We start from the raw sequence: 56,709 nt of genomic DNA, 5'->3' as shown, positions 1-56,709 counted from the left end.
TCGGCGCGCTGGCCTTCGGCATCGGCACCAGCCAGGTCGAGCACGTGCTGGCCACCCAGACGCTGCCGCTGGCCCGCCCCAAGACGATGGCCATCACCGTCACCGGCGAGCTGGCCGAGGGCGTCACCGCCAAGGACCTGATCCTGGCGATCATCGCCAAGATCGGCACCGGCGGCGGCCAGGGCTACATCCTGGAATACCGCGGCGAGGCCATCGAGAAGCTCTCGATGGAGGCGCGCATGACCATCTGCAACATGTCGATCGAGGCCGGCGCCCGCGCGGGCATGATCGCCCCCGACCGGACCACCTTCGACTACCTCAAGGGCCGCGACCACGCCCCCGAGGGCGCGGACTGGGACGCGGCGGTCGCGTACTGGGAGACCCTGCGCACCGACGACGACGCGGTCTTCGACGCCGAGGTCGTCATCGACGGCGCCACGCTGTCCCCGTTCGTCACCTGGGGCACCAACCCGGGCCAGGGCGTGCCCCTGTCGGCGAACGTCCCCGACCCGGCTTCGTACGAGGACGCTTCGGAGCGCCACGCCGCCGAAAAGGCCCTGGAGTACATGGGGTTGACGGCCGGGCAGCCGCTGCGCGACATCAAGGTCGACACCGTCTTCGTAGGTTCGTGCACCAACGGCCGCATCGAGGACCTGCGCGCCGTCGCCGGCATCATCGGGGGCCGCAAAGTCGCCGACGGCGTACGGATGCTGGTCGTCCCGGGCTCCGTCCGGGTCGCCCTGCAGGCCGTGGAGGAGGGCCTGGACAAGGTCTTCAAGGAGGCCGGCGCCGAATGGCGGCACGCGGGCTGCTCGATGTGTCTGGGCATGAACCCCGACCAACTGGCTCCCGGTGAGCGCTCCGCGTCCACCTCCAACCGCAACTTCGAGGGCCGGCAGGGCAAGGGCGGGCGGACCCACCTGGTCTCCCCGCAGGTGGCCGCCGCCACCGCGGTGCTGGGCCACCTGGCCTCGCCCGCCGACCTGTCCGACGCCAACGCGACCGCCGGAGTCTGAGAACCATGGAAGCCTTCACCACCCACACCGGCCGGGCCGTCCCGCTGCGCCGCAGCAACGTCGACACCGACCAGATCATCCCGGCCCACTGGCTGAAGAAGATCACCCGCGACGGGTTCGAGGACGGGCTCTTCGAGGCCTGGCGCAAGGACCCCGAGTTCGTCACGAACCGCCCGGAGCGCCAGGGCGCGACCGTCCTGGTCGCCGGCCCCGACTTCGGCACCGGTTCCTCGCGCGAGCACGCCGTCTGGGCCCTGCAGAACTTCGGGTTCAAGACGGTCATCTCCTCCCGCTTCGCCGACATCTTCCGCGGCAACTCGCTGAAGAACGGTCTGCTGACGGTGGTCCTGCCGCAGGAGACCGTCGACCGGCTGTGGGAGCTGACCGAGGCCGACCCGACCGCCGAGGTCACGGTCGACCTGGTCGCCCGCCAGGTCCGCGCGGCGGGAATCGAGGCGGAGTTCGAACTCGACGACAACGCCCGCTGGCGTCTGCTGGAGGGTCTGGACGACATCTCGCTCACCCTTCAGAACGAAGCGGACATCGCCACGTACGAAAGCACCCGGCCGAGCTTCAAGCCGCGCACGATTCAGGCCTGATTCCTGCCTGATCAGCGCTTATTCGCCCTTGGGTGATCACATCGACAACACTGTGCCCCCCGCCTTCCGGCGGGGGGCACAGCCGTGTGTTGAGGCCCCGTGAGGCGACAACTCGCCCCAGATGGCACAATCTGTGCATGGAACGCGACAGTCAACTTGAGCTCTACGAACTCGTCGCGGACCGGCTGAAAGAAGCACACACAAGGGTGCGCACACTGCAAGTCCCGGAGGGCGTAAGGATGGCGCTGTCCCGGAAGCTGTTGGTCGTCACGGCCGCGGCGAAGCATGATCTCGCCGATGCGGCAAGGCGCCTGGACAGGTTGATGAAGGACCTCGACGAGGGTCGATTCCCTGAAGGCGACTGATGCGAAGGAACTCCGTAACGACCTACACCGTTGCGGCACTAGGGTGATTAGCCCGTTTCGTGTTTGATTTGCGGTATATATCCGCCTAACGTGCGAAATAAGCTTGAACACATTCGTTCTGGCGAAGTCTCCGAAGGGGAAGACGTGAACAAGGCGCAGCTCGTAGAAGCGATTGCCGACAAGCTGGGCGGCCGCCAGCAGGCCGCGGACGCTGTCGACGCGGTACTGGACGCGATGGTCCGCGCTGTGGTCGCGGGCGACCGGGTCTCGGTCACGGGCTTCGGCTCGTTCGAGAAGGTCGACCGCCCGGCCCGCTACGCCCGCAACCCGCAGACGGGTGAGCGCGTCCGGGTCAAGAAGACCTCGGTTCCCCGCTTCCGCGCGGGCCAGGGCTTCAAGGACCTGGTCGCGGGCACCAAGAAGCTGCCCAAGGGCGGCGAGGTGTCGGTGAAGAAGGCTCCCAAGGGCAGCCTCTCCGGCGGAGCTTCCGCGACGGTCAAGAAGGCCGTGGCCAAGAAGGCCACCACCGCCAAGAAGGCGGCGGCGAAGACCACGGTCGCCAAGAAGACCACCGCGAAGAAGGTCGCCACCGCCAAGAAGGTGGTCGCCAAGACCGCCGCGGCGAAGAAGACCACGACGGCGGTGAAGAAGACCACTGCCGCGGCGAAGAAGACCGCGACGGCGGCGAAGAAGACCACCGCCACCGCCAAGAAGACGGCTCCGGCGGCCAAGAAGGCCACCGCGAAGACCACGGCGCCCGCCAAGAAGACGACGGCGCGCAAGACCACCGCGAAGAAGACCACGGCCCGCAAGAAGTAAGGCCACGAGTCACACACGCCGGGCCGGCTTCCCCTCCTTGGGGAAGCCGGCCCGCGGTGCTGTCCGTGCAGGTCGGAAGGCCGGCACGGCCGAGGCTCAGAAGGTCTGCAGGGTGATCAGGGTGATCCGCCGCGCCGGCCCCTCGCCGTCCGTCTCGATCCGGACCCGCTGCCCGGGGCGCAGCAGCCGCAGGCCGCCCGCGTCGAACGCCGGGGCCTCGAAGGGCACCGGGGTGCCGTCGTCCAGCAGCACACTGCCGCTGCGGGTCTGGGAGTCGTACGTGTACGCGGTCGCCTGCATACCGGCACTGTATCGGGCCGTGTGACGGCCCACACCGAGGGCGAGGGCCGTCCGCAGATCCGCGGCCGTGTCCACGTCCCGGCGCACGCTCTCGACATCCGCCAGGGCTATTTCCGCAGCTCCCGAGGCCGAATGCCGGGCCCGTGACGGGCCCCCGAACGAGGGTGCCAATTCCACGTCCGGCGCAGCGGAAAGCAGGGTCGTACCGATTCCCGCCGCATCCGCCAGAAATGCCCGGGGAAATGCGGATGCGGCTTCGAGCACGCGTAGCAATTCCGGCGGCCGCAGCGCGGGCAGATCCGCGTTCATCGCGGCCACCGCCGCTCCGGGCCGCGCCGCGCGTATCTCCCGCGCCCCGTGGGCCAGCGCCGCGTTGAGCCCGGCGGCCGGGGTGTCCGGCAGGATCCGCGCCCCGAGCCGGGCCAGTTCCGCACCCGCCTGCGCGTCGTCCGTGACGACCACCACATCCGCGACTGCCGCGCAGGCCAGCGCCCCTGCCACGGTGTCCTGCGCGAACGCCAGCGCGAGCCCGGGACGGGACGCGCCCACGGCCGCCGCGAGACGGCTCTTGGCCACCGCCAGGGGCTTCAGCGGGACCACCAGACTCCAGACCGCGTTCGTGGCGGGCCCCTTCCCTCCGGTGCGCGTCCTTACATGTGTGGACCAAGGCCGGGTCATGGCCGGGTCATGCGTCGGCCCATTGTCGCCTCTGCCCGGCCGACCCGGCGGTCCGGTGCTCCGGGCGGGGCGTACCGTGTTCTCGACAGAGACCCGGACCTGAGGCCACACTTGTCCGGCCGACGAGGTGCCCCGGCTTCCCCAGCTGCCGCTGGGAGGTACCCCCACGCACCCGTTCAAGAGGAAAGGTGTCCGAGTGTCCCGCCGCAGAATCGGCTTCTGGTACCGCCTGGCGGCGGTCATCGCAAAACCGCCGCTGGTGGTGCTCTTCAAGCGGGACTGGCGGGGAATGGATCACATTCCGGCCGACGGCGGGTTTATCACGGCCGTCAATCACAACTCGTATCTGGACCCGCTCTCCTACGCGCACTTCCAGTACAACACCGGCCGGGTGCCCCGATTGCTCGCGAAGGCGGCCCTCTTCAAGGTCCCCATTGTCGGCGCGATCCTGCGCGGCTCCGGCCAGATCCCGGTCTACCGCGAGACCACCAACGCCCTGGACGCATTCCGGGCCGCCGTGGACGCGATCGAGCGCGGCGAATGCGTGGCCTTTTATCCGGAAGGCACCCTCACCCGCGATCCGGACATGTGGCCGATGGCCGGCAAGACCGGCGCGGCCCGGGTCGCGCTGATGACCAGGGCGCCGGTCGTTCCGGTGGCCCAGTGGGGCGCGAACCTCGCGATGCCGCCCTACGCCAAGGAGGACAAGGTGCGGCTGTTCCCGCGCAAGACCCTCCAGGTGCTCGCCGGACCTCCCGTGGACCTCTCCGAGTTCTACGACCTGGAGCCCACCCCGGACGTGCTCAAGGCCGCCACCGAGACGATCATGGAGGCCATCACCGAGCTGCTGGAGGAGCTGCGCGGCGAGAAGGCGCCCGAGCAGCCGTACGACCATCGCAGGGCCAGGGCGGAACAGCGGCACAAGGCCGCGGGGGAGGACCAGAAGTGACACGTCCCGTGAAGGCAGCCGTCTTCGGAACCGGCTCCTGGGGCACGGCCTTCGGCATGGTGCTCGCCGACGCAGGCTGCGAGGTGACCCTGTGGGGCCGCCGCCGCGAGGTCGTCGACGCCATCAACGCCGGCCGGACCAACCCGGACTACTTCCCGGACGTCGAACTCCCCGCGAACATGCGCGCCACCACCGACCCGGCCGAGGCCGCGGCCGGCGCTGATTTCGCGGTCCTCGCCATCCCCTCCCAGACCCTGCGCGGCAACCTCGCCGAATGGGCCCCGCTGCTGCCCGCCGACGCCGTGCTCGTCTCCCTGATGAAGGGCATCGAACTCGGCACCGCCAAGCGGATGAGCGAGGTCATCGAGGAGGTGGCCAAGGTCCCCGCCGAGCGCGTCGCCGTCGTCACCGGCCCCAACCTGGCCCGTGAGATCGCCGCCCGGCAGCCGGCCGCCGCCGTCGTAGCCTGCTCCGACGAAGCCGTCGCGCAGCGCCTCCAGGCGGCTTGCCACACCCCGTACTTCCGCCCATACACGAGCACCGACGTCATCGGCTGCGAGCTGGGCGGCGCCGTCAAGAACGTCATCGGCCTCGCCGTCGGCATCGCGGACGGCATGGGCCTGGGCGACAACACCAAGGGCTCGCTCATCACCCGCGGCCTCGCCGAAGCGACCCGGCTGGGCCTGGCGATGGGCGCCGACCCGCTCACCTTCTCCGGTCTCGCGGGCCTCGGCGACCTCGTCGCCACCTGCTCCTCGCCGCTCTCCCGGAACCACACCTTCGGCACCAACCTCGGCCGCGGGATGACCCTCGAGGAGACCATCGCGGTCACCAAGCAGACCGCCGAGGGGGTCAAGTCCTGCCAGTCCGTGGCAGATCTGGCACGGCGCCACGGAGTGGACATGCCGATCACCGACACGGTCGTCGACATCGTCCACCACGGCAAGCCCCCGCTGGTCGCGCTCAAGGAACTGATGGGGCGCAGCGCCAAACCGGAACGCCGCTGACTCCATTCCGGACGTGTGAGCGGGTATCGTCGTGGCGATATGAGCAGCGAGAACCTCCCCCAGACCCCTGAGCAGCAGGGCCGCAAGCCCCGCGTGGCCGTCGTGTTCGGCGGCCGCAGCTCGGAACACGCCATCTCGGTCGTCACGGCGGGCGCCGTGCTGCGCTCCATCGACCGGTCCAAGTACGAGGTGCTGCCGATCGGCATCACCACGGACGGCCGGTGGGCGCTGACCGCCGACGAGCCCGCGCGGATGGCCATTGCCGACCGCAAGCTCCCGAGCGTCGAGGACCTTGCGGACTCCGAGGACGGCGCCGTCGTGCTCTCCGTCGACCCGGCCAACCGCGAGGTCGTCTACACCGAGCCGGGAGCCGTCCCCAAGGCCCTGGGCGAGGTCGACGTCGTCTTCCCGATGCTGCACGGCCCGTACGGCGAGGACGGCACCCTGCAGGGCCTCCTGGAGCTCTCCGGCATCCCGTACGTCGGCTCGGGCGTCCTCGCCTCGGCCGTCGGCCAGGACAAGGAGTACATGAAGCGGGTCTTCACCTCCTTCGGCCTCCCCGTCGGCCCGTACGTGACCATCCGCCCCCGCGAGTGGGAAGCCGACCGGGACGCCGCCAAGGCGCGGATCCTGGACTTCGCCGGCGAGCACGGCTGGCCGCTCTTCATCAAGCCCGCCCGGGCCGGCTCCTCCATCGGCATCACCAAGGTCGACGACGTCTCCGGCCTCGACGAGGCGATCCGCGAAGCCCAGCGCCACGACCCGAAGGTCATCGTGGAGGCGCTGCTGCGCGGCCGCGAGATCGAGTGCGGGGTGCTGGAGTTCGAGGACGGACCGCGCGCGAGCATGCCCGCCGAGATCCCGCCGGTCTCCAGCCACGACTTCTACGACTTCGAGGCGAAGTACATCGACTCCGCCTCCGGGATCGTGCCCGCTCCGCTCACCCCGGAGCAGACCGCCGAAGTGCAGCGGCTCGCGATCGAGGCGTTCGACGCCGCGTCCTGCGAGGGCCTGGTGCGCGCCGACTTCTTCCTCACCGAGGACGGCACCTTCGTCATCAACGAGATCAACACCATGCCGGGCTTCACCCCGATCTCCATGTACCCGCGGATGTGGCAGGAGTCGGGCATCGAGTACCCGGAGCTGGTGGACCGCCTGATCCAGGCGGCCCTGCGCCGCTCCACCGGGCTGCGCTAGCAGGCAGCCACAGCCGCAGAGCGCAAAGCCGACCGCCCGCCGGGATTCCCGGCGGGCGGTCGGTGTGCGAAGCGGGGGCGTCAGGCCGTCGGGCCTTCGGGCCGTCAATACGAAGAGATTCCCTCCGGGACGGTCCTGGCCACGACGCCGGACAGACCGACCAGCATGCCCGCATCCGTGGCATGCTCCTTGTCGACCCGGACCTCGGTGTACGCCAGCCGCATCCCGGTGATGAACCGGAACCCCCCGCCGGCGCTGTCGGGGACCGGCTTCAGCAGCCACCGGACGCCGTCGACCTCGACGCCGCCCAGCTTTTCGTCCGTCATCTCGGGGGGCTTGGGGATACCGCACCGCAGTACGATCGCCGAGCCGCCCCACGCGGCGGTCAGATCCGAATCCGGCGCGGTCCTGGCCCGCGCCAGGCCGGCCACCGTCTCCGGGAGCTCCTTGTGCAGTGCTGCACAGAACCCCGCGACGTCGGCGGGCGGCGTGGGCGGCGGGTCCACCCGGGCTTCGGAATCACCCGGGGTGCAGCCCGCGAGGGCCAGTACCGCGACCAGTACGGGCAGAGCGGGCAGACGCAGGGGCCGGCGGTGGAAGGACATCACCGGCCAAGAGTAGACGGGGGCTACAGATGGACCACCGGGCAGGTCAGGGTGCGGGTGATGCCCTCCACCTGCTGGACCTTGGCGACGACCATTCGGCCGAGCTCGTCCACGGTGTCGGCCTCGGCGCGCACGATCACGTCGTACGGGCCCGTCACGTCCTCGGCCTGGATCACCCCCGCGATCTCGCTGATGGACTGGGCGACGGACGACGCCTTGCCCACCTCGGTCTGGATAAGGATGTACGCCTGTACCACGGAACCTCCAGGGCGGCCACGAGGATCGATTCCCCTAACCTTCGGGTGGGCCCAGGGATTCGGGTGGGCCCGGGGAAGAAGGGACGCCACGGTACCGCGTTGCCGAGCACCACGGGGAGACCCGGGGGCACGGCGCCACGCACAGCGGGGCGTACGGAGAGCAGAAGTTGACGTATCTGTTGACGGTACCCAGAGCTGTGACGGCTCGCGACCGCAAGCGGACTGGGCAAGAAGGGGCACAGCGATGAAGGGCACTGTGGGCGAGCTGGGGGAGTTCGGGCTCATTCGGGAGCTCACCTCACGGCTCACCACCACCCCGGCGGTCCGGCTCGGACCGGGCGACGACGCCGCGGTCGTGTCGGCCCCCGACCGGCGAGTCGTGGCGAGCACCGACATCCTGCTCGAGGGCAGGCACTTCCGGCGCGACTGGTCCACGGCCTACGACGTCGGCCGCAAGGCCGCCGCACAGAACCTCGCCGACATCGCCGCCATGGGCGCGGTGCCGACCGCACTGCTGCTCGGCCTGGTCGTCCCGGCCGAGCTGCCGGTCACCTGGCCCACCGAGCTGATGGACGGGCTGCGCGACGAGTGCCAGGTCGCCGGCGCGGCCGTGGTCGGCGGCGACGTCGTCCGCGGGGACACCATCACCGTCGCCATCACCGCCCTCGGCGACCTGCGCAACCACGAGCCCGTGCTGCGCTCCGGCGCCCAGCCCGGCGACGTCGTGGCCGTCACGGGCTGGCTGGGCTGGTCCGCGGCCGGATTCGCCGTGCTCTCGCGCGGCTTCCGCTCCCCGCGGGCCTTCGTCGAGGCGCACCGGCGCCCCGAACCCCCGTACCACGCGGGCCCCGCGGCCGCCGGACTCGGCGCCACCGCCATGACCGACGTCAGCGACGGCCTGATCGCCGACCTCGGGCACATCGCTGAGGCCAGCAAGGTACGGATCGACCTGCGTTCGGCGGCCGTCGACATCCCGACCCAGATGCACGACATCGGGCAGGCCGTCGGGGTCGACCCCTTGCAGTGGGTGCTCACCGGAGGAGAAGATCACGCCATCGTGGCGACCTTCCCGCCCGACGTGAAACTGCCGGCCCGCTGGAAGGTCATCGGGGAGGTGCTGAACCGGTCCGCGCTGCCCCAGGTGACCGTCGACGGCGCACCCTGGACGAGCACCGGCGGGTGGGACCACTTCGGCTCCGACCCGTCCACCGAGGAGACCCCCAGATGACCGACGCGCCACCGCTGTGCCTGACCGTCGCCGGATCCGACTCCGGCGGTGGCGCCGGGATCCAGGCCGACCTCAAGACGATGCTGGCACTCGGCGTGCACGGGATGAGCGTGGTGACCGCCGTGACCGCGCAGAACTCCCTCGGGGTCCAGGGAGTCTGGGAGCTGCCCGCCGAGGCCGTGAAGGCCCAGTACCGGGCCGTCGTGGACGACATCGGCGTACAGGCGGTCAAGACCGGGATGCTGTCCTCCGCCGCGCTGGTGGAGACGGTGGCCGAGCTGCTCGCCGCCACCTCCGCCCCCGCCGTCGTGGACCCCGTCGGGGTCTCCAAGCACGGGGACGCGCTGCTCGCCGAGTCGGCGCTGGACGCCGTGCGCAAGGAGCTGCTGCCGCGGGCCACCGTGGCCACGCCGAACCTCGACGAGGTGGCGCAGCTCACGGGCGTGGTGGTGGAGAGCGAGGACGACATGCGGCGGGCCGCCGACGCGGTCCTCTCGTACGGGCCCGAGTGGGCGCTGATCAAGGGCGGGCACCTGGCGGCCCACGGGAACGAGGCCGCCGACCTGCTCACCGACGGCGAGACCCAGCTGTGGCTGCGGGCGCCGCGCCATGACAACCGGCACACCCACGGCACCGGCTGCACCCTCGCCAGTGCGATTGCCGCCGGGCTCGCCAAGGGCCAGGACGTGCCGCAGGCCGTCATGGAGGCCAAGGAGTACGTGACCGGGGCCATCGCGGCCGGCTTCGCGCTCGGCGGCGGCATCGGCCCGGTGGACCACGCCTGGCAGTGGCACCGCTGAGGCGACCGGACCGCCGGCCCCGCACAGCAGAAGACCCCCGCATCACATGATGCGGGGGTCTACGGCCGCCCGGTCGGTCCAGGCAAGGCAAGGCAAAAGGCCGGTCCACCAGGTGGACCGGCCTTCTTGGCAACCGGAAAGGGCTGCGCTACGACGGTTGGCGTCAGCGCGAGACCTTGCCGGCCTTGATGCACGAGGTGCAGACGTTGAGGCGCTTCGGCGTCCCACTGACCATGGCACGAACGCGCTGGATGTTCGGGTTCCAGCGACGCGAGGTGCGGCGGTGCGAGTGGGAGATGTTGTTGCCGAAGCTCGGCCCCTTGGCGCAAACGTCGCAGTTGGCAGCCACAGGTCACTCCAAAGACTTCAGATGCACTTACAGTGAAATCCGGCGCACCGGATCAGAAGTCTGAGAAGTCTGAGTGGTTTGCCGGGGGAATGGCCCGACTCTCATCGGGCAACCGGAGCAGCATACAACGACTGCGTCCGTCCAAGAAAACTACCATGGCTGCCGCCGACCCCGCCCCGCGGTCCCGGACGCCCGGCAGTCCTTGGTTACCCTGCGGTGAACCCTGGCCCGCACAAGGAGGAACGCCCGGTGCCGCACGAGCCGCAGCCGCAGCCCCCCGACGAGCTCGACGCCGAAGCGGTGCGCACCTGGAGCTCGCTGGCCGTGGCCGCACTGGGCCGGGCCCGCGAGGACATCGACGCGATCAACGTCTACCCGGTCGCGGACGCGGACACCGGCACCAACCTCTACCTGACCGCCGAATCGGCGGACCGCGCACTGGCCGAGGCCCTCGGGACGGCGCCCGCGGACGTGAGCGAGACCACAGGGCCCGGGCCGGACACCGGGGCCCGGACCCCCTGCCCCTCCCTCTCCCAGGCCGTACGGGCCTATGCGCACGGCGCCCTCATAGGCGCCCGCGGGAACTCCGGGACGATCCTGGCGCAGCTGCTGCGCGGAGTGGCCGATGTACTGGGCGACGAGCCCGGCGACCGCGGGCCGGGGCGGCTGCTGGCCCAGGCGCTGACCCGGGCCGCCGAGGAGGCGTACCGGGCGGTCGCGCACCCGGTGGAGGGCACGATGCTCACCGTCGCCGCCGCGGCGGCGCGGGCCGGCGAGGCGGCCGGGGCGGCCGCCGGAACCGCCGCGGACGTGGCCCGGGCCGCCTACGACGCGGCCCGCGCGGCCCTGGCGGACACCCCGGGGCAGCTGGCCGAGCTGGGCCGGGCCGGGGTGGTCGACGCCGGGGGCTGCGGACTGGTCGCCGTACTCGGGGCGCTGTGGCAGGCGCTGTCCGGCCAGGAGCCCGCCGCCGAGGCGGTCCGCGGCCGGGCGGTGCCCGTACCGCAGCCGCCGCAGCCCTGCGACGCGGAGGAGCAGGGCGGGCCGGCGTACGAGGTGATCTACCTGCTGGAGGCCGCCGAGCCGGCCGTGGCGGAGCTGCGCGAGCGCCTCGACGGGCTCGGGGACTCGTTGGTGGTGGTCGGCGGCGACGGACTGTGGAACGTGCACGTCCACGTCCACGACCCCGGCGCCGCCGTGGAAGCCGGCGTGGTCGCCGGGCGGCCGTACCGGATCCGCATCACCCACTTCGGCGACGAGCGGCGCCGGGCGCGCGGGGAACGCGTCCAGCGGGCCGTGGTCGCCGTGGTCCCGGGCGAGGGGCTGGCCGGGTTGTGCGGGGAGGCGGGCGCGACCACCGTGCTCGCCCGCCCCGGAGAGGTCCCGGACGCCGCCGCACTCGTCGACGCCATCCGGCGGGCGCACGCCCGCGAGGTGGTGCTGCTGCCCGGCGGCGCCGACCAGCGCGCGGCCGCGGCCGCCGCGGCCGAGCGGGCCCGCGCCGACGGCGTACGGGTGGCCGTGATCCCCACCCGGTCCGCGGTGCAGGGGCTGGCCGCCCTCGCCGTGCACGACCCGGACGGCAGCTTCGACGAGGACGTCGTCGCCATGACCGCGGCGGCCGGCGCCACCCGCTACGCGGAACTCGCCGTCGCCGAACGGCAGTCCTTCACCTCCGCCGGCATCTGCCAGGCCGGGGACGTGCTCGGGCTCATCGACGGCGACGTCGCCGTCATCGGGACCGGCCTCACCGAGACCGCCGAGGCGGTCCTGGAGCGGATGCTGGGATCCGGCGGCGAACTCGTCACCCTGGTCCTGGGACCGGAGGTGCCGGACGCCCTCGCCGAGCGCCTGGAGGCGTACGTACAGCACGGACACCTGGCGGTGGACACCGTCACCTACCGCGGCGGCCGGTACTCGGCGCCCCTCCTCATCGGGGTCGAATAGCCGGCTTGTCAGCGCGATGGTGTGCAATGAACACGTGCCCGCGCTCGACGAAGACCTCAAGAAGACGCTCGGCCCCGCCACCGCCAAGGTGCTGGCCGAGCAGCTCGGCCTGCACACGGCCCTGGACCTGCTGCACCACTACCCGCGGCGGTACGCCGAGCGCGGCGAGCTGACCTCGCTGGCGGAGCTCGCCGACCAGATCGACGAGCACGTGACGGTGGTCGCCCAGGTGGCCGACGCCCGGATCCTGACGTTCAACGGGGGCCGCGGCAAGCGCCTGGAGGTGACCATCACCGACGGCAGCGGCCGCCTCCAGCTCGTCTTCTTCGGAGCGGGCGTCCACAAGCCGCACAAGGACCTGCTGCCGGGCAGCCGCGCCATGTTCGCGGGCAAGGTCGGCATGTTCAACCGCAAGCTCCAGCTGGCCCACCCCGCGTACGAGCCTCTGGGCGCGGACGCCTCCGACCGGGACGCCGCCACCGCGTTCGCCAACCAGCTCATCCCGATCTACCCGGCCTGCGCCAAGCTGGAGTCCTGGAAGATCGCCAAATGCGTGGACGCCGTACTGCCCAGCGCCCATGAGGCCGTGGACCCGCTGCCGGACGCACTGCGCGAGGGCCGCGGACTGGTCCCGCTCACCGAGGCCCTCCTCAAGATCCACCGCCCGACCACCAAGGCCGACATCGAGGACGCCCGGCAGCGGCTGAAGTGGGACGAGGCCTTCGTCCTCCAAGTCGCCCTGGCCCGCCGCCGGCACGCCGACGCCCAGCTCCCGGCCGTCCCGCGCCGCCCCGCTCCCGGCGGCCTGCTCGACGCCTTCGACGCCAAGCTCCCCTTCACCCTCACCGAGGGCCAGCAGACCGTCTCGAAGGAGATCTTCGACGACCTGGCCACCGAACACCCCATGCACCGCCTCCTCCAGGGCGAGGTCGGCAGCGGGAAGACGCTGGTCGCGCTGCGGGCCATGCTCGCCGTCGTGGACTGCGGCGGGCAGGCAGCCATGCTGGCCCCCACCGAGGTGCTCGCCCAGCAGCACCACCGCTCCATCACCGAGATGATGGGCGAGCTCGCCGAAGGAGGAATGCTCGGCGGCTCCGACCAGGGCACCAAGGTCGTGCTGCTCACCGGCTCCATGGGGATGCCCGCGCGCCGCCAGGCCCTGCTCGACCTGGTCACCGGCGAGGCCGGCATCGTGATCGGCACGCACGCGCTCATCGAGGACAAGGTGCAGTTCCACGACCTCGGCCTGGTCGTGGTCGACGAACAGCACCGCTTCGGCGTGGAACAGCGCGACGCGCTGCGGTCCAAGGGGAAGCAGCCCCCGCACCTGCTGGTGATGACCGCGACCCCGATCCCGCGCACGGTCGCGATGACCGTCTTCGGGGACCTGGAGACCTCCGTCCTGGACCAGCTGCCCGCCGGCCGCTCCCCGATCGCCACCCACGTCGTACCGGCGAAGGACAAGCCGCACTTCCTGACCCGCGCCTGGGAGCGGGTGCGGGAGGAGGTCGAGAACGGGCACCAGGCGTACGTGGTGTGCCCGCGGATCGGCGACGGCGAGGACGACCCGAAGAACCCGAAGAAGAAGACCGCCGAGGACGACGGCGAGAAGCGGCCGCCGCTGGCCGTCCTGGAGATCGCCGAGCAGCTCACCCGGGGGCCGCTCGCCGGGCTGCCGGTGGAGGTGCTGCACGGCCGGATGGACCCGGCCGACAAGGACGACGTCATGCGCCGCTTCGCCGCCGGCGAGGTCAAGGTGCTGGTCGCCACCACCGTCATCGAGGTCGGCGTGAACGTCCCGAACTCCACGGTCATGGTGATCATGGACGCGGACCGGTTCGGCGTCTCCCAGCTCCACCAGCTGCGCGGCCGCGTCGGCCGCGGCTCCGCGCCTGGCCTGTGCCTGCTGGTCAGCGAGATGCACGAGGCGAGCCCCGCCCGGGCCCGGCTCGCCGCGGTCGCCGCCACCCTGGACGGCTTCGAGCTCTCCCGGATCGACCTGGAACAGCGCCGCGAGGGCGATGTGCTGGGCCAGGCCCAGTCGGGCGTGCGGTCCTCGCTGCGCATGCTCGCGGTCATCGAGGACGAGGAGGTCATCGCCCAGGCCCGGGAGGAGGCCACCCGCGTGGTCGCCGCCGACCCGGAACTGGAGCGGCTGCCGGGCCTGAGGAGCGCGCTGGAGGCCCTGCTGGACACCGAGCGGGAGCAGTACCTGGAGAAGGGCTGAGCGGTACCGCCCGGGGCCGCCCGGAGCGGTAAGACCTATCGTTGAACTCCGCAGTACCGGCCAGGACCGGAAACGGCCCGGCAGCACCCGTCAGTACCCCGACCGCCACCGTCGTACCGAAGGACCCCAGATGACCCGCGTGATCGCCGGCAGCGCCGGCGGGCGACGGCTGACCGTGCCCCCGGGCACCGGCACCCGGCCGACCTCGGACCGGATGCGCGAAGGCCTGTTCTCCACCTGGGAGTCGCTGCACGGAGTCGAGGGCGCCCGGGTGCTCGACCTGTATGCCGGCTCCGGCGCCGTTGGCTTGGAGGCCCTCTCCCGCGGCGCCTCCCACGCGTTGCTCGTCGAGCCCGAGGCCAAGGCAGCCAAGGCGATCCGGGACAACATCAAGGCGCTGGGCCTGCCCGGCGCCGAGTTCCGGGCCGGCAAGGCGGAGCAGATCGTCGCCGCCGCGGCGGGCGGGGACCCGTACGACGTCGTCTTCCTGGACCCGCCGTACGCCGTCGGCCACGGCGATCTTGGCGAGATCCTCCTCACACTCCGCGCCAATGGCTGGCTCACGGACGATGCGCTCGTCACCGTGGAGCGCGGTACGAGGAGCGGTGCGTTCCCGTGGCCCGAGGGGTTCGAGCCGCTGCGCTCCCGCAAGTACGGCGAAGGCACCCTTTGGTACGGTCGCGCCGCCTTCACCAGCGAAGACTCATGATGCCCGCACCGGAGAGCGAGGGACCCAAGTTGCGCCGAGCCGTCTGTCCCGGGTCATTCGACCCCATCACCAACGGACACCTCGACATCATCGGCCGGGCCTCCCGGCTCTACGACGTCGTCCACGTCGCCGTGATGATCAACCAGTCCAAGCAGGGGCTGTTCACCGTCGAGGAGCGGATCGAGCTGATCCGCGAGGCGACCGCCGACTACGGCAACATCGAGGTGGAGTCCTTCCACGGCCTGCTCGTCGACTTCTGCAAGCAGCGCGACATCCCGGCCATCGTCAAGGGCCTTCGCGCCGTCAGCGACTTCGACTACGAGCTCCAGATGGCCCAGATGAACATGGGGCTCTCGGGCGTCGAAACGCTGTTCGTGCCGACCAACCCCACCTACAGCTTCCTGTCCTCCTCCCTGGTCAAGGAGGTCGCGGCCTGGGGCGGTGACGTCGCCCACCTGCTGCCGCCGCATGTGCACGCGGCGCTGACCGAGCGGCTCGCCGACCGCTGACCGACTGATGGGCCGTCAGTCGGTGTCGGACGTTCGCCCGGTGGCCTTACAGTCGTCCCGTCCGTCTCAGGAACCGCCCGAGGCCGAGAGAGTGCGAGCCCCCATGGACGTGCAGAAGAAGCTCGACGAGATCGTCGCGGCCGTCGGCGGCGCCCGGTCCATGCCCATGTCGGCCTCCTGCGTGATCAACCGCGCCGAGCTGCTCGCCCAGCTCGAAGAGGTGCGCCAGGCGCTGCCCGGCTCGCTCGCGCATGCGCAGGAGCTCATCGGCGGCCGGGAGCAGATGGTCGATGACGCCCGCCGCGAGGCGGAGCGGATCATCGAGTCCGCGCACGCCCAGCGCGGTTCGCTGATCTCCGACACCGAGGTCGCACGCCGCTCCCAGGCGGAGGCGGACCGGATCCTGGCGGACGCCCGCAGGGAGGCCGAGGAGATCCGGGCCGAGGCCGACGACTACGTCGACAGCAAGCTCGCGAACTTCGAGGTCGTGCTCACCAAGACCATCGGCTCGGTCGACCGCGGCCGCGAGAAGCTGCTGGGCCGTGGCCCGGGCCTGGACGACCAGGGCTATCCCGACGCGGACGCGCCCGAGCGCAGCCATGATCCGGACATGCAGCGGCAGCAGGCGGACGCGTACGTGGACACCAAGCTGGCGACCTTCGAGGCGGTGCTCTCCAAGACCCTCGAGGCGGTCGGCCGGGGCCGCCAGAAGCTGCTGGGCCGGGTGCCCACGGACGACCTCGGCGCGCACATGGCCGCCCAGGACGCCGCGGGCGGGCAGCAGTCCCGCTCGGCGAGCGACGCGGACTTCCTGGCGGGCCTGGCGGAGCCGGCGGCTCCGATGGCCCCCGCGATCCCGGCGCAGGCGCATCAGGAGCCGGCGTACGACGCGTACGGCTACCAGCAGCCCCAGCAGCAGGACGCGTATTCCGGTGCAGGCACCGGGTCCACCGGAGCGGCTTACGCCGCGCCCTCTTATGGGGACCCGTACGGCTATCAGCAGCAGGTCCAGCAGCCGGATCCGTACGCGACGATGGGCTACGAGCAGCAGCCGGACCCCTACGCGGCCTACCAGCAGCAGCCGCAGGCCCCGCAGCAGCCCCAGCAGCCCGCCCTCGACGAGACCAGCTTCTTCGACACGAGCATGATCAACCTGGACCAGCTGCGCCAGTACGAACAGGGACGCTAGGGCCGGATTGGGCTCAGAGCGAAGCGCCGGGTATCCTGGCTCTTCGGTCGCGCGTATGCACCGCGATCCATGCTGCCCGCAAGTGGCGGAAATTTTGATCTTCAGCGATCTGTGAAAGCAGGAACGGCCCTGAATACCCGCCTCGACCACCGCAACCCTCTCGTGTTCGACACGCACGAGCTGGGCCGGCGTCCTGGTGCCATGCAGCGGCTGTCCCGTGAGATCGCGGCACCGGCGGACCTCGGTCTCGTCGGCGTCATCGGGGTACCGGAAGGCGCCCCGCTGAAGCTCAGCCTCCGCCTCGAGTCGGTCATGGAAGGGGTGCTTGTCACAGGCACCGCCCGTGCAGCGGCCGTAGGGGAGTGCGTAAGGTGTCTGGAGCCCGTCGAGCGCGAGCTCAAGGCGGACTTCCAGGAGATGTTCTCGTACCCTGACGCCGACGACCGGAGCCGCACCAAGGCGGAGCCGGCCGACGACGCCGAGGACGACGAGGACACGCTCTTCCTCGAGGACGGTTTGTTCGACCTCGAACCCGTGCTGCGGGATGTGGTGGTGCTCGCACTGCCCATGCAGCCGGTGTGCCGGGAGGACTGTCTCGGACTGTGCCCCGATTGCGGGCTCAGCCTGAACGACGACCCGGACCACCACCATGACGCCGTCGACATCCGTTGGGCGGCACTGCAAGGACTCGTCACCGATCAGGGCGTCGAGAAGGACAACATGAGCGGCACTGCCTCTGACGGAGTTCAGGGCGCCGCCGAGAAGCAGGAGAAGTAGCCGTGGCTGTTCCGAAGCGGAAGATGTCGCGCAGCAACACGCGCCACCGCCGGTCGCAGTGGAAGGCTGCGGTCCCCACCCTGGTTTCGTGCGAGCGTTGCCAGGAGCCGAAGCTCCAGCACATTGCGTGCCCGAGCTGCGGCACCTACAACAAGCGCCAGGTCCTCGAGGTCTGAGCGGCTGGTGAGAGGCGCAATGTCTGAGCTGTCCAACGCTGAGAAGCAGGCAGACAGTAACAACGCGGCCTCGTCCCACACGCTTCTGGAAGGGCGGCTCGGGTATCGACTCGAGACCGCCCTTCTGGTGCGTGCACTGACCCACCGCTCGTACGCGTACGAGAACGGCGGTCTGCCCACCAACGAGCGCCTGGAGTTCCTCGGGGACTCCGTGCTCGGCCTGGTGGTCACGGACACGCTGTACACGACCCACCCCGACCTGCCCGAAGGCCAGCTGGCCAAACTGCGGGCCGCGGTGGTCAACTCACGCGCACTGGCGGAGGTCGGGCGCGGCCTCGATCTCGGCTCCTTCATCCGGCTCGGCCGGGGCGAAGAGGGCACGGGTGGCCGGGACAAGGCCTCCATCCTCGCCGACACCCTTGAAGCGGTGATCGGCGCGGTCTACCTCGACCAGGGCCTCGATGCGGCCTCGGAGCTGGTCCACCGGCTCTTCGACCCGCTCATCGAGAAGTCCTCGAACCTCGGGGCCGGCCTGGACTGGAAGACCAGTCTCCAGGAGCTCACGGCGGCCGAAGGCCTCGGTGTACCGGAATACCTGGTCACCGAGACCGGTCCGGACCACGAGAAGACCTTCACCGCTGCTGCCCGCGTCGGTGGTGTCTCGTACGGCACCGGCACCGGCCGCAGCAAGAAGGAAGCGGAACAGCAGGCTGCGGAGTCCGCATGGCGCGGTATCCGTGCCAAGGCGGACGAGCGGATCGCGGCGGAAGCCGCGGCCTCTGCGGCCGCACAGGTCACGGTGGCGGCCCCGGCCGACACCGAGGCCCCGGCCGAGGCCGGCGGGTCGCCGACGCCCGCCGAACCGACGCCGAACGGCTGAGCCCTTCCTTCGGAATCTCCCGCCCGCCCCTGCCGCGCAGGGGCGGGCGGACCCGTTTCCGGGCCGGGCGGGGGAGGCCGGTACGCTCGCCGGGAGCGACCAGAACGCACCCCCTCCGGAGGACCGCCGTGCCCGAGCTGCCCGAAGTCGAAGTCGTACGGCGGGGCTTGGAGCGCTGGGTGGCCGGCCGGACGGTCGAGGCCGTCGAGGTGCTGCACCCCCGCGCGGTACGCCGCCACCCCGCCGGCGGGGCCGATTTCGCGGCGCGGCTGACGGGCGAGACGATCGGCGTGGCGCAGCGGCGCGGCAAGTACCTGTGGCTCCCCCTGGAGGGGCGGGACCTCTCCGTGCTCGGGCACCTCGGTATGAGCGGACAGCTCCTCGTGCAGCCCGAAGAGGCCGCCGACGAGAAGCACCTGCGCATCCGCGTGCGCTTCCGGGACGCCGCCGGGACCGAGCTGCGTTTCGTCGACCAGCGCACCTTCGGCGGTCTCTCGCTCCACGAGAACACCGCCGACGGGCTGCCCGACGTCATCGCGCACATCGCCCGGGACCCGCTGGACCCCCTGTTCGACGAGGCGGTGTACCACGCGGCGCTGCGCGCCAGGCGGACCACCGTCAAGCGAGCCCTGCTGGACCAGTCCCTGATCAGCGGGGTCGGCAACATCTACGCCGACGAGGCGCTGTGGCGGGCCAGGCTGCACTACGAGCGCCCCACCGCCACGCTGACTCGCCCCCGGAGCGCGGAACTCCTCGGGCATGTCCGGGACGTGATGAACGCGGCCCTCGCAGTCGGCGGCACCAGCTTCGACAGCCTCTACGTCAACGTGAACGGAGAGTCCGGTTACTTCGACCGTTCGCTCGACGCCTACGGGCGCGAGGACGAGCCGTGCCGGCGCTGTGGCACCCCGATGCGGCGCCGCCCGTGGATGAACCGGTCCAGCTACTTCTGCCCGCGCTGTCAGCGGCCGCCGCGCGTGGCGTCGTAGGACTCCCGGGCGCTCATGACCTGGGGCATGCTGCCCTCGAGGAAGTGGATGAGCGCGAGCAGCCGGTCGGCGACCTCGATGCCGAGCGGGGTCAGCTCGTAGTCGACGCGCGGCGGGTTCGTCGGCTGCGCCTCGCGGTGGACGATGCCGTCGCGCTCCAGCGCCTGCAGGGTCTGGGAGAGCATCTTCTCGCTCACGCCGTCCACTTTGCGGCGCAGCTCGTTGAAGCGGCACGAGCCGTCGCGCAGGGCGCCCACGGTGAGGCTGCCCCAGCGGCCCGTGACGTGCTCCAGGGTCGCCCGGGACGGGCACGCGCGCGCGAAGGCGTCGAACGGAAGCTGTGTCTCCATGGCGACCAGCTTAACTCCGCACAGCGCTCGCCAGAAGCTTGCGCTTTCGGTTGGTAAGCGCTCGGTAGGTGCTCGCCGCCGGGGCTGCGGTGCTGCGGCTAGAAGCCGAAGTCCTGGGTCCACCAGGGGCCGCCGGCCGCGACGTAGGCGCCGACGCCCAGGGTGCGGAACTCGCAGTTGAGGATGTTCGCCTTGTGGCCCGGGCTGTTCATCCACGCGTTCATGACCGCCTGGGCGTCACCCTGGCCGCGGGCGATGTTCTCGCCGCCGAGCCCGGAGAGGCCCGCGTTGGTGGCGCGGTCCCACGGGGAGTTCCCGTCGGGGTCGGTGTGGTCGAAGAAGCCGCGGGTGGCCATGTCCCTGCTGAAGGCGCCGGCCAGTGCCGCGAGCGGCGGGTTCGCCCGGACGGGACCGCAGCCGGCCTGTGCGCGCTCCTGGTTGACCAGGGTGAGTACGGCGGCCTCCTCCGCGGAGTGGCCGGTGTCGGGCGTCGGGGCCGGCGGGGCGGGCGGCTTGGGCGGCTTGGGCGCGGCCGTCTTCGGCGGCACCGGCGCCGGGACCGGCGCGGCCGTCTTCGGCGGGACCGGGACCGGGACCGGCTTCTTCTCCGGCTTCGGCGCTTCCTTGGCGGAGGCGGAGGCGGAGGCAGAGGCGGAGGCGGACGGGGTGGGCGAGGCGGAAGGGCTCGGCGAGGCCGACGGTGAAGGGGAGGCCGAGGGCGAGGCCGAGGGGGACGGGCTGCCCGTGCCGGGGCCGGAGGAAGCGCGGCCGGACAGGTTGGCCAGGCCGCCCTGCTGCTCGGCCGCGGTGCCGGGGCTCTGCGAAGGCTGGGCCTCGGCCCGCGTCTTGGCGGCCGGGCTGTCGGCGGTGACGCCGACATAGGGGAAGGAAGTGCTGACCGGCACCATGCCGGCGGTCACGGCCGCCGTGCCGAGGGCCACGGCCACGGCGACGCCCAGCAGGCCACCCCGCACGAGGGCGCGGCGCTTGCCGACGTGGTCCGGCGCGGCGGGGAGTCGGTGGCGTCCCATCGGCGCGTACCTTCCTTGCAGGTCAAGATCATCCCTTACTCACCCAAATGGGTGAGTTCATTGCTGCGCGACTGTACGCCATGGGGCGCGGGGGCGATGTGGGCCGAAACTCTTTGCCCGGTTAGCGTTCACGCATGAATGAAGATGTCCGCCTGACCGCCTGGGTGCGCGGCCGTGTACAGGGAGTGGGCTTCCGCTGGTTCACCAGGGCCAATGCGCTGGAGATCGGCGGAGTCGTCGGGTTCGCGCTCAACCTTGACGACGGACGAGTGCAGGTTGTGGCTGAAGGTCAACGTGAGAATTGCCACCGGCTGCTCGACTGGCTGCGCTCCGCCGACACGCCCGGGAGGGTGGACGGAGTGACAGAGATCTGGGGCACACCGCGCGGTGGCTACGACGGGTTCGTCGGCCGGTGACCGATCGACTGATCATGCATTGATCACATCTCTCAACGGTCCGCACCTGGTCGGATCTGCGCGTTCGCCGTCGACGCGTTGCCTGTCGGCCCGAACCGTGGAAGGCTCGAAGCAGCGGACGATCTCCACGTCCCTTGGGATAGCCGGGCTGCCCGCCGATACGGGGCGTGATCGTGTTGACCGTCAAACTTTTTGGTGAGACGCTGGAAGCCCCGCGCACCTGAGCTGTTTGGCAGTGCTGGCAGTAGGCGTGTTAGCAAAAGAACGCGTGCAGTGACTGACAGTCGCTGCCGGACATCCGCGGGTGCGATTCCCTCACGACCCACACCGCTTCGGTCGGTCACTCAGTGTGGAGGACCATCCATCATGGCAAAGGCGCTTCTCGGTTACGTCGGCGGTTCCGATCCGCGACTCCTCGCCGAGATGCGACGGCTTCAGCAGCGCGTCCAGGACCTCGAGTCCGAGCTCGTACGGATTCAGTCCGAAAACGACGCGCTGAATGCGGCCGCCGCTCAGCACGGAGACTCGCTGCTGGACCGCATCGACATCGACGTACCCCAGGCGGAGCCTGCGCTCACCTGACGCTCACCTGATCCGCGCTCAACTCGTCGCTCGACTACAGCCCCGCATGATCTGCAAGGGACGCTCCGGCGTCCCTTCTTTCTTTGACCACCGCGTCAGCGACCACCGCGCCACCCGTGCGCGAGCACGTTGGGCCAGGCGGGGGGCGATTCCTTTAACGTCAGTTGTGCCCTGCACCTTCATGGGTGAAACCGAACGCGAAAGGTAGAGTCCGGCGGCGTGCACCTCAAGTCCCTGACCCTGCGTGGTTTCAAGTCCTTCGCCTCTGCAACCACCCTGCGCTTCGAGCCCGGCATCACCTGCGTCGTGGGCCCGAATGGCTCGGGCAAGTCCAACGTGGTGGACGCGCTGTCCTGGGTCATGGGGGAGCAGGGTGCCAAGTCCCTGCGCGGCGGCAAGATGGAGGACGTCATCTTCGCCGGGACCACCGGGCGGCCGCCGCTCGGGCGCGCCGAGGTCTCGCTCACCATCGACAACTCCGACGGCGCCCTGCCGATCGAGTACGCCGAGGTCACGATCACGCGGATCATGTTCCGCGGCGGCAGCAGCGAGTACCAGATCAACGGCGACACCTGCCGGCTGCTCGACATCCAGGAGCTGCTCTCCGACTCCGGCATCGGCCGCGAGATGCACGTCATCGTCGGCCAGGGCCAGCTGGACTCCGTCCTGCACGCCGATCCGATGGGCCGCCGCGCCTTCATCGAGGAGGCGGCCGGCGTACTCAAGCACCGCAAGCGCAAAGAGAAGGCGCTGCGGAAGCTGGACGCGATGCAGGCCAATCTCGCGCGCGTGCAGGACCTCAACGACGAACTGCGGCGCCAGCTGAAGCCGCTGGGGCGGCAGGCCGCGGTGGCCCGGAGGGCCGCCGTCATCCAGGCCGACCTGCGCGATGCGCGGCTGCGGCTGCTCGCCGACGACCTGGTCACGTTGCGGGGTGCGCTGGACGCGGAGGTCGCGGACGAGGCGGCGCTGAAGGAGCGCAAGGAGGCGGCCGAGGCCCAGCTCGCGGACGCGCTGCGGCGCGAGGCGCAGCTGGAGGAAACGGTGCGGCAGTTGACGCCGCGGCTCCAGCGGGCCCAGCAGACCTGGTACGAGCTGTCGCAGCTGGCCGAGCGGGTACGGGGGACTGCGTCCCTGGCCGACGCGCGGGTCAGGTCGGCCTCGGCTCCGGCCGAGGAGGAGCGGGGCGGCTCGCACCAGAGGGACCCTGAAAGCATGGAGCGGGAGGCCGCGCGGATCCGCGAGCAGGAGGCGGAGCTGACGGCCGCTCTGGAGGCGGCCTCGCGGGCGCTGGAGGACACCGTCGAGCACCGGGCGGAGCTGGAGCGGTCGCTGGCCGAGGAGGAGCGGCGGCTGCGGGACGCCGCGCGGGCCATCGCCGACCGGCGCGAGGGGCTGGCCCGGCTGACGGGGCGGCTGGGCGCTGCCCGGTCCCGGGCGGGGGCCGCGCAGGCGGAGATCGACCGGCTGGTGGCGGCGCGGGACGAGGCCGAGTCCCGGGCCCGGGCCGCGCAGGCGGAGTACGAGGCGCTGGCCGAGGAGGTCGGCGGGCTCGAGGACCCGGCGGTGGACGAGGAGTACGCGGCGGCGCGGGCGGAGCTCGCGGCGGCGGAGGCCGCGCAGACGGCGGCGCGGGACGCGGTGACGGCCGCGGAGAAGTCGCGGGCGGCGGTGTCGGCGCGGCGGGATGCGCTGGCACTGGGGCTGCGGAGGAAGGACGGCACGGGGGCGCTGCTCGCGGCGCGGGAGCGGCTGGCCGGGCTGTTGGGGCCGGCGGCGGAGCGGCTGTCGGTGACCCCGGGGTACGAGGTCGCGGTGGCGGCGGCGCTGGGGTCCGCGGCGGACGCGGTGGCGGTGGCCTCCCCGGGTGCGGCGGCCGGCGCCATCCGCCACCTGCGGGAGGCGGATGCGGGCCGGGCCACGTTCCTGATCACCCCCGCCCCGGCGGACCCGTCGGCCGGGATCCCGATCCCGGGCCAGGCGGTGGCGACGAGCGCCCCGGCGGGTCCGGCTGCTGCGGATGCGGATGCCGTGTACCCGGCGGGCTCTTCGGCCGGGACCCCGTTTCCGGGGCAGGCCGTGGCCGCCGGCTCGGGCGGCTCGGCAGGCGAGCCCGGGGCGTTGCCCGCCGCGGGCTCCGGGCAGGGTGCCGTGGCGGCCGGGTCGGGCTTGCTCACCGGTGGCTCCGGCCACGGCGCCGCGGCGGAGGTGTCGGGCTTGCCTGCCGCAGGCGCCGTGGCGGTCGGCTCGGGCCAGGGGTCTCGAGCCGGCGGGCCAGGGCTGGCTGCCGGGGGGTTGGTGCAGGGGGATGCCGGTGTTGTGCGGGCCGTGGCCTGGGTGTTGCGGGAGTACGTCGTCGTCGGGACGCTCGACGAGGCCGAAGGGGTCGTCGGGGCGCGGCCCGACCTCGTCGCCGTGACCCTCGACGGGGACGTGCTCGGCGCGCACCTCGCGCACGGGGGTTCCGCCGGGGCGCCGAGCCTCATCGAGGTGCAGGCCGCCGTCGACGAGGCGGAGGGTGAACTCGTACGGCTCGACGGGCAGTGCGCGGAGCTCGGCGCGGCCCGGGACGCCGCCCAGGCCCTGCGGCGGGAACTCGTCGCGCGTGTCGAGGAGATCGGCGAGCGCCGCCGGGCCGGGGAGCAGGCCCGGGCCGGGGTGGCGCAGCAGCTGGGGCGGCTCGCCGGGCAGGCGAAGGGTGCCGCCGGCGAGGCCGAGCGCAGTGCCGCCGCCGCGGCCAAGGCCCAGGACGCGCTGGAGCAGGCGCTGGCCGATGTCGAGGAGTGTGCCGAACGGCTGGCCATCGCCGAGGAGATGCCTGTCGAGGAGGAGCCCGACAGCGCGGTGCGGGACCGGCTCGCCGCCGACGGGGCCAACGCCCGGCAGACCGAGATGGAAGCCCGGCTGCAGCTCAGGACCCATGAAGAGCGGGTCAAGGGGCTGGCCGGGCGGGCCGATGCACTCGACCGTGGGGCCCGCGCCGAGCGGGAGGCCCGGGCCCGCGCCGAGCGGCGCCGGGCACGGCTGCGCCACGAGGCCGAGGTGGCCCGTGCCGTCGCCGACGGAGCCCGGCAGCTGCTCGCGCACCTGGAGGTCTCGCTGCGCCGGGCCGAACAGGAGCGCGCCGCCGCCGAGTACGCCAAGGGCCTGCGCGAGCGGGAGCTCGGCGAGGCCCGGACCCGCGGCCGCGACCTCAAGGGCGAGCTCGACAAGCTCACCGACTCCGTGCACCGCGGCGAGGTGCTCGGCGCCGAGAAGCGGCTGCGCATCGAGCAGGTGGAGTCGCGTGCGCTGGAGGAGTTCGGGATGGAGGCGGCCGGCCTCGTCGCCGAGTACGGGCCGGACCAGCCCGTGCCGCCGAGCCCGCCCGCCGACGGCGAGGACCCGGACGAGGACGCGGGGCCGGGGCCCTTCGTGCGGGCTCAGCAGGAGAAGCGGCTCAAGGCGGCCGAGCGTGCGTACCAGCAGCTCGGCAAGGTCAACCCGCTTGCCCTGGAGGAGTTCGCGGCGCTGGAGGAGCGCCACCGGTTCCTGAGCGAGCAGCTGGAGGACCTGCGCAAGACCCGGGCCGATCTCCTTCAGGTCGTGAAGGAGGTCGACGAGCGCGTCGAGCAGGTGTTCACCGAGGCCTACCGGGACACGGCGCGGCAGTTCGAGGGGGTGTTCTCACGGCTGTTCCCCGGCGGCGAGGGCCGGCTGATCCTCACCGACCCCGACAACATGCTGACCACCGGCGTGGACGTGGAGGCCCGGCCGCCCGGCAAGAAGGTCAAGCGGCTCTCCCTGCTCTCCGGCGGCGAGCGGTCGCTGACGGCCGTCGCCCTGCTGGTGTCCATCTTCAAGGCCCGGCCCAGCCCGTTCTACGTGATGGACGAGGTCGAGGCCGCACTCGACGACACCAACCTGCAGCGGCTGATCCGGATCATGGAGGAGCTCCAGGAGAGCTCCCAGCTGATCGTCATCACGCACCAGAAGCGGACGATGGAGGTCGCCGACGCGCTGTACGGCGTCTCCATGCAGGGCGACGGCGTCTCCAAGGTCATCAGCCAGCGACTTCGTTGACCCATCCGTTCGTTCGAGAAGTGAATGCCCCTACCCGCGGCAACCAGACAAGTGAACTTCTCCCCGCCTCTTGACTTCAAGAACTGAACACATAGGCTCGCTCCCGCTGCCTTTCCCCTTCGGGTGGTGCCGGATCTTCAGCTGTGCGCCACTGGAAGGAACCACCCCCACCCAGCCCGTCACCGCAGCCGGGCACCCGCAGGAGCAGACCTTGACCAGCAGCACAGCGCAGGCGCCGGTACCGGGCGGCGGCGGCCGGGCCGCACACCCCGACCACCTCGCGCACGTCATCTTCATCGCCGCCGCGGCCGCCATGGGCGGCTTCCTCTTCGGCTACGACAGCTCGGTCATCAACGGCGCCGTCGTAGCCATCCGCGAGCGGTTCGACGTCGGTTCGGCCCTACTCGCCCAGGTGATCGCCGCCGCGCTGATCGGCTGCGCGCTCGGTGCGGCCACCGCCGGCCGCATGGCCGACCGGATCGGCCGCATCCGCTGCATGCAGATCGCCGCCGTCCTGTTCACCGCGAGCGCGATCGGCTCGGCCCTCCCCTTCGCCCTCTGGGACCTCGCCGTCTGGCGCGTCATCGGCGGCTTCGGCATCGGCATGGCCTCCGTCATCGGCCCCGCCTACATCGCCGAGGTCTCTCCGGCCGCCTACCGCGGCCGGCTCGCCTCGTTCCAGCAGGCCGCGATCGTCATCGGCATCGCCGTCTCCCAGCTCGTCAACTGGGGGATCCTGAACCTCGCCGACGGCGACCAGCGCGGGGAGATCGGCGGCCTCGAAGCCTGGCAGTGGATGCTCGGCGTCATGGTCGTCCCGGCCGTGCTCTACGGGCTGATGTCCTTCGTCATCCCGGAGTCCCCCCGCTTCCTCGTCTCCGTCGGCCGCACCGACGAGGCCAAGAAGGTGCTCACCGAGGTCGAGGGCTCGAAGATCGACCTGGACGGGCGCGTCGCCGAGATCGAGCACGCCATGCACTCCGAGCACAAGTCCACGTTCAAGGACCTGCTCGGCGGCCGCTTCGGCTTCCTGCCCATCGTCTGGATCGGCATCGGCCTGTCCGTCTTCCAGCAGCTCGTCGGCATCAACGTGATCTTCTACTACAGCTCCTCGCTGTGGCAGTCGGTCGGCATCGACCCGAGCTCCTCCTTCCTGTACTCCTTCGAGACCTCCGTCGTGAACATCATCGGCACGGTGATCGCGATGATCTTCGTCGACCGGTTCGGCCGCAAGCCCCTCGCGCTCATCGGCTCGGTCGGCATGGCGATCTCCCTGGGGCTCGCCGCATGGGCCTTCTCCTACAAGGACACCAGCGGCGGCGACATCGCCCTGCCGCACACCCAGGGGCTCGTCGCCCTCATCGCCGCCAACTGCTTCGTCCTCTTCTTCGCCCTGTCCTGGGGCGTGGTGGTCTGGGTGCTGCTCGGCGAGATGTTCCCCGGACGCATCCGCGCCGCCGCCCTCGGCGTGGCGGCCGCCGCCCAGTGGATCGCCAACTGGGTCATCACCGTCACATTCCCGTCGCTGTCGGACTGGAACCTGTCCGGCGCGTACGTCATCTATTCGATCTTCGCCGCGCTCTCGATCCCGTTCATCCTCAGGTGGGTGCCGGAGACCAAGGGCAAGGCGTTGGAGGAGATGGGGTAACCACCCCCGCCAACACCCCCTCTCCTCTTACGGCAGGTGCTGCCCCCGCTCAGTCCTTGAGCCGGGGCAGCACCTGTTCGCACAGGAGGTGCAGGCTGCGCCAGCCCTCGTCCAGAGGCATCCCGCCGCACAGCGGGTGCAGCACCAGGTTCCCCGCCTCGCCCGCGCCCCGCGCGTACGCGACCGCCTCGTCCGGGGTCAGGACCCGGTACACGCCCTCCGTGCGCAGCTCCGCCACCGAGCGCGCGGCCGACCGTACCGCGCTGCGGATGTCCTTCGACTGCCAGGACGCGTACATGCCCGCCTCGTGCAGGAAGCGGTCTCCGTACTCGGCCCAGACCCGGTCCGGGTCCTCCGCGATGTGCAGCAGCGGGGTCTCGGCCGCCGGCATCATGCAGAACCCCTCCGTCCCGTGCCCCGCGAGCTGTGCGTGGTAGTACGCCTCCAGCTCCGGCAGGTGCGCGCTGGGGAAGAACGGCAGCCCGAGCCGGGCCGCGCGCCGGGCCGCCGCCTGGGAGCTGCCGCCGACCAGGAGCAGCGGGTGCGGCTGCGTGAGCGGCGTCGGGGTCACCCGTACCGTGCGGCCGCGGAAGGTGAACGGCTCGCCGGTCCAGGCCTTCAGCAGGGTTTCCAGCAGCTCGTCCTGGAGTCTGCCGCGCCGGCCCCACTCGACGCCGTGCTGCTCGTACTCCTCGGGCCGGTAGCCGATGCCCGCGACCGTGACGAGGCGGCCGCCGCTCAGCAGGTCGAGGACCGCGATGTCCTCGGCCACCTTCAGCGGGTCGTACAGCGGGCCGATGATCGCCGAGACGGTGACCGCGATCCGGCGGGTGGCGCCGAAGACCGCGCCCGCGAAGGCGAACGGCGACGGCAGCCAGTTGTTGGCGGTGCCGTGGTGCTCCTCGGTCTGGATCGTGTCGATCCCGCGGTCGTCCGCGTACCTCGCCATCTCCAGCGCGGCCTTGTAGCGGGCGGAGAGGGTCTCGGGGGTGCCGTTCGGGTCGACGAGATTGAACCGGGCCACGGTGATGGGCATGGAGAAGTCCCCCTTCGCCGGAGGTGGGTGGGCGGGCGAAGGGGGACGTTAGCTGACGTGACGTCAGTTGGACAGGGATCCGGCGAGCGCGGGCTCCTCGGCCCCGGCCGCACCGGCCGCCGGAGCCGGGGTGCGCGGCAGTACGGCGTACAGCACACCGGAGGTGACGATGCCGGCCGCCCAGCCCAGGCCGTTCTGCCCGATCCAGGTGCCGGCGAGCGGCCCGCCGAACCAGTCGACCTTGGTGAAGAGCAGCCCCACGGCCAGGGCCAGGCCCCATGCGGTCATGGCCTGCCAGGCGAACCCGCCCCGGTACCAGTAGGCACTGCTGCGGGTGGTGTCGAGCAGTGCGGCGCCGTCGTACGAGGTCCGGCGCAGCATGTCGACACCGAAGACGCCGATCCACGCGGAGAAGGCCACGGCGAGGAGCGTCAGGAAGGAGATGAACGAGCCGAAGAAGCTGGTCGCGACCACCATCAGCAGGAAGCCGAAGACCAGGCTGATGACGGCGTTGACGCTGACGGCCGCCGCGCGCGGGACCTTGATGCCGAGGGTCTGCGCCGTGAAGCCGGCCGAGTACATGGACATCGAGTTGATCAGCAGCATGCCGACGAGCGCGATCAGCAGGTACGGGACCGCGATCCAGGCGGGCAGCAGATTGCCGATGAAGGAGACCGGGTCCTGGGCCGTGGCCAGGTCCGGAGTGCCCACCGCCATGACCGCGCCCATCAGCACCATCGGGATGACGACGACGGCGGCGCCGCCGATCGTCGCGCCGACCATGCCCTTGGCGGAGGCCGTACGCGGCAGGTAGCGGGTGAAGTCCGGGCCGGACGGGACCCAGCTGATGCCGCCCGCGGCGATGGTGCCGATGCCGGCGATCATCATCGCCGTCGAGCCGGCCGGCTTGTCGAAGACGGCGGACCAGTCGGTCTCCGCGACCAGATAGCCGAGCACGAGCACGCTGAAGGCGCCGAAGAGGTACGTCGACCAGGTCGAGCAGACGCGCAGCGCGCTGATGCCGAGGCCGGACACCAGGAAGGTGCAGCCGACGAAGAGCAGCAGGGTGACCACGATCAGGGCCGTGTTCTTCTGCACGCCGAACAGCAGGTCCAGCACGGTGAGCATGGCGAACGCGCCGCTGACCGCGTTGATGGTCTCCCAGCCCCAGCGGGCGACCCAGATCAGGGCGCCGGGGAAGAGGTTGCCGCGCTGGCCGAACACGGCGCGCGAGAGGGCCATGCCGGGGGCGCCGCCGCGCTTCCCGGCGATCGAGATCAGGCCGACGAGCCCGTACGAGACGACGGGCGCGGCGACCGCGACGACGAGCACCTGCCAGATGTTGAGCTTGTTGAAGATCACCAGGCCCGCGCCCATGGTCAGCAGCAGCACGCTGATGTTGGCGGCGACCCAGGTGGGCACGAGCTCGCGGACCCGGCCGCTGCGCTCGCTGTCCGGCACGGGCTCGAGGCCGCGGGTCTCGACCGAGGTCTCGGGCAGCGTCTCGGGCGGCGTCTGTATCGCGCCTTCGGCGGGCTCGGCAGGCATGCGGCACTCCGGGTGGACAGGGCGTACGGGAATCCGCCCATCATCGTAGATGTGCCGCTAAGAGCACAAATGGAGCCTTACGGTCTGGTGGCAAGCGCCGGAAACGGGGGTCCGGGGCTGCCGTGGCCGATACTGGACGCGTTATGGACATCCTCATCCTTGCTGTAGTCATCGCCCTGGTCGCGGTCGGCGTGATCAGCGGGCTCGTGGTCGGCAGCCGCAAGAAGAAGCAGCTGCCGCCCTCGGCGCCGCCCAGCACACCGACCATCACTGCCCCGCCCGCCGAACCGCAGGTGGGGGAGGACGCCGTAGAGACGGCGGAAGAGCCCCGCCGCACCATCGAGGAGGTCGGCCTCCCCGAAGCGGAGGCTGCGGCTCCCGAGGCGCCCGCCGTCGTCGAACCCGAGGCTCCGGCCGCCCCCGAGATCGAGGTGCCCGAGCCCACCGCCGGCCGCCTGATCCGGCTGCGCGCCCGGCTCGCCCGGTCACAGAACTCGCTCGGCAAGGGGCTGCTCACGCTGCTCTCGCGCGAGCACCTCGACGAGGACACCTGGGAGGAGATCGAGGAGACCCTCCTGATCGCCGACGTCGGTGTCGTGCCGACGCAGGAGCTCGTGGACCGGCTCCGCGAGCGGGTCAAGGTGCTCGGCACCCGCACCCCCGCGGACCTGCGCGCCCTGCTCAAGGAGGAGCTGCTGACCCTGGTCGGCACCGACTTCGACCGCGCGGTGAAGACCGAGAGCGGCGTGGACACCCCGGGCGTCGTGATGGTCGTGGGGGTCAACGGCACCGGCAAGACCACCACCACCGGCAAGCTGGCCCGCGTGCTCGTCGCCGACGGCCGCTCCGTGGTGCTCGGCGCCGCCGACACCTTCCGCGCCGCCGCCGCCGACCAGCTCCAGACCTGGGGCGAGCGGGTCGGCGCGCGCACCGTGCGCGGCCCCGAGGGCGGCGACCCGGCCTCGATCGCCTACGACGCGGTCAAGGAGGGCATCGCCGAAGGCGCCGACGTGGTGCTCATCGACACCGCCGGCCGCCTGCACACCAAGACCGGCCTCATGGACGAGCTCGGCAAGGTCAAGCGCGTCGTGGAGAAGCACGGCCCGCTGGACGAGATCCTGCTGGTCCTGGACGCCACCACCGGGCAGAACGGCCTGACCCAGGCCCGCGTCTTCGCCGAGGTCGTGGACATCACCGGCATCGTGCTGACCAAGCTCGACGGCACCGCCAAGGGCGGCATCGTCGTCGCCGTGCAGCGCGAGCTCGGCGTCCCGGTCAAGCTCATCGGCCTCGGCGAGGGCCCGGACGACCTGGCGCCCTTCGAGCCGGAGGCGTTCGTGGACGCCCTGATCGGCGACTGAGCGCAGACCGTACGCAGCGCACGCAGACGTTCGCAGACGTACGCATGGCAGCGCCTCCGCATTCCGGCCGGAACGCGGGGGCGCTGCCATGGACACCCACTAGCGCCGTAGGCGGTGGCAGATGTACGCGAGGGTGCCGAGCAGCAGCCGGGCCTGCGGCGGGCCGCCCGCGGAGTCGAGCGCCGGCGGGCGCAGCCAGCCGACCGGGCCGAGGCCCGCATGGTCGGAGGGCGGGGCGGTCAGGAAGGCGCCGACGCCCAGGGCCCGCAGGTCGAGGTCGGCGTCGTCCCAGCCCATCCGGTACAGCAGCTGCGGCAGCTCGGCAGCCGCGCCCGCGGCGACGAAGAACTGGGCCCGGCCGTCCGGGGTCGCGGTGACCGGCCCGAGCGGCAGGCCCATCCGCTCGAGGCGGACCAGCGCGCGGCGCCCGGCCTCCTCCGAGACCTCGATGACGTCGAAGGCGCGGCCCACAGGGAGCAGGACCGCGGCGCCTGGGTAGCCGCCCCAGGTCTCGGTGACCTCGTCGAGGGTGGCGCCGGCCGGGACGGTCGGAGCGAGGGGCAGCGGATGTGCCCCCGGCGTGCTGCAATTCGAATGACCGCAGGAGCAGTCGCGGGCGGGGGCCGCGGCGCGGGCGCCGGGGACCACGTCCCAGCCCCACAGCCCGGTGTACTCCGCGACCGCCGTGCACTCCGACGTCCGGCCGCGGCGCCGCGAGCCGGAACGGAACTCCTTGGTGCTGCGGCTGCCGCCGATCGTGAAGCCCATGCCCATGCCCCCTCCAACGGGTCGGACGCGCCGGTGGTTACGACGTCGGCGGGACGGGATGCGGGGCCGGGTGCGAGCCCGGTGTCCCGAGGGCCACCCGGCGCACTCCTCGCCGCGTGCGCCCCTGGTGCACTCCCGTCCAACCGATCGTTTTCGCCTCGGTGTCAAGTGAATCGCGCCTGGCCGGTGGCTAGTTCATTCGAAGGGGTGGCGAATGGTGGCGTTTCTGGAATCGACCTCGCGGCAGGGGTGATCGTAGGATTACTTTCAGTGCACCAAACCCCGAAGGCGTGCCGTCCGTGGTTATGCCGGAGGCAACGTGTGGAGGACCTGTGAAGGTCCGTGGCGGCGCCCGCCGCCCCAGCCAGGGTTTCGTATGAAGAGACTGAGTGGATGGGGGCGTTCCTGTGAGCGGCAACGGCGCAAGCGGAACGAGCGAGGAGCCGGAGGCCCCGGGCTCTGCAGCCCGCAATGAGCAACTGACTTCCTGGTTCGTCCGCAGCGGCTGGTCGAAGGGCGAACTCGCCCGCCAGGTGAACCGGCGCGCCCGTCAGATGGGCGCCCACCACATCAGCACGGACACCTCCCGGGTGCGCCGCTGGCTCGACGGCGAACAGCCCCGCGAGCCCGTCCCGCGAATCCTGTCCGAGCTGTTCTCCGAGCGGTTCGGCTCCGTCGTCGCCATCGAGCAGCTCGGCCTGCGCACCGCCCACCAGACGCCCTCCGTCTCCGGCGTCGACCTGCCCTGGGCCGGCCCGCAGACCGTCGAGCTGCTCGGCGAGTTCTCCCGCAGCGACCTGATGCTGGCCCGCCGCGGCTTCCTGGGGACCTCCCTCGCCCTCTCCGCCGGCCCCGCCCTCATCGAGCCCATGCAGCGCTGGCTCGTCCCGGTCCCCGCCGCCGACCCGGGCCCCCGCGAGGCGGGAGCGGCCGGAGCCCTCAGCGGCCACCGCCCGCCGCGGCTCTCCGAACCGGAACTCGGCCTCCTCGAAGCCACTACCGTGATGTTCCGCCAGTGGGACGCCCAGTGCGGCGGCGGACTGCGCCGCAAGGCCGTCGTGGGCCAGCTGCACGAGGTCACCGACCTGCTCCAGGAGAACCACCCGGCGCCCGTCATGAAGCGGCTCTTCAAGGTCGCCGCGGAACTCGCCGAACTGGCCGGCTGGATGAGCTACGACATCGGCCTGCACCCCACCGCGCAGAAGTACTTCGTCCTCGCGCTGCACGCCGCCAAGGAGGGCGGGGACAAGCCGCTGGGCTCGTACATCCTCTCCAGCATGAGCCGCCAGATGATCCACCTGGGCCGCCCCGAGGACGCCCTGGAACTCATCCACCTCGCGCAGTACGGCAGCCGCGACTGCGCCGGCCCGCGCACCCAGGCCATGCTGTATGCGATGGAGGCCCGCGCCTACGCCAACATGGGCCAGCCCAGCCGCTGCAAGCGGGCCGTCCGGATGGCCGAGGACACCTTCTCCGACGTCGCCTTCGGCGGCGAGCCCGAGCCCGACTGGATCCGCTTCTTCTCCGAGGCCGAGCTCAACGGCGAGAACTCCCACTCGTACCGCGACCTGGCCTACGTGGCCGGGCGCAGCCCCATGTACGCCTCCCTCGCCGAACCCGTGATGCAGCGGGCCGTGGAGCTCTTCGAGAAGGACGACGAGCACCAGCGCTCGTACGCCCTCAACCTCATCGGCATGGCCACCGTGCACCTGATCCAGCGCGAGCCCGAGCAGGCCACCGTCCTCGTCGGGCGCGCCCTCGACGTGGCCGGAAAGGTGCGGTCCGAAAGGGTGAACACGCGGCTGCGCAAGACCGTCGACACCGCCGCCCGTGAGTACGGCGACGTCGCCGACGTGGTCCGGCTGACCGACCAGCTCGCATCCCGGCTCCCGGAAGCCGCGGAGGCCGTCTGACGGCCCGAGCGGCCGCCCCCGAAGGCCCCGGCCGCGGCAGTCACCCCGTGAAGCCCGATCAGGCTCCCCCAGCCAGGACATCCGGGTCACTGCCGCGGCCGGCTCCCTTTTTGCGCCTAAACCGGCGCCGCTCTCGCGGAGGTGGTTGCTCGCCGTCGTGGTTCCTCAATTGATGGTTGCGGTCGTCCGTCGCAGTTCATCACCCCGTAACAGCCCGGACGCCTTCGTCATCGGCGCGAAACACCGAGCGGCGCCGCCGGAAACCGGCCTGCGCGAATCTCAGGGCCAATAACCGGCCAGCCCCCAGGCCCCACCCCCCGGCCTTACGCCTTGCGCCGCTCAGGTTTTCACGATCGCCCGCACGCGAACGTACCGACGACGAGGAGACGCCGATGGCATCAGCCATCACGACCCTCGCCGCAGACGCCCCGACGCTGTCTGCTGCGAACACCGGGTTCATGCTCATCTGCTCCGCCCTGGTCATGCTGATGACCCCGGGACTCGCCTTCTTCTACGGAGGCATGGTCCGCGTCAAGAGCAGCCTCAACATGCTGATGATGAGCTTCATCAGCCTCGGGATCGTCACGATCCTCTGGGTCCTCTACGGCTTCAGCCTCGCCTTCGGAGCGGACTCCGGCAGCATCATCGGCTGGTCCTCCGACTACGTCGGCCTCAGCGGCATCGGCATCACCGAGCTGTGGGACGGGTACACCATCCCGGTCTACGTCTTCGCCGTCTTCCAGCTGATGTTCGCCGTCATCACCCCCGCCCTGATCAGCGGCGCCCTGGCCGACCGCGTGAAGTTCAGCGCCTGGGCCCTGTTCACCGCCCTGTGGGTCACCGTCGTCTACTTCCCCGTCGCCCACTGGGTGTGGGGCGCCGGCGGCTGGCTCTTCGAGCTCGGCGTCATCGACTTCGCGGGCGGCACCGCCGTCCACATCAACGCCGGCGCCGCGGCCCTCGGCGTCATCCTGGTCATCGGCAAGCGCGTCGGCTTCAAGAAGGACCCGATGCGCCCGCACAGCCTCCCGCTCGTGATGCTCGGCGCCGGTCTGCTGTGGTTCGGCTGGTTCGGCTTCAACGCCGGATCCTGGCTCGGCAACGACGACGGCGTGGGCGCGGTCATGTTCGTCAACACCCAGGTCGCCGCCGCCGCCGCCATGCTCGCCTGGCTCGGCTACGAGAAGCTGCGCCACGGCTCCTTCACCACCCTCGGCGCCGCCTCCGGCGCGGTCGCGGGCCTCGTCGCCATCACCCCCTCCGGCGGCTCCTGCTCCCCGCTCGGCGCGATCGCCATCGGTGCCATCGCCGGTGTCGTCTGCGCCATGGCCGTCGGCCTCAAGTACAAGTTCGGCTTCGACGACTCCCTCGACGTGGTCGGCGTCCACCTCGTCGGCGGTGTGATCGGCTCGCTGCTGGTCGGCTTCTTCGCCACCGGCGGGGTCCAGTCCGACGTGGCCGGCCTCTTCTACGGCGGAGGCCTGGAGCAGCTCGGCAAGCAGGCCATCGGGGTCTTCGCCGTCCTCGCCTACTCTCTCGTCGTGTCCGCGATCCTCGCCTTCCTCCTCGACAAGACGATCGGGATGCGGGTCACCGAGGACGACGAGGTCTCCGGCATCGACCAGGTCGAGCACGCCGAGACCGCCTACGACTTCAGCGGAGCCGGCGGCGGCGCCTCCTCCCGGAGCACCGCCACCCCCGTCCCCGTTGCCGCCGCGAGCAAGAAGGTTGACGCATGAAGCTGATCACCGCGATCGTCAAGCCGCACCGGCTGGACGAGATCAAGGACGCCCTCCAGCGCTTCGGAGTCCAGGGGCTCACCGTCTCCGAGGCCAGCGGCTACGGCCGCCAGCGCGGCCACACCGAGGTCTACCGCGGCGCCGAGTACACCGTGGACCTCGTACCGAAGATCCGCATCGAGGTGGTCGTCGAGGACGACGACGCCGAATCGGTGATGGACGTCCTGGTCAAGGGCGCCCGCACCGGAAAGATCGGTGACGGCAAGGTGTGGAGCGTCCCCGTGGACGCGGTCATCCGCGTCCGCACCGGCGAGCGCGGCGCTGAAGCGCTCTAGGCGACGGGAGCTCCTGGGTGACGAGCGTCGAGCAGACCACGACGGGTGATTCCGGCGATCCGTCCGGCTCGGGACCCAGCGGGTACGCCGCGGCCCGGCTGCGACTCCTCCAGGAGGAGTCGCGGTCCGGGCCTTCGCGGCGTTCCGCGCTGGCCGGGCTGACCGACGGCTGGCTGAACGCCCTGTTCACCACCGCCCAGCGGGAGACCGGGGTGCGGGGCGCCACCCTCGTCGCCGTCGGCGGCTACGGGCGCGCCGAACTCTCCCCGCGCAGCGACCTCGACCTGCTGCTGCTCCACGACGGCAAGGCGGAGCCGCGGGCGCTCAGCGCGCTGGCCGACCGGATCTGGTACCCCGTGTGGGACCTGGGCGTGGCCCTCGACCACTCCGTACGGACCCCGGCCGAGGCCCGCAGGACCGCCGCCGAGGACCTCAAGGTGCACCTGGGCCTGCTGGACGCCCGGCCGGTCGCGGGCGACGCGGGCCTGCTCGCGGGCCTGCGCACCTCGGTCCTTGCCGACTGGCGCAACCAGGCCGCCAAACGGCTCCCGCAGCTGCACTCGCTGTGCCGGGAGCGGGCCGAGCGGGCCGGGGAGCTCCGCTTCCTGCTGGAACCCGACCTCAAGGAGGCCCGCGGCGGGCTCCGTGACGCCACCGCACTGCGGGCGGTCGCCGCGTCCTGGCTGGCCGACGCCCCGCGCGAGGGGCTGGCCGAGGCCCGGCGGCGGCTGCTGGACGCGCGGGACGCCCTGCACCTGGTGACGGGCCGGGCGACCGACCGGCTCGCGCTCCAGGAACAGGACCAGGTCGCCGCCCGGCTGGGCCTGCTCGACGCGGACGCGCTGCTGCGCGAGGTCTACGAGGCCGCGCGGGTCGTCGCGTACGCGGGGGACGTGACCTGGCGCGAGGTCGGGCGGGTCCTGCGGGCCCGGGCCGCCCGGCCGAGGCTGCGCGGGCTGCTGGGGACGCGGGGGGCCGCGGCAGCCGAGCGCGCGCCGCTCGCCGAGGGGGTCGTGGAGTCCGACGGCGAGGCCGTCCTGGCCCTGGCGGCCCGGCCCGACCGGGACCCGGTGCTGGCGCTGCGGTTCGCAGCCGCGGCCGCGCAGGCGGGACTGCCGGTGTCGCTGCACGCCGTGCGCCGGCTCGCGGCGCAGGCGAAGCCGCTGCCCGTGCCGTGGCCCGCGGAGGCGCGGGAGCAGCTGGTGACCCTGCTGGGGGCGGGGGAGCCGACGGTGGCGGTCTGGGAGGCCCTGGAGGCCGAGGGCCTGATCACCCGGCTGCTGCCCGACTGGGAACGGGTGCGGTGCCGTCCGCAGCGCAATCCCGTGCACACCTGGACGGTGGACCGGCACCTGGTCGAGACGGCGGTGCGCGCCTCGGCCCTGACCCGCCGGGTGAGCCGCCCCGACCTGCTGCTGATGGCCGCGCTGCTGCACGACATCGGCAAGGGCTGGCCGGGGGACCACTCGGTGGCGGGCGAGACGATCGCCCGCGACGTGGCCGTTCGGGTGGGTTTCGACGCGGACGACGCCGCCGTGCTGGGGGTGCTCGTACGGCACCACCTGCTGCTGATCGACACCGCGACGCGGCGCGATCTGGACGACCCGGCGACGGTCCGGTCGGTCGCGGAGGCCGTGGGATCGCTCGGCACGCTGGAGATCCTGCACGCGCTGACCGAGGCGGACGCCCTGGCCACCGGGCCCGCGGCGTGGAGCACGTGGCGTGGTTCGCTGGTGGCGGACCTCGTGGCGCGGGTCGCGTCGGTCCTGGTCGGGGCTGCGCCCGTCGCGGCGGAGCCGGTCATCCCGACGACGGAGCAGGAACGCCTCGCGGTGGAGGCGCTGCGCACCCGGGAGCCGGTGCTGGCGCTGCACGCGCGCCAGGAGGAGGACGACGCGGTCGGGGTCGAGCTGGTGGTGGCGGTCCCGGACCAGCCGGGGGTCCTCCCGGCGGTCGCCGGAGTGCTGGCGCTGCACCGGCTCACGGTCCGCGCCGCGGACCTGCGCTCGCTGGAGCTGCCGGATCTGGCGGGCGAGGTACTGGTCCTCCGCTGGCGGGTGGCGGCGGAGTACGGGGCCCTGCCGGAGGCCGCCCGGCTCCGGACGGACCTGATCCGGGCGCTGGACGGCTCGCTGGACGTCCCGGCGAAGCTGGCGGACCGCGAGGCGGCGTACCCGCGGCGGCGCGGGGTGGTCCCGCCGCCCCCGCGGGTGACGGTCGTCCCGGACGTCTCCTCCCTGGCCACGGTCCTGGAGGTCCGGGCCCCGGACGCGGTGGGCCTGCTGCACCGGATCGGGCGCGCGCTGGAATCCTCCGGGGTCCGGGTCCGCAGCGCGCACGTCTCCACCCTCGGTGCCAATGCCGTGGACTCGTTGTACGTGGTCGACGCCGACGGCAAACCGTTGCCGCCGGCTGCGGCCTCGGCCCTGGCCGCCGCCCTGGAGGCGAGTCTCCACTGACCCGGGGGCACAGGTCCCGCTGCGCGGGCTTGCTCCCCGCCCCGCGCAGCGTCCACCCCTGCCGGCCGGAGCCGGTCGGCAGGGGTGGACGGGGCGGCGGGCCGTACCGGGGAACGGGCGGGTCCCCGGACAGGGGAAGGGCCCGATACCCTGGGGGGCGACCACACGCCCCCGACCCGAGGAATCGCGACCACCGTGTTCGATACGCTTTCCGACCGCCTCAGCGCGACCTTCAAGTCCCTCCGGGGCAAGGGCCGCCTCTCCGAGCAGGACATCGACGCTGCGGCGCGGGAAATCCGTATCGCCCTCCTCGAGGCCGACGTCGCCCTCCCCGTCGTCCGCTCCTTCATCGCGAACGTCAAGGAGCGCGCCCGCGGCGAAGAGGTCTCCAAGGCCCTGAACCCGGGCCAGCAGGTCCTCAAGATCGTCAACGACGAGCTCGTCTCGATCCTCGGCGGCGAGACCCGGCGCCTGCGCTTCGCCAAGACCGCGCCCACCGTGATCATGCTCGCCGGTCTCCAGGGTGCCGGTAAGACCACCCTCGCCGGAAAGCTCGGCCTCTGGCTCAAGGGCCAGGGCCACTCCCCGCTGCTCGTCGCCTGCGACCTCCAGCGCCCCAACGCCGTCAACCAGCTCAGCGTCGTCGCCGAGCGCGCCGGTGTCGCGGTCTACGCGCCCGCCCCCGGCAACGGCATCGGCGACCCGGTGCAGGTGGCCAAGGACTCCATCGATTACGCCCGCACCAAGCAGTACGACATCGTCATCGTCGACACCGCCGGCCGCCTCGGCATCGACTCGGAGCTGATGCAGCAGGCCGCGGACATCCGCGACGCCGTCAGCCCCGACGAGATCCTCTTCGTCGTCGACGCCATGATCGGCCAGGACGCGGTGAACACCGCCGAGGCCTTCCGCGACGGTGTCGGCTTCGACGGCGTCGTGCTCTCCAAGCTCGACGGCGACGCCCGGGGCGGTGCCGCGCTCTCCATCGCGCACGTCACCGGCAAGCAGATCATGTTCGCCTCGAACGGCGAGAAGCTCGACGAGTTCGACGCGTTCCACCCCGACCGCATGGCGGGCCGGATCCTCGACATGGGTGACATGCTCACCCTCATCGAGCAGGCCGAGAAGACCTTCAGCCAGGCCGAGGCCGAGAAGATGGCGGCCAAGCTGGCGAAGGGGCCGAAGGAGTTCACGCTCGACGACTTCCTGGCCCAGATGGAGCAGGTCCGGAAGATGGGCTCCATCTCCAAGCTCCTCGGCATGCTCCCCGGCATGGGCCAGATCAAGGACCAGATCAACAACATCGACGAGCGCGACGTCGACCGCACCGCCGCGATCATCAAGTCCATGACCCCGGCCGAGCGCCACGACCCGCACATCATCAACGGCTCGCGCCGTGCCCGTATCGCCAAGGGCTCCGGTGTCGAGGTCAGCGCCGTCAAGAACCTCGTCGAGCGCTTCTTCGAGGCCCGCAAGATGATGTCCCGCATGGCCCAGGGCGGCGGGATGCCCGGCATGCCCGGCATCCCGGGCATGGGCGGCGGCCCCGGCCGGCAGAAGAAGCAGATCAAGCAGGCCAAGGGCAAGCGCAAGAGCGGCAACCCGATGAAGCGCAAGGAAGAGGAGGCGGCGGCAGCTGCCCGGCGCGAGCAGGGCCCGCAGACCGCCCCGCCCGCCACCGGCAGCCCGTTCGGCCTTCCCGCCGCGGGCCAGCCCGGCCAGGACTTCGACCTCCCGGACGAGTTCAAGAAGTTCATGAAGTAATCCGTGCGGTAAGCGCAGTCGCATCGGGAAGGGCCCCGGCCGGATCATCCGGCCGGGGCCCTTCCGCGTACGTTCTGCGGGCGCAATGGTGCGTTATATCCCTTATCGTCGGCCACGAGGACGGCAGTAAGGAGGCCACGTGCCCAGCCCCACCCCCGTACCGCCTCGCGAGCGCGCCGACACGCCCTGGCGCTCCGAGGGCGCGCCGCCCGCACCGCCGCCCAAGCGGAAGATGCCCGGGGGCTGGCGCGGGCTGATCCTCGCCGCCCTGATCGTCTTCCTGCTCACCAACGTGGTCCTGTCGTTCTTCAACGAGGGCGACGAGCCGACCGTCTCGTACACGGAGTTCAGCAGGCAGGTCGCCGACGGCAACGTCTCGAAGATCTACTCCAAGGGCGACGCCATCCAGGGCGAGCTGAAGAACAAGAAGCCGCTGCCCGACGGCGGCAAGGGCGACTACACGAAGTTCGTCACCCAGCGCCCGGCCTTCGCCGACGACCAGCTGTGGGCGAACCTCACCAAGCACAACGTCGTCGTCACGGCCTCCCCGGTCGTCGTGCAGCGCAGCTTCCTGGCCAATCTGCTGATCTCGCTGGCACCGATGCTGCTTCTGGTCCTCCTGTGGGTGTTCATCGCCCGCCGCATGGGCTCGGCCATGGGCGGCGTCGGCGGGCTGGGCCGCAAGCAGCCGCCCAAGCCCGTGGAGCTGGAGGGCGGCAGGCGTACGACGTTCGCCGACGTGGCCGGCATCGACGAGGTCAAGGGCGAGCTCAACGACGTCGTGGACTTCCTCAAGAACCCGCAGCAGTACCGGGCCCTGGGCGCCCGGATGCCCGGCGGGGTCCTGCTGGCCGGACCGCCCGGCACGGGCAAGACCCTGCTGGCGCGGGCGGTGGCGGGCGAGGCCGGGGTGCCGTTCTTCTCCGCCTCCGCCTCCGAGTTCATCGAGATGATCGTCGGCGTGGGCGCCTCCCGGGTCCGCGAACTCTTCTCCGAGGCGCGCAAGGTGGCCCCCTCGATCGTCTTCATCGACGAGATCGACACCATCGGCCGGGCCCGCGGCGGCGGCGCCGCCATGGGCGGGCACGACGAGCGCGAACAGACCCTGAACCAGATCCTGACCGAGATGGACGGGTTCTCCGGCTCGGAGGGCGTGGTCGTCATCGCCGCCACCAACCGGCCCGACGTGCTCGATCCGGCGCTCACCCGGCCCGGCCGCTTCGACCGCACGGTGTCGGTCTCCCCGCCCGACCGGGCCGGCCGCGAGGCCATCCTGCGGATCCACACCCGGGACATCCCGCTCGCCGCCGACGTGGACCTCGACCAGGTGGCCCGCACCACCCCCGGTATGACGGGCGCGGACCTCGCCAACCTGGCCAACGAAGCCGCCCTGCTCGCAGTGAAGCGCAAGCAGGGCCAGGTCACCCAGGCGGACTTCATGGACGCCCTCGAGAAGGTCCAGCTGGGCGCGGCGCGTGCGCTGGTCATGCCCGAGGAGGAGCGCCGCCGTACGGCCTACCACGAGAGCGGCCACGCCCTGCTGGGCATGCTCCAGCCGGGCGCCGACCCCGTCCGCAAGATCACGATCGTGCCGCGCGGCCGGGCGCTCGGCGTCACCCTCTCGACCCCCGACGCGGACCGCTACTCCTACACGGAGGACTACCTCCGCGGCCGCATCATCGGCGCGCTGGGCGGCATGGCGGCCGAGCACGTCGTGTTCGACGTCATCACCACGGGCGCGGAGAACGACCTGGAACAGGTCACCAACCTCGCCCGCGGCATGGTCGGCCGCTGGGGCATGAGCGAGCGCATCGGCCGCCTCACCGCGATCCCGGCGGACGCGCAGAGCCCGTACGGGCTCGTGGCGGCCCCCGCCACCCTGGACGCGGTGGACCACGAGATGCGGCGGATCGTCGACGAGTGCTACGTGGAGGCCTGCCGGCTGCTGCGCGAACACCGTCCGAAACTCGACGCCCTGACCGAGGCCCTGCTGGCGAACGAGACCCTCGACGAGCCGGCCGCCTACGCGGCCGCGGGCATCCCCCGCCTGTCGAAGTAGCGGCGCAGGCCCTCCGTGCCCGCGGCTGCCGCTACGGCACGCGGGCGATCACGTAGCGGAAGATGTTCGGCAGCCAGACGGTGCCGTCCGCCCGCTCGTACGGGTGAAGGGCCTCCGTGAGCTCCTTCTCGACCTGCGCCGGATCCGAGGAGGACTCGTACAGCCCCGCCGACAGCAGCCCCCGTACCGCGCTGTCCACGTCCGCGTACCCGAAGGGGCAGAACACCCGGCCCGATCCGTCGGGCGAGAGCCCGGCCCGCGCCACCGCCGCGTCCAGATCCTGCGGCGCGGGTCCGCCGCCCAGGACCGCGGGCACCGTGCACCGCTCCGCCGGGCCCCAGTCGGCCAGCACCACCGCCCCGCCCCGCCGGACCGCCGGCAGGGCCGCCGCCAGAGCCGCCTCGGACGGCGAGAAAGCCAGCAGCACGTCGTGCGGCCGCGCGGCGGCCGGCGGGGCCGGGACCACCTCCAGCAGCCGTTCACGCGCCAGTTCCCGCCGCGCCGGATCCGCCTCCACCCCCGTGGTGACGGCTCCCCGCCCCGCGGCCAGCAGCAGGGCCAGACCGGACCCGCAGTCCAGGCCGAGCAGCCGGTCGCCCGGCCCGACCTCCAGCCGGTCGTAGACCGCCTCGTACAGCGGTACCAGCATCCGTTCCTGGATCTCCGCCCAGTCCCGGGCGACGAGCGTCGCCGTCGGCGTCGGTGTCATCGAAAGAGCGCTCCTGATTCCTTGTCGCCCCCTTGCCCCCGTTGCCAGAGAACTCCCCATTCGCCCCCGCGTCCAGAGGAGTGCGCCACCCGATTCACGCTCGATTCACGCTGGGCGCGTCTGGCGCCGTACCATTCGCGCCATGGCAAAGGCACCCGTTCTCACCCCCCAGGCGGAGGATTTCCCCCGCTGGTACCAGGATCTGATCAACAAGGCCGAGCTGGCCGACAACGGTCCGGTACGCGGCACCATGGTCATCCGGCCGTACGGCTACGGCCTGTGGGAGCGGATGCAGCAGGAGATGGACGCGCGCATCAAGGACGCGGGCGCCCAGAACGCGTACTTCCCGCTGTTCATCCCGCAGTCGTACCTGACGCGCGAGGCCGAGCACGTCGAGGGCTTCGCCCCCGAGCTCGCCGTCGTCACGCACGGCGGCGGCAAGGAGCTGGACGAGCCGGTCGTGGTCCGGCCCACCTCCGAGACGATCATCAACGACTACTTCTCCAAGTGGGTCCAGAGCTACCGCGACCTGCCCCTGCTGATCAACCAGTGGGCCAACGTCGTCCGCTGGGAGATGCGCCCGCGCGTGTTCCTCCGTACGAGTGAGTTCCTCTGGCAGGAGGGCCACACCGCCCACGCCACGTACGAGGACGCCCGCGACTACGCCGCCCGCATCCACACGGACGTGTACGGCGACTTCATGACGAACGTGCTCGGCATCGACGTCGTGCTCGGCCGCAAGACCGCCAAGGAGCGCTTCGCCGGCGCCATCAACACCCTCACCCTCGAGGGCATGATGGGCGACGGCAAGGCGCTGCAGCTGGGCACGAGCCACGAGCTCGGCACCAACTTCGCCAAGGCCTTCAACACGCAGTACCTGTCGAAGGAAGGCAAGCAGGAGCTGGTCTGGCAGACCTCGTGGGGCGTCTCGACCCGCATGGTCGGCGGTCTGATCATGTCCCACGGCGACGACAACGGGCTGCGTGTCCCGCCGCGCCTCGCGCACGTCCAGGTCGTCGTCATGGCGATCAAGGGCGACGAGGCCGTCGCGAAGGTCCGCGAGCTCGGTGCGCAGCTGAAGGCCGCCGGCCTCCGCGTCCAGGTAGACGACCGCGTCGACACCCCCTTCGGCCGCCGCGCCGTGGACTGGGAGCTCAAGGGCGTACCGGTCCGCATCGAGATCGGCCCCCGCGACCTGGAGGCCGGCACCGCGATGCTGGCCCGCCGGATCCCGGGCGGCAAGGAGCCCGTGCAGATCGACGCGCTCGCCGACCTGCTGCCCAAGGTGCTCGACGAGGACCAGGCGCAGCTGCTGCGCGAGTCCCGCGAGCGCCGCCTGGCCCGTACCTCCGACGTCTCCACCATCGAGGAGGCCGCCGAGGCCGCCGTCGCCGGCGGCTGGGCGCGGATCCCGTGGGCCGACCTCGGCCCCGAGGGTGAGGCCAAGCTGGGCGAGCAGGCCGTGTCCGTACGCTGCCTGATCGCCGAGGACGGGTCGGTTCCGGAGGCGGACGACGCCCCCGGTACGCTCGCCATCGTCGCGCGCTCGTACTGACCGCCCCTGACTGACCACCGACCCGCCCCGGCGCACGGCACGAGCCGCGCGCCGGGGCGGGTTCGTGTCGGTCTGGTCGTCGTTACGTACCGACTCCTCCTGGGATCGGCGCACCCGTCCTCGTCGGGACGCATGAGACTGAACTGACTGGTACGTGCAAAAAATTTGGAATGGCCCGGAATCGGAACACCGGGGCACTCCGGCTCGTTGTCACGACGTGAGCACGACACCACCTGTTCTCGCCGCAGAGCTGGCGCAGGCGTGGGCCGACATTCAGCGGTACCACTCCGAGCTGCCTGACCTTGCCGCGCCCGAGTCCCTGATCGGAGAGTCCTCGTCCGCCTGCGGCGCCGAGCTCTCCTTCGAGCGACTGCTGCACGAGGCAGTCCACGGCATCGCCGCCGCCCGCGGAGTGCGCGACACCTCGCGGGCAGGCCGCTACCACAACCGCAGATTCCTCGCGATCGCCGAGGAAATGGGGCTGGACCACTCCGACGAGCCGCATGCCAGCAGCGGTTTCTCGCTGGTCTCGCTCAATCCCGAGGCGAAGAAGCGCTACCGCCCCACCATCGAGCGGCTGCAGCGCGCCCTGAAGGCCCACACGGCTGCGACGGCCGCCGACACCAAGCGCAGCTTCCGCGGGCCGGCCGCCCGGCACGGCTCCTCGGGTGGCGGTGTCCGCGTCAAGGCGGTCTGCGACTGCGGGCGCAATGTGCGCGTGGTCCCCTCCGTGCTGGCCCAGGCGCCGATCGTGTGCGGCGGCTGCATGAAGCCGTTCCGCATCCCCGAGGTCGCCCTCTCGGCCGCCGCCTCCTGAGCCGGTGGCCCCGGGGCCGTACGGGGGTGATGGGCGGGCGGGATGCCTCCGCAGGCCTCTGCAGGGCGGGGGCGGCCCGGTGGTGCGCGGCCGCGTGCCTCTGATCGCCGCTCCCCGCAAGAAGCGCCGCAGGCATGTGGCACAATGGCTAGCTGTACTCGACAGTCGCATAGGACCCCTCTCTCCTCCGGCTGACGCGTCCATCGGGCACCCGAGTACCGCAACCCCACGTGGCATCTCATGTGCCCAACCACGTCAAGTTCAGGAGACACCACTCCAGTGGCAGTCAAGATCAAGCTCAAGCGCCTCGGCAAGATTCGCCAGCCGCACTACCGCATCGTCGTCGCCGACTCGCGCACCCGCCGCGATGGTCGTGCGATCGAGGAGATCGGTCTGTACCACCCGACGTACAACCCGTCGCGCATCGAGGTCAACGCCGAGCGTGCGCAGTACTGGCTGTCGGTCGGCGCCCAGCCCACCGAGGCTGTGCTCGCCATCCTGAAGCTGACCGGTGACTGGCAGGCGCACAAGGGCCTCCCGGCCCCCGCGCCGCTGCTGCAGCCGGAGACGAAGGAGAGCAAGCGTCGCTCCTTCGACGAGTTCGCCAAGGCCCTCGAGGGCATCGGCGAGACCAAGGGCGAGGCCATCACGCAGAAGGCGAAGAAGGCCGACAAGAAGGCGGACGAGGCTGAGGCCGCCGCCGAGTCGACCGAGGCCTGAGCATGCTCGAGGAGGCTCTTGAGCACCTCGTAAAGGGCATTGTGGACAACCCCGACGAAGTGCAGGTCGCCTCGCGCAACCTGCGTCGCGGGCAGGTGCTCGAGGTCCGGGTTCACCCGGACGACCTCGGGAAGGTGATCGGCCGCAACGGCCGCACCGCGCGTGCCCTGCGTACCGTCGTGGGCGCCATCGGCGGCCGGGGGATCCGCGTCGACCTCGTCGACGTGGACCAGGTCCGCTGAGACTTGGTTCATTGAGAACGTGAATCACCGGCACGGGCCGGGGAGGGCATTCGTGCCCACCCCGGCCCGTCGTCGTCTGAACAGGAGAGAGACAGTGGAGCTGGTTGTCGCGCGGATCGGCCGCGCCCACGGCATCAAGGGTGAGGTCAGCGTCGAGGTGCGCACGGACGAGCCCGAACTGCGGCTCAGCCCCGGCGCCGTGCTCCGGACCGAGCCGGCCTCGGCGGGTCCGCTGACCATCGAGACGGGCCGCGTGCACAGCGGGAGGCTGATGCTCCGCTTCGCCGGTGTCAAGGACCGCACCGGCGCCGAGGCGCTGCGCAACATCCTGCTGATCGCCGACGTCGACCCGGCGGAGCTCCCCGAGGAAGAAGACGAGTACTACGACCACCAGCTGATGGACCTGGACGTCGTGCTCGAGGACGGCACCGAGATCGGCCGGATCACCGAGATCTCCCACCTGCCCTCGCAGGACCTCTTCATCGTCGAGCGCCCCGACGGCACCGAGGTGATGATCCCCTTCGTCGGGGAGATCGTCGCCGAGATCGACCTGGAGGAGCAGCGCTGCGTCATCACGCCCCCGCCCGGGCTGATCGACGACCGCGCCGAGATCGTTTCCACGCGGGATGCCGAGCCCGAGGGCGACGCCTGATGCGTCTCGACGTCGTCACGATCTTCCCCGAGTACCTGGAGCCGCTGAACGTCTCCCTCGTCGGCAAGGCGAGGGCCCGCGGACAGCTCGACGTACACGTCCACGACCTGCGGGACTGGACGTACGACCGGCACAACACGGTCGACGACACCCCGTACGGCGGCGGTCCCGGCATGGTCATGAAGACAGAGCCGTGGGGCGAGGCCCTCGACGAGGCGCTGGCCGACGGATACGAGTCCGGTGCGCGCGGGCCGGTCATGGTCGTTCCCACGCCCAGCGGCCGCCCGTTCACCCAGGAACTGGCCGTCGAGCTCTCCGAGCGGCCCTGGCTGATCTTCACGCCGGCCCGGTACGAGGGCATCGACCGCCGGGTCATGGACGAGTACGCCACGCGGATGCCGGTCTACGAGGTCTCCATCGGCGACTACGTGCTGGCGGGCGGCGAGGCAGCCGTCCTGGTGGTCACCGAGGCCGTGGCCCGGCTGCTGCCCGGAGTGCTCGGCAACGCGGAATCGCACCGCGACGACTCCTTCGCGCCGGGCGAGATGGAGAACCTGCTGGAGGGGCCGGTCTACACGAAGCCCCCGCAGTGGCGCGGCCGGGGCATCCCCGACGTGCTGCTCAGCGGCCACCACGGGAAGATCGCCCGCTGGCGCCGGGACGAGGCCTTCCGCAGGACCGCGCAGAACCGCCCCGACCTGATCGAGCGATGCGAGGCCTCAGCCTTCGACAAGAAGGACCGCGAGACGCTGAGCATCCTCGGCTGGCGCCCGGACGCCGACGGCCGGTTTTGGCGTAGGCCGCAGGTCGTGGAAGAATAGGCGGCTGCTGTGTGCTCGCGTACGCCCCTGCCACAGGGGGACAGTCGTCCGCAGAGTGACCCGGCTCCCGAATTCTCTCCGGAAATCCGCACCGGCGGCCTGTGGCGTCGTGCGAAGAAAGCAGACGAAGAACATGTCTCACCTGCTCGATGGCGTCAACGCCGCCTCGATCCGCTCCGACGTCCCGGCCTTCCGCCCGGGTGACACGATCAACGTGCACGTCCGCGTCATCGAGGGCAACCGCTCCCGTATCCAGCAGTTCAAGGGTGTTGTCATCCGTCGCCAGGGCTCTGGCGTCTCCGAGACCTTCACCGTTCGCAAGGTCTCCTTCAGCGTCGGCGTGGAGCGCACCTTCCCGGTGAACTCCCCGATCTTCGAGAAGATCGAGCTCGTCACCCGCGGTGACGTGCGTCGCGCCAAGCTGTACTTCCTCCGTGAGCTCCGCGGCAAGGCCGCGAAGATCAAGGAGAAGCGCGACCGCTGATCTCCTCTCCGGGTTCCGGGGGCGGCCGGATAGGCTCGCCACCGATGGACACCGAAGCAGAGCTCACACAGCGCGGCCACTCCTTCCCCGAAACGGGGGAGGGGCGGCCGCGTTTTGCGTTGTGGGGGCGCCGTGCGCGTCCCGGGTGGCGCGCGTTCCTGACCTGGCGGCGGGCCGGGGTGCTCGGCGTGCTCTGTACGACCTTCCTGCTGCTGATCAGCAATTTCGTCGTACAGCCCTTCCTGATCCCGAGCCGGTCGATGGAGCCGACGCTCCAGGTCGGGGACCGGGTGCTGGTGAACAAGCTGGCGTACCGTTTCGGCGACCAGCCGAAGCGCGGGGACGTGGTGGTGTTCGACGGCACGGGATCCTTCGTACCGGAGCGCGCCGAGGGCAACCCGATCGGCGAGGCCCTGCACGGCGCGGCCTCCGCGCTCGGGATCGGCGAGCCGTCCGACACCGACTTCGTGAAGCGGGTGGTGGGCGTCGGCGGGGACGACGTGGTGTGCTGCGACGCGGGCGGGCGGATCAAGGTGAACGGCGTCCCACTGCAGGAGCCGTACCTGTATCCCGGCGACACGCCCTCGAAGGTGCCCTTCCGTATCGTCGTACCCGTTGGGACCCTTTGGGTCATGGGTGATCATCGTTCCCAGTCCCGGGACTCCCGGGACCACCTGGGGGAGCCGGGCGGGGGGATGGTGCCGGTGGAGAAGGTGATCGGGCGGGCCGACTGGATCGGCTGGCCGGTCTCGCGCTGGGGATCGACGCCCACGGTGGCACCGTCCTCCGGGGGCGGTCATGGGTAGCCGGGGGCGCCCCAGAGGCGGCCGGGTCCCCGAGCCGGAGCCGGATCCGGAGCCCGAGCCGAGGCGCGCGCCCCGGCCCCCGCGCCCGCCCCAATTCTGGCGTGCGCCCGAGACTCCGGGCGGCCCCGAGCCCCGGCGGGAGCCCGAGCCCGCCGCGGTCCCCGAGCGGCCGGTGCGGGAGCCCGGGTCGCGGCGAGGGACAAAGGCGCGACCCGTCGCGGCGGAGGGCGGCGGCCGGGCCGAGCGGCGCCGGCTGGCGCGCCGGGTCAAGCGGCGCAGGCGTACCCGCCGGGTGGGCGAGGTGCCGTTGCTGATCATCGTGGCGCTGTGCATAGCGCTCGTCCTCAAGACCTTCCTCGTGCAGGCCTTCTTCATCCCGTCCGGGTCCATGGAGCAGACGATCCGGATCGGCGACCGGGTGCTGGTCGACAAGCTGACCCCGTGGTTCGGCTCCAAGATCGAGCGCGGCGACGTCGTCGTGTTCAAGGATCCCGGCGGCTGGCTCAAGGGCGAGGCCGCGCGCCCGGCACCCGACCCGGTCGGCGTCAAGCAGATCAAGGAGACGCTGACCTTCATCGGCCTGCTGCCCTCCGCCGACGAACAGGACCTGATCAAGCGGGTCATCGCCGTCGGCGGCGACACCGTCATGTGCTGCGACGCCAAGGGCCGCGTCACCGTCAACGGCGCGCCGCTCGATGAGCCGTACGTGAGCCCCGGCAACGCCCCGTCCGAAATCAGGTTCGAGGTGCAGGTGGCCCCGGGGCGGCTCTTCGTCATGGGCGACCACCGGGCGAACTCGGCCGACTCCCGCTTCCACCTCGACGAGGCCTTCGACGGCACCATCGACGAGGAGGGCGTCGTGGGGCAGGCCGTCGTCATCGCCTGGCCGTTCGACCACTGGCGCAAGCTCGAACAGCCCGCAACCTTCCGTACGGTGCCCGATCCGGCACCGAGCGGGCGACGCGGCCGCCGTGGGCGCCGTCGTCGGCCGCCGTTCGCATAGTGTGTCCTCGGTCTCCCGCGCCTTAGGGAACTCCCGCTCGTTAAGGGAGGGGAGGGCCCGTGCCCGATCCGGCGCGGGCGGCGACTTGCGAGTGAGGAGTGGATGTGGGGGATGTGGCAGTAGGCGCGCGATCCGGACGCGACGAAGGCGAGGAGCGGCCGGACGAAGCCGAGCGCGAGGCCGAGGACGGTGGTGCCGAGGCGCGTCCGCACCGTTCGTTCTGGAAGGAGCTCCCGCTCCTCATCGGCATCGCCCTGCTGCTGGCCCTGCTGATCAAGACCTTCCTGGTGCAGGCGTTCTCGATCCCGTCCGACTCGATGCAGAACACCCTGCAGCGCGGCGACCGGGTGCTCGTCGACAAGCTGACCCCGTGGTTCGGCTCCGAGCCCGAGCGCGGTGAGGTCGTGGTCTTCCACGACCCCGCGAGCTGGCTGGCCGGGGAGCCCACCCCGGAGCCCAACTTCATGCAGACGGTCCTCAGCAAGATCGGCCTGATGCCGGACGCGGCCGAGAAGGACCTGATCAAGCGGACCATCGCCATCGGCGGTGACACGGTCGAGTGCAAGAAGGGGGGACCGGTCGTCGTCAACGGCAAGGCGCTGGACGAGCCGTACATCTACCCCGGCAACACCCCGTGCGACGACGCTCCGTTCGGCCCGCTCACCGTGCCCAAGGGCAAGATCTGGGTGATGGGCGACCACCGGCAGAACTCGCAGGACTCCCGCTACCACATGCAGGATTCCACCGAGGGCTTCGTGCCGGTCGAGAAGGTCGTCGGGCGGGCCGTGGTGGTGGCGTGGCCGATCACCCGCTGGTCGACGCTGCCCATCCCGGACACGTTCGACCAGCCGGGCATCGGGAACCAGGCCAAGGCGACCGCGCTGGGTCTCGGGGCCGCCGGTCTGGCGCCGGTCGGGCTCGGTCCGGCCGCGCTGGGCCTCGTCGGCGCGGTTCCGGTCGTGATGTGGCGCCGGCGGAGGCTGACCAGCGGGACTACCGGCAGGTAGGGTGCCGCCCAGGTCGTCGATCCCGGAAGTGTGGGGGCGCTGCAATGGGCGGAACGCAGGAAAGCGGTACCGAAGGAATACGTGGTGGCAAGGACGGCCGCGGCGGTCTCGGCAATGTGCTGTCGGGAGTCGCCGTGGCCGTCGGCTTTGTGCTCTTCCTGGGCGCCTTCGTATGGGGGGCGCTCGTGTACCAGCCGTACACGGTGCCGACCGACTCGATGATGCCGACGGTGAGCCCCGGCGACCGGGTGCTCGCGCAGCGGATCGACGGCGGTGAGGTTCGGCGCGGCGACGTGGTCGTGTTCACTGATTCCATGTGGAGTGACTCGCCCATGGTCAAGCGGGTCGTCGGCATCGGCGGCGACACCGTGAAGTGCTGCGGTGAGGGCGGCCGGCTCACGGTGAACGGCAAGGAACTCGACGAGCCCTACATCGAGCACACCAAGCCCGAAGCCGCCGCCGCGGGCACGGGGACGGGCGCGGGCACTGGCACGGGCTTGGGCGCGGCCTCCGACACGCCGTTCGAGGTGACGGTGCCCGAGGGCAACCTCTTCCTGCTGGGCGACCGGCGGTCCGCCTCGCTCGACTCCCGGGCCCACCTCCAGGAGGCCGGCCAGGGCACCGTGGCACGCTCTGCGGTCCACGCCCGGGTCGACGCCCTCGCCTGGCCCTCGATGGCGATGCTCGAGCGGCCCGGCACGTACGCCTCCCTGCCCGGCGGGACCTCGCAGCCGGGGCCGCTGCGCCTCCAGCTGGCCGCGGTGCTGGCCGGAGCCGCCCTGGTGGTGCTGGGGGCCGCGTACGGGCCCGTCGTACGGGTCCTGGGGCGCGGGCGGCGGCGGGAGCCGGCCGGTGCCCGCTGAGGCGGCCGCCGGGCCCGGCCCGCGCAAGGTGTCACGGGTGATCCTGCTGGACCCCGCGGACCGGGTCCTGCTGCTGCACGGTTTCGAGCCGGACGACCCGGCCGACCACTGGTGGTTCACCCCGGGCGGCGGGCTCGAGGGCGGCGAGAGCCGGGAGCAGGCAGCGCTGCGGGAGCTCGCCGAGGAGACCGGGATCACCGAGGTGGAACTGGGTCCGGTGCTGTGGCACCGGTACTGCTCCTTCCCCTTCGACGGGCGGCGCTGGGAGCAGGACGAGTGGTACTACCTGGCCCGGACCGCCCAGACGCGGACCGAGATGGGCGGGCTCACCGAGCTGGAGCGGCGCAGCGTCACCGGTGCCAGGTGGTGGACCTCCGAGGAACTTCTCGCGGCCCATGAGACGGTGTACCCGACCAGACTCGCCGAGCTGCTCCGTACGCTGCTCGACGACGGTCCTCCGGGTGCGCCGGTGGTCCTGGCCCCGGAAATCGTTTAGGGGCGCACGGGCCTGGCGCACAATAGGGGGACGCACGGCTGAAGGGGAACATGCCATGAGCGCCGAGGACCTCGAGAAGTACGAGACCGAGATGGAGCTGAAGCTCTATCGCGAGTACCGCGACGTCGTCGGGCTGTTCAAGTACGTGATCGAGACGGAACGTCGGTTCTACCTCACGAACGACTACGAGATGCAGGTGCACTCGGTTCAGGGGGAGGTGTTCTTCGAGGTCACGATGGCCGACGCCTGGGTGTGGGACATGTACCGGCCTGCGCGTTTCGTCAAGCAGGTCCGGGTGCTGACCTTCAAGGACGTGAACATCGAGGAGCTCAACAAGAGCGACCTCGAACTGCCCGGCAGCTGATTCCCCTCACCCGGAAGGGTGACGGGGTTGTCCACAACGGCCGGGTTGTCCACCAAGATCCACAAGGTGGGCGGGGGCGCGGGATCGTCGGTGCCGGAGGTGGTGCCGGATGAACGCGAAGGGCGTGGCACAGCAGGCATTGGGGCGGTACGGCGAGGAGCTCGCGGCGCGGCGGCTGGCCGAGGCCGGGATGACCGTGATCGCGCGGAACTGGCGGTGCCGCAGCGGGGAGATCGACATCGTCGCGCGGGACGGGGACGCCCTCGTCGTGTGCGAGGTCAAGACCCGCCGGGTGGGTGACTTCGAACATCCCATGGCCGCCGTCCGCCCCGGCAAGGCCGAGCGATTGCGCCGCCTCGCCGGTCGATGGCTCGCTGACCACGGCGGACCACCCCCGGGCGGGGTGCGCATCGACCTCGTGGGAGTCCTGCTGCCGCAGCGCGGTGCGCCCGTGGTGGAGCACGTCCGGGGGGTGGCGTGATGGGGTTCGCACGAGCCTGTTCGGTCGCGCTGGTGGGTGTCGACGGCGTGGTGGTGGAGGTCCAGGCCGACCTGGAGCCCGGGCTCGCCGCCTTCACCCTGGTGGGGCTGCCCGACAAGACCCTGGTCGAGAGCCGGGACCGGGTGCGGGCCGCCGTCGTGAACTCGGGGGCCGCATGGCCGCAGAAGAAGCTCACCGTCGGGCTCAGCCCGGCCTCCGTACCGAAATCCGGCGCCGGCTTCGACCTGGCTGTCGCGGCCGCCGTGCTCGGCGCCGCCGAGGTGATCGATCCCGCTGCGATCGCCGACCTGGTGCTCATCGGGGAGCTGGGGCTGGACGGCCGGGTGCGGCCGGTGCGGGGCATCCTGCCGGCGATCCTCGCCGCGGCGGATGCCGGGTACCGGAACGTGGTGGTGCCGCAGCAGTGCGCCGCCGAGGCCATGCTCGTGCCCGACGTCTGCGTACTCGGCGTCCGCAGCCTGCGCCAGCTGATCGCCGTCCTCACCGACGGGGAGGTGCCCGAGGAGGAGGCGCCGGGCCTACAGGGCCGGCCGGACCCGATGCTGGCCGGACTGGTGGTCCCCGGCGCCGGGCTCGGCACCGGGATCTCCCAGCGCCGGCCCGGGGAGGGCGAGACCCCGGACTTCCCCGACCTCTCCGACGTAGCCGGGCAGCACGGCGCCCGCCGGGCCCTGGAAGTGGCGGCCTCCGGGGGGCACCACCTCTTCCTCAGCGGGCCCCCGGGAGCCGGCAAGACGATGCTGGCCGAGCGGATCCCCTGGATCCTGCCGTCGCTCTCCCGGCAGGACTCCCTGGAGGTCACGGCCGTCCACTCGGTCGCGGGGATCCTGCCGCCCGGCGAACCGCTGGTCGCCCGGCCCCCGTACTGCGCGCCCCACCATTCGGCGACCATGCAGTCCCTGGTCGGCGGTGGAGCGGGGGTGCCCCGGCCCGGGGCCGTCTCCCTCGCCCACCGGGGCGTGCTCTTCCTGGACGAGGCCGCCGAGTTCAGCACCAAGGCGCTGGACGCGCTGCGCCAGCCCCTCGAATCGGGGCACGTGGTCATCGCCAGGGCCGCCGGGGTGGTGCGGCTTCCGGCCAGATTCCTGATGGTGCTCGCGGCGAACCCCTGCCCGTGTGGGCGGCACACCCTGCTCGGCGCCGGCTGCGAATGCCCGGCATCCGTGATCCGGCGCTACCAGGCGCGGCTGTCCGGGCCGCTGCTGGACCGGGTGGACCTGCGGGTGGGGGTCGAGCCGGTCACCCGCTCCGACCTGCTGGGGCGCGGCGGCCGCGGGGAGGCCACGGCGGCCGTCGCCGACCGGGTGCGCGAGGCCAGGGACCGCGCCGCGGCCCGGCTCGCCGACACCCCGTGGCGGCTCAACGCCGAGGTGCCGGGGCACGAGCTGCGCACGCGCTGGCAGGCAGCCCCCGGAGCGCTGGCGCAAGCCGAGCGGGACTTGGAGCGCGGGTTGCTCACCGCCCGTGGGCTGGACCGGGTGCTGCGGGTCGCCTGGACCGTGGCCGACCTGCGGGGCAGGGACCGCCCGGAGGCGCTGGACGTGGCCGTCGCCCTGGAACTACGCACCGGCATCGCCCGCGGCGCCGCCCTGGCCATGGGAGCCGGATCATGAGCCCCACCGCCGGGCCCGAGCCGCCGGCCGAGCCCGAGCAGGCCGCCGGGTCCGACACAGCCGACGGGTCCGATTCGGAGCTGTTGGCGCGGGCTGCGCTGACGCGGGTGCTGGAGCCCGGCGACGAGCACGGCGGGCGGTGGCTGCGCGAACACGGCGCCGTCGGGCTGATACGGCTGCTGACCGGCCCGGCCGCCGGGACGGCGGCCCTGGCCGGGGTGAGGGAGCAGCGGCTCGCCGGTTACCGCAGACGGGCGGCCCTCGCCGACCCGCGGCGGGATCTGGCGACCGCCGCCCGCGGCGGCGGCCGGTTCATCTGCCCCGGCTCGGCGCAGTGGCCGACCCAGCTGGACGACCTCGGCGACGCCCGGCCCGTCGGGCTCTGGCTGCGGGGCAGACCGGACCTGCGGACCTGGGCGCTGCGCTCCGTCGCCGTGGTCGGGGCCCGGGCCTGCACCCCATACGGCGCGCACATGGCCCAGACCCTGGCAGCCGGGCTCGCCGAGCGGGGCTGGGTGGTGGTCTCCGGGGCGGCGTACGGGGTCGATGCCGCCGCCCACCGCGGGGCCCTCGCCTCGGGCGGTGCCACGGCCGCGGTACTCGCCTGCGGGGTGGACATCGCCTACCCCCGCGGCCATGCCGGGCTGCTCGGCCGGATCGCCGACCAGGGGCTGGTGCTGGGCGAGCTGCCGCCCGGCAGCCATCCGACCCCGAGCCGGTTCGTCCTGCGCAACCGGGTCATCGCCGCGCTCACCCGGGGCACCGTCGTGGTCGAGGCGGCCCACCGTAGCGGCTCCCTGGTCACGGCCCGGCGGGCCCAGCAGCTCGGGCGGTTCACCATGGGCATCCCAGGACCGGCCACCAGCGGGCTCTCCGGCGGAGTTCACGAACTGCTGCGCGGCGAGGCCGTACTCGTCACCGACGCCGCGGAAGTGGTCGAGCTGGTGGGCGGCATGGGTGAACTGGCTCCCGAGCGGCGCGGTCCGGTGCTCGCCCGGGACCTGCTGGACCGGGAGACCGCCCGTGTGCTCGAAGCACTCCCGGCCGGGCGGCTCGCGCACGCCGACGAAGTGGCCCTCGCCGCGGGCACCGGCACCGATGAAGTCATCGGCAGACTGTACGAACTTCACTCTCTGGGGTTCGTCGAACGGCAGGGCGAGGGCTGGCAGTTGACCACACAATCACCTGAAGGAGGCACACAAACCGATGGCGCCCGGCGAGGCGGTCGTTGACCTGGGGTGTTCCGGTGAAAGAGTGAAGCCGATGAGAGACGCGGTCTTCCCGGTGGCAGCCGCCGGGACCGAGCGCCAGGCGCCGGTCCCGGGTCTCCCGCGCGAGTCACGACGCCCCGGGGCCCACGCGCGATCCCGTACTCTTCGCGCACCGCGACACTTCCGTCACGCTACGCTCCC

Annotated in this window: 54 protein-coding genes and 1 pseudogene (1 of these 55 only partly in view); 45 read left to right on the top strand and 10 right to left on the bottom strand. The window is 71.8% G+C overall.

The features are described 5' to 3' along the window. From leuC to OHT74_RS11660, 4 genes are all read left to right on the top strand, one after another. Positions 1–1,016, top strand: the 3' portion of a protein-coding gene (gene leuC / locus OHT74_RS11675) for a 3-isopropylmalate dehydratase large subunit (RefSeq protein ID WP_328620213.1). It extends 409 nt beyond the left edge of the window; only the last 1,016 of its 1,425 coding nucleotides appear in the window; its start codon lies beyond the left edge, outside the window; it ends in the stop codon at positions 1,014–1,016. Positions 1,017–1,021: 5 nt separating this feature from the next. Further along, positions 1,022–1,615, top strand: a complete 594-nt coding sequence (leuD, locus tag OHT74_RS11670; protein ID WP_266663370.1) for a 3-isopropylmalate dehydratase small subunit — start codon at positions 1,022–1,024, stop codon at positions 1,613–1,615. 137 nt (positions 1,616–1,752) lie between these two features. Beyond that, on the top strand, positions 1,753–1,980 hold the full coding sequence (locus OHT74_RS11665; RefSeq protein ID WP_008739877.1) for a hypothetical protein: 228 nt from the start codon (positions 1,753–1,755) through the stop codon (positions 1,978–1,980). A 144-nt stretch (positions 1,981–2,124) separates the two neighbouring features. Then, complete coding sequence (locus OHT74_RS11660) at positions 2,125–2,799, top strand: HU family DNA-binding protein (protein ID WP_266663368.1); 675 nt, start codon at positions 2,125–2,127, stop codon at positions 2,797–2,799. 300 nt (positions 2,800–3,099) lie between these two features. Here OHT74_RS11660 and cofC read toward each other — a convergent pair. Then, a pseudogene (gene cofC / locus OHT74_RS11655) lies at positions 3,100–3,777 on the bottom strand (2-phospho-L-lactate guanylyltransferase); the annotation flags it as partial. A 196-nt stretch (positions 3,778–3,973) separates the two neighbouring features. Here cofC and OHT74_RS11650 point away from each other — a divergent pair. The 3 genes from OHT74_RS11650 to OHT74_RS11640 are packed head-to-tail and all read left to right on the top strand — an operon-like array spanning position 3,974 to position 6,930. Next, positions 3,974–4,726: a lysophospholipid acyltransferase family protein gene (locus OHT74_RS11650; protein WP_266663366.1), complete on the top strand. Its 753-nt coding sequence runs from the start codon at positions 3,974–3,976 to the stop codon at positions 4,724–4,726. After that, entirely contained in the window at positions 4,723–5,733 is a 1,011-nt protein-coding gene (locus OHT74_RS11645; protein ID WP_328620212.1) for an NAD(P)H-dependent glycerol-3-phosphate dehydrogenase, read from the top strand. The genes OHT74_RS11650 and OHT74_RS11645 overlap by 4 nt, the downstream gene beginning before the upstream one ends. A gap of 39 nt (positions 5,734–5,772) precedes the next feature. After that, positions 5,773–6,930 carry a D-alanine--D-alanine ligase family protein gene (locus OHT74_RS11640; protein WP_328620211.1) on the top strand — a complete coding sequence of 386 codons (1,158 nt, stop codon included), beginning with the start codon at positions 5,773–5,775 and terminating at the stop codon, positions 6,928–6,930. Between the two features lie 104 nt (positions 6,931–7,034). On the opposite strand, the gene OHT74_RS11635 is transcribed toward OHT74_RS11640, so the two are convergent. After that, the gene (locus OHT74_RS11635; protein ID WP_266663360.1) at positions 7,035–7,535 is read right to left on the bottom strand and encodes a DUF3515 domain-containing protein; all 501 of its coding nucleotides are present in this window, start codon (positions 7,533–7,535) and stop codon (positions 7,035–7,037) included. A gap of 23 nt (positions 7,536–7,558) precedes the next feature. Continuing rightward, complete coding sequence (locus tag OHT74_RS11630) at positions 7,559–7,792, bottom strand: Lrp/AsnC ligand binding domain-containing protein (protein WP_266663358.1); 234 nt, start codon at positions 7,790–7,792, stop codon at positions 7,559–7,561. A gap of 244 nt (positions 7,793–8,036) precedes the next feature. Between OHT74_RS11630 and OHT74_RS11625 the strand changes: the two genes are divergently transcribed. Beyond that, complete coding sequence (locus tag OHT74_RS11625) at positions 8,037–9,020, top strand: thiamine-phosphate kinase (protein ID WP_030298509.1); 984 nt, start codon at positions 8,037–8,039, stop codon at positions 9,018–9,020. After that, the gene (gene thiD / locus OHT74_RS11620) at positions 9,017–9,820 is read left to right on the top strand and encodes a bifunctional hydroxymethylpyrimidine kinase/phosphomethylpyrimidine kinase (RefSeq protein ID WP_266636402.1); all 804 of its coding nucleotides are present in this window, start codon (positions 9,017–9,019) and stop codon (positions 9,818–9,820) included. Before OHT74_RS11625 ends, thiD begins: the two co-directional genes overlap by 4 nt. A 163-nt stretch (positions 9,821–9,983) precedes the next feature. Here the strand turns inward: thiD and rpmB are convergent, their stop codons facing one another. Further along, a complete protein-coding gene (rpmB, locus tag OHT74_RS11615; protein WP_030298506.1) occupies positions 9,984–10,169 on the bottom strand; it encodes a 50S ribosomal protein L28 in 186 nt (61 codons plus the stop codon). Between the two features lie 249 nt (positions 10,170–10,418). Here rpmB and OHT74_RS11610 point away from each other — a divergent pair, with 249 nt between their 5' ends. The 9 genes from OHT74_RS11610 (at position 10,419) to mutM (ending at position 19,572) form a co-directional block, all read left to right on the top strand. Next, the gene (locus tag OHT74_RS11610) at positions 10,419–12,116 is read left to right on the top strand and encodes a DAK2 domain-containing protein (RefSeq protein WP_328620210.1); all 1,698 of its coding nucleotides are present in this window, start codon (positions 10,419–10,421) and stop codon (positions 12,114–12,116) included. Positions 12,117–12,132: 16 nt separating this feature from the next. After that, complete coding sequence (gene recG, locus OHT74_RS11605) at positions 12,133–14,343, top strand: ATP-dependent DNA helicase RecG (RefSeq protein WP_266663351.1); 2,211 nt, start codon at positions 12,133–12,135, stop codon at positions 14,341–14,343. Between the two features lie 130 nt (positions 14,344–14,473). Continuing rightward, the gene (gene rsmD, locus OHT74_RS11600) at positions 14,474–15,052 is read left to right on the top strand and encodes a 16S rRNA (guanine(966)-N(2))-methyltransferase RsmD (RefSeq protein ID WP_266663349.1); all 579 of its coding nucleotides are present in this window, start codon (positions 14,474–14,476) and stop codon (positions 15,050–15,052) included. A 29-nt stretch (positions 15,053–15,081) separates the two neighbouring features. After that, complete coding sequence (gene coaD, locus OHT74_RS11595; protein WP_266672656.1) at positions 15,082–15,561, top strand: pantetheine-phosphate adenylyltransferase; 480 nt, start codon at positions 15,082–15,084, stop codon at positions 15,559–15,561. A 103-nt stretch (positions 15,562–15,664) separates the two neighbouring features. Next, complete coding sequence (locus tag OHT74_RS11590) at positions 15,665–16,750, top strand: DivIVA domain-containing protein (RefSeq protein ID WP_328620209.1); 1,086 nt, start codon at positions 15,665–15,667, stop codon at positions 16,748–16,750. A 69-nt stretch (positions 16,751–16,819) separates the two neighbouring features. Further along, a complete protein-coding gene (locus OHT74_RS11585; protein WP_266663345.1) occupies positions 16,820–17,527 on the top strand; it encodes a YceD family protein in 708 nt (235 codons plus the stop codon). A 2-nt stretch (positions 17,528–17,529) separates the two neighbouring features. Next, the gene (rpmF, locus tag OHT74_RS11580) at positions 17,530–17,703 is read left to right on the top strand and encodes a 50S ribosomal protein L32 (protein WP_003965982.1); all 174 of its coding nucleotides are present in this window, start codon (positions 17,530–17,532) and stop codon (positions 17,701–17,703) included. A 19-nt stretch (positions 17,704–17,722) separates the two neighbouring features. Next, positions 17,723–18,583, top strand: coding sequence for a ribonuclease III (rnc, locus tag OHT74_RS11575; RefSeq protein WP_328620208.1), 861 nt, complete (start codon positions 17,723–17,725; stop codon positions 18,581–18,583). A gap of 128 nt (positions 18,584–18,711) precedes the next feature. After that, on the top strand, positions 18,712–19,572 hold the full coding sequence (mutM, locus tag OHT74_RS11570) for a bifunctional DNA-formamidopyrimidine glycosylase/DNA-(apurinic or apyrimidinic site) lyase (RefSeq protein ID WP_266663341.1): 861 nt from the start codon (positions 18,712–18,714) through the stop codon (positions 19,570–19,572). Here the strand turns inward: mutM and OHT74_RS11565 are convergent. Together OHT74_RS11565 and OHT74_RS11560 are read right to left on the bottom strand one after the other, a co-directional pair. Further along, positions 19,545–19,922, bottom strand: a complete 378-nt coding sequence (locus OHT74_RS11565) for a winged helix-turn-helix transcriptional regulator (protein ID WP_266663339.1) — start codon at positions 19,920–19,922, stop codon at positions 19,545–19,547. The genes mutM and OHT74_RS11565 overlap by 28 nt on opposite strands. 98 nt (positions 19,923–20,020) lie before the next feature. Then, on the bottom strand, positions 20,021–20,953 hold the full coding sequence (locus OHT74_RS11560; RefSeq protein WP_328620207.1) for a CAP domain-containing protein: 933 nt from the start codon (positions 20,951–20,953) through the stop codon (positions 20,021–20,023). A 134-nt stretch (positions 20,954–21,087) separates the two neighbouring features. On the opposite strand from OHT74_RS11560, the gene OHT74_RS11555 reads away from it, so the two are divergent. From OHT74_RS11555 to OHT74_RS11540, 4 genes are all read left to right on the top strand, one after another. Further along, complete coding sequence (locus OHT74_RS11555; RefSeq protein WP_328620206.1) at positions 21,088–21,369, top strand: acylphosphatase; 282 nt, start codon at positions 21,088–21,090, stop codon at positions 21,367–21,369. A 366-nt stretch (positions 21,370–21,735) separates the two neighbouring features. Further along, positions 21,736–21,951, top strand: coding sequence for a hypothetical protein (locus OHT74_RS11550; protein ID WP_030162422.1), 216 nt, complete (start codon positions 21,736–21,738; stop codon positions 21,949–21,951). 219 nt (positions 21,952–22,170) lie between these two features. Further along, complete coding sequence (locus tag OHT74_RS11545) at positions 22,171–26,013, top strand: AAA family ATPase (protein WP_328620205.1); 3,843 nt, start codon at positions 22,171–22,173, stop codon at positions 26,011–26,013. Between the two features lie 211 nt (positions 26,014–26,224). After that, on the top strand, positions 26,225–27,661 hold the full coding sequence (locus OHT74_RS11540) for a sugar porter family MFS transporter (RefSeq protein WP_266663330.1): 1,437 nt from the start codon (positions 26,225–26,227) through the stop codon (positions 27,659–27,661). 49 nt (positions 27,662–27,710) lie between these two features. Here the strand turns inward: OHT74_RS11540 and OHT74_RS11535 are convergent, their stop codons facing one another. Together OHT74_RS11535 and OHT74_RS11530 are read right to left on the bottom strand one after the other, a co-directional pair. After that, positions 27,711–28,697: an LLM class flavin-dependent oxidoreductase gene (locus OHT74_RS11535; protein WP_328620204.1), complete on the bottom strand. Its 987-nt coding sequence runs from the start codon at positions 28,695–28,697 to the stop codon at positions 27,711–27,713. A gap of 63 nt (positions 28,698–28,760) precedes the next feature. Then, positions 28,761–30,245, bottom strand: a complete 1,485-nt coding sequence (locus OHT74_RS11530; RefSeq protein ID WP_328620203.1) for a cytosine permease — start codon at positions 30,243–30,245, stop codon at positions 28,761–28,763. Between the two features lie 143 nt (positions 30,246–30,388). On the opposite strand from OHT74_RS11530, the gene ftsY reads away from it, so the two are divergent. Further along, positions 30,389–31,606: a signal recognition particle-docking protein FtsY gene (gene ftsY / locus OHT74_RS11525; RefSeq protein WP_266636376.1), complete on the top strand. Its 1,218-nt coding sequence runs from the start codon at positions 30,389–30,391 to the stop codon at positions 31,604–31,606. A 99-nt stretch (positions 31,607–31,705) separates the two neighbouring features. Here ftsY and OHT74_RS11520 read toward each other — a convergent pair whose 3' ends face one another. Next, complete coding sequence (locus tag OHT74_RS11520; RefSeq protein ID WP_266663324.1) at positions 31,706–32,374, bottom strand: bifunctional DNA primase/polymerase; 669 nt, start codon at positions 32,372–32,374, stop codon at positions 31,706–31,708. 407 nt (positions 32,375–32,781) lie between these two features. Here OHT74_RS11520 and nsdA point away from each other — a divergent pair, with 407 nt between their 5' ends. From nsdA to ftsH, 6 genes are all read left to right on the top strand, one after another. Then, entirely contained in the window at positions 32,782–34,287 is a 1,506-nt protein-coding gene (gene nsdA / locus OHT74_RS11515; protein ID WP_389870451.1) for a transcriptional repressor NsdA, read from the top strand. A 392-nt stretch (positions 34,288–34,679) separates the two neighbouring features. Next, a complete protein-coding gene (locus tag OHT74_RS11510) occupies positions 34,680–36,026 on the top strand; it encodes an ammonium transporter (RefSeq protein WP_266663322.1) in 1,347 nt (448 codons plus the stop codon). Beyond that, positions 36,023–36,361: a P-II family nitrogen regulator gene (locus OHT74_RS11505; protein ID WP_053691083.1), complete on the top strand. Its 339-nt coding sequence runs from the start codon at positions 36,023–36,025 to the stop codon at positions 36,359–36,361. The genes OHT74_RS11510 and OHT74_RS11505 overlap by 4 nt, the downstream gene beginning before the upstream one ends. A gap of 17 nt (positions 36,362–36,378) precedes the next feature. Further along, positions 36,379–38,820 carry a [protein-PII] uridylyltransferase gene (locus OHT74_RS11500; protein ID WP_328620202.1) on the top strand — a complete coding sequence of 814 codons (2,442 nt, stop codon included), beginning with the start codon at positions 36,379–36,381 and terminating at the stop codon, positions 38,818–38,820. A gap of 195 nt (positions 38,821–39,015) precedes the next feature. After that, positions 39,016–40,584 (top strand): signal recognition particle protein, encoded by a 1,569-nt coding sequence (gene ffh / locus OHT74_RS11495; protein ID WP_328620201.1) that lies wholly within the window; start codon positions 39,016–39,018, stop codon positions 40,582–40,584. A 139-nt stretch (positions 40,585–40,723) separates the two neighbouring features. Continuing rightward, positions 40,724–42,643, top strand: a complete 1,920-nt coding sequence (ftsH, locus tag OHT74_RS11490; protein WP_328620200.1) for an ATP-dependent zinc metalloprotease FtsH — start codon at positions 40,724–40,726, stop codon at positions 42,641–42,643. A 31-nt stretch (positions 42,644–42,674) separates the two neighbouring features. Here ftsH and OHT74_RS11485 read toward each other — a convergent pair whose 3' ends face one another. Further along, positions 42,675–43,352 carry a class I SAM-dependent methyltransferase gene (locus OHT74_RS11485; RefSeq protein WP_266663313.1) on the bottom strand — a complete coding sequence of 226 codons (678 nt, stop codon included), beginning with the start codon at positions 43,350–43,352 and terminating at the stop codon, positions 42,675–42,677. A 142-nt stretch (positions 43,353–43,494) separates the two neighbouring features. On the opposite strand from OHT74_RS11485, the gene proS reads away from it, so the two are divergent. From proS to dprA, 16 genes are all read left to right on the top strand, one after another. Continuing rightward, positions 43,495–44,907 carry a proline--tRNA ligase gene (gene proS / locus OHT74_RS11480; protein WP_030298457.1) on the top strand — a complete coding sequence of 471 codons (1,413 nt, stop codon included), beginning with the start codon at positions 43,495–43,497 and terminating at the stop codon, positions 44,905–44,907. Between the two features lie 217 nt (positions 44,908–45,124). Beyond that, positions 45,125–45,724, top strand: coding sequence for a hypothetical protein (locus tag OHT74_RS11475; RefSeq protein WP_266663311.1), 600 nt, complete (start codon positions 45,125–45,127; stop codon positions 45,722–45,724). A gap of 279 nt (positions 45,725–46,003) precedes the next feature. Beyond that, complete coding sequence (gene rpsP / locus OHT74_RS11470) at positions 46,004–46,444, top strand: 30S ribosomal protein S16 (RefSeq protein WP_030298453.1); 441 nt, start codon at positions 46,004–46,006, stop codon at positions 46,442–46,444. Positions 46,445–46,446: 2 nt separating this feature from the next. Next, positions 46,447–46,686, top strand: coding sequence for an RNA-binding protein (locus OHT74_RS11465; RefSeq protein ID WP_030011889.1), 240 nt, complete (start codon positions 46,447–46,449; stop codon positions 46,684–46,686). Positions 46,687–46,780: 94 nt separating this feature from the next. Next, positions 46,781–47,338 carry a ribosome maturation factor RimM gene (rimM, locus tag OHT74_RS11460; protein WP_266663308.1) on the top strand — a complete coding sequence of 186 codons (558 nt, stop codon included), beginning with the start codon at positions 46,781–46,783 and terminating at the stop codon, positions 47,336–47,338. Continuing rightward, positions 47,338–48,159: a tRNA (guanosine(37)-N1)-methyltransferase TrmD gene (trmD, locus tag OHT74_RS11455; RefSeq protein WP_266636353.1), complete on the top strand. Its 822-nt coding sequence runs from the start codon at positions 47,338–47,340 to the stop codon at positions 48,157–48,159. The genes rimM and trmD overlap by 1 nt, the downstream gene beginning before the upstream one ends. Before the next feature lie 133 nt (positions 48,160–48,292). Next, positions 48,293–48,643: a 50S ribosomal protein L19 gene (rplS, locus tag OHT74_RS11450; protein ID WP_008737520.1), complete on the top strand. Its 351-nt coding sequence runs from the start codon at positions 48,293–48,295 to the stop codon at positions 48,641–48,643. 44 nt (positions 48,644–48,687) lie between these two features. After that, on the top strand, positions 48,688–49,449 hold the full coding sequence (lepB, locus tag OHT74_RS11445; protein ID WP_266663305.1) for a signal peptidase I: 762 nt from the start codon (positions 48,688–48,690) through the stop codon (positions 49,447–49,449). 301 nt (positions 49,450–49,750) lie between these two features. After that, entirely contained in the window at positions 49,751–50,452 is a 702-nt protein-coding gene (gene lepB / locus OHT74_RS11440; protein ID WP_443047354.1) for a signal peptidase I, read from the top strand. Between the two features lie 104 nt (positions 50,453–50,556). Further along, the gene (lepB, locus tag OHT74_RS11435) at positions 50,557–51,459 is read left to right on the top strand and encodes a signal peptidase I (RefSeq protein WP_266663303.1); all 903 of its coding nucleotides are present in this window, start codon (positions 50,557–50,559) and stop codon (positions 51,457–51,459) included. Between the two features lie 44 nt (positions 51,460–51,503). After that, a complete protein-coding gene (gene lepB, locus OHT74_RS11430) occupies positions 51,504–52,322 on the top strand; it encodes a signal peptidase I (RefSeq protein ID WP_328620199.1) in 819 nt (272 codons plus the stop codon). Beyond that, positions 52,312–52,818: an NUDIX hydrolase gene (locus OHT74_RS11425; RefSeq protein WP_328620198.1), complete on the top strand. Its 507-nt coding sequence runs from the start codon at positions 52,312–52,314 to the stop codon at positions 52,816–52,818. Before lepB (OHT74_RS11430) ends, OHT74_RS11425 begins: the two co-directional genes overlap by 11 nt. 55 nt (positions 52,819–52,873) lie before the next feature. Beyond that, positions 52,874–53,182 (top strand): DUF2469 domain-containing protein, encoded by a 309-nt coding sequence (locus tag OHT74_RS11420; protein WP_006139554.1) that lies wholly within the window; start codon positions 52,874–52,876, stop codon positions 53,180–53,182. A gap of 109 nt (positions 53,183–53,291) precedes the next feature. Continuing rightward, entirely contained in the window at positions 53,292–53,663 is a 372-nt protein-coding gene (locus OHT74_RS11415; RefSeq protein WP_266663297.1) for a YraN family protein, read from the top strand. Then, entirely contained in the window at positions 53,663–55,297 is a 1,635-nt protein-coding gene (locus OHT74_RS11410; RefSeq protein WP_328620197.1) for a YifB family Mg chelatase-like AAA ATPase, read from the top strand. The genes OHT74_RS11415 and OHT74_RS11410 overlap by 1 nt, the downstream gene beginning before the upstream one ends. Then, positions 55,294–56,529 carry a DNA-processing protein DprA gene (dprA, locus tag OHT74_RS11405; protein ID WP_328620196.1) on the top strand — a complete coding sequence of 412 codons (1,236 nt, stop codon included), beginning with the start codon at positions 55,294–55,296 and terminating at the stop codon, positions 56,527–56,529. The genes OHT74_RS11410 and dprA overlap by 4 nt, the downstream gene beginning before the upstream one ends. The last annotated feature ends 180 nt before the right edge of the window (positions 56,530–56,709 follow it).

Source organism: Streptomyces sp. NBC_00354, assembly GCF_036106915.1.
Taxonomy (GTDB): domain Bacteria; phylum Actinomycetota; class Actinomycetes; order Streptomycetales; family Streptomycetaceae; genus Streptomyces.
Note: the sequence above shows the minus strand (reverse complement) of the source record. Positions and strands in the feature narration are given on the sequence as shown.

What these genes read in the sequence shown, in the direction of transcription:
- OHT74_RS11635 (WP_266663360.1), bottom strand. Translation starts at nt 7,535, where the DNA reads ATGTCCTTCCACCGCCGGCCCCTGCGTCTGCCCGCTCTGCCCGTACTG.
- OHT74_RS11410 (WP_328620197.1), top strand. Translation starts at nt 53,663, where the DNA reads ATGGGGTTCGCACGAGCCTGTTCGGTCGCGCTGGTGGGTGTCGACGGC.
- OHT74_RS11420 (WP_006139554.1), top strand. Translation starts at nt 52,874, where the DNA reads ATGAGCGCCGAGGACCTCGAGAAGTACGAGACCGAGATGGAGCTGAAG.
- OHT74_RS11590 (WP_328620209.1), top strand. Translation starts at nt 15,665, where the DNA reads ATGGACGTGCAGAAGAAGCTCGACGAGATCGTCGCGGCCGTCGGCGGC.
- OHT74_RS11550 (WP_030162422.1), top strand. Translation starts at nt 21,736, where the DNA reads ATGGCAAAGGCGCTTCTCGGTTACGTCGGCGGTTCCGATCCGCGACTC.
- OHT74_RS11555 (WP_328620206.1), top strand. Translation starts at nt 21,088, where the DNA reads ATGAATGAAGATGTCCGCCTGACCGCCTGGGTGCGCGGCCGTGTACAG.
- OHT74_RS11530 (WP_328620203.1), bottom strand. Translation starts at nt 30,245, where the DNA reads ATGCCTGCCGAGCCCGCCGAAGGCGCGATACAGACGCCGCCCGAGACG.
- recG (WP_266663351.1), top strand. Translation starts at nt 12,133, where the DNA reads ATGGTGTGCAATGAACACGTGCCCGCGCTCGACGAAGACCTCAAGAAG.
- ftsY (WP_266636376.1), top strand. Translation starts at nt 30,389, where the DNA reads ATGGACATCCTCATCCTTGCTGTAGTCATCGCCCTGGTCGCGGTCGGC.
- OHT74_RS11665 (WP_008739877.1), top strand. Translation starts at nt 1,753, where the DNA reads ATGGAACGCGACAGTCAACTTGAGCTCTACGAACTCGTCGCGGACCGG.
- proS (WP_030298457.1), top strand. Translation starts at nt 43,495, where the DNA reads ATGGCAAAGGCACCCGTTCTCACCCCCCAGGCGGAGGATTTCCCCCGC.
- OHT74_RS11415 (WP_266663297.1), top strand. Translation starts at nt 53,292, where the DNA reads ATGAACGCGAAGGGCGTGGCACAGCAGGCATTGGGGCGGTACGGCGAG.
- lepB (WP_266663305.1), top strand. Translation starts at nt 48,688, where the DNA reads ATGGACACCGAAGCAGAGCTCACACAGCGCGGCCACTCCTTCCCCGAA.
- rplS (WP_008737520.1), top strand. Translation starts at nt 48,293, where the DNA reads ATGTCTCACCTGCTCGATGGCGTCAACGCCGCCTCGATCCGCTCCGAC.
- leuD (WP_266663370.1), top strand. Translation starts at nt 1,022, where the DNA reads ATGGAAGCCTTCACCACCCACACCGGCCGGGCCGTCCCGCTGCGCCGC.
- thiD (WP_266636402.1), top strand. Translation starts at nt 9,017, where the DNA reads ATGACCGACGCGCCACCGCTGTGCCTGACCGTCGCCGGATCCGACTCC.
- dprA (WP_328620196.1), top strand. Translation starts at nt 55,294, where the DNA reads ATGAGCCCCACCGCCGGGCCCGAGCCGCCGGCCGAGCCCGAGCAGGCC.
- OHT74_RS11640 (WP_328620211.1), top strand. Translation starts at nt 5,773, where the DNA reads ATGAGCAGCGAGAACCTCCCCCAGACCCCTGAGCAGCAGGGCCGCAAG.
- OHT74_RS11465 (WP_030011889.1), top strand. Translation starts at nt 46,447, where the DNA reads ATGCTCGAGGAGGCTCTTGAGCACCTCGTAAAGGGCATTGTGGACAAC.
- rnc (WP_328620208.1), top strand. Translation starts at nt 17,723, where the DNA reads ATGTCTGAGCTGTCCAACGCTGAGAAGCAGGCAGACAGTAACAACGCG.
- OHT74_RS11585 (WP_266663345.1), top strand. Translation starts at nt 16,820, where the DNA reads ATGCTGCCCGCAAGTGGCGGAAATTTTGATCTTCAGCGATCTGTGAAA.
- OHT74_RS11625 (WP_030298509.1), top strand. Translation starts at nt 8,037, where the DNA reads ATGAAGGGCACTGTGGGCGAGCTGGGGGAGTTCGGGCTCATTCGGGAG.
- rsmD (WP_266663349.1), top strand. Translation starts at nt 14,474, where the DNA reads ATGACCCGCGTGATCGCCGGCAGCGCCGGCGGGCGACGGCTGACCGTG.
- OHT74_RS11565 (WP_266663339.1), bottom strand. Translation starts at nt 19,922, where the DNA reads ATGGAGACACAGCTTCCGTTCGACGCCTTCGCGCGCGCGTGCCCGTCC.
- OHT74_RS11505 (WP_053691083.1), top strand. Translation starts at nt 36,023, where the DNA reads ATGAAGCTGATCACCGCGATCGTCAAGCCGCACCGGCTGGACGAGATC.
- OHT74_RS11535 (WP_328620204.1), bottom strand. Translation starts at nt 28,697, where the DNA reads ATGCCCATCACCGTGGCCCGGTTCAATCTCGTCGACCCGAACGGCACC.
- OHT74_RS11510 (WP_266663322.1), top strand. Translation starts at nt 34,680, where the DNA reads ATGGCATCAGCCATCACGACCCTCGCCGCAGACGCCCCGACGCTGTCT.
- OHT74_RS11485 (WP_266663313.1), bottom strand. Translation starts at nt 43,352, where the DNA reads ATGACACCGACGCCGACGGCGACGCTCGTCGCCCGGGACTGGGCGGAG.
- lepB (WP_328620199.1), top strand. Translation starts at nt 51,504, where the DNA reads ATGGGCGGAACGCAGGAAAGCGGTACCGAAGGAATACGTGGTGGCAAG.
- OHT74_RS11560 (WP_328620207.1), bottom strand. Translation starts at nt 20,953, where the DNA reads ATGGGACGCCACCGACTCCCCGCCGCGCCGGACCACGTCGGCAAGCGC.
- OHT74_RS11520 (WP_266663324.1), bottom strand. Translation starts at nt 32,374, where the DNA reads ATGGGCTTCACGATCGGCGGCAGCCGCAGCACCAAGGAGTTCCGTTCC.
- trmD (WP_266636353.1), top strand. Translation starts at nt 47,338, where the DNA reads ATGCGTCTCGACGTCGTCACGATCTTCCCCGAGTACCTGGAGCCGCTG.